At 70.6% G+C, this 57116-nt stretch carries 51 protein-coding genes and 2 pseudogenes (1 of these 53 only partly in view); 34 read left to right on the top strand and 19 right to left on the bottom strand.

All coding sequences use genetic code 11. From position 1 onward, the window contains the following. Positions 1 to 222 precede the first annotated feature (222 nt). From ACFYW7_RS34210 to ACFYW7_RS34190, 5 genes are all read left to right on the top strand, one after another. Positions 223 to 2022 carry a hypothetical protein gene (locus tag ACFYW7_RS34210; protein ID WP_389509647.1) on the top strand — a complete coding sequence of 600 codons (1800 nt, stop codon included), beginning with the start codon at positions 223 to 225 and terminating at the stop codon, positions 2020 to 2022. A 57-nt stretch (positions 2023 to 2079) separates the two neighbouring features. Further along, a complete protein-coding gene (locus ACFYW7_RS34205) occupies positions 2080 to 2766 on the top strand; it encodes a hypothetical protein (RefSeq protein ID WP_389509645.1) in 687 nt (228 codons plus the stop codon). Positions 2767 to 2900: 134 nt separating this feature from the next. Beyond that, the gene (locus tag ACFYW7_RS34200; RefSeq protein WP_389509643.1) at positions 2901 to 3200 is read left to right on the top strand and encodes a helix-turn-helix domain-containing protein; all 300 of its coding nucleotides are present in this window, start codon (positions 2901 to 2903) and stop codon (positions 3198 to 3200) included. Then, positions 3200 to 4105 carry an IS3 family transposase gene (locus ACFYW7_RS34195; protein ID WP_389509641.1) on the top strand — a complete coding sequence of 302 codons (906 nt, stop codon included), beginning with the start codon at positions 3200 to 3202 and terminating at the stop codon, positions 4103 to 4105. Before ACFYW7_RS34200 ends, ACFYW7_RS34195 begins: the two co-directional genes overlap by 1 nt. Before the next feature lie 7 nt (positions 4106 to 4112). Beyond that, positions 4113 to 4295: a hypothetical protein gene (locus ACFYW7_RS34190; RefSeq protein WP_389509639.1), complete on the top strand. Its 183-nt coding sequence runs from the start codon at positions 4113 to 4115 to the stop codon at positions 4293 to 4295. A 149-nt stretch (positions 4296 to 4444) separates the two neighbouring features. Here ACFYW7_RS34190 and ACFYW7_RS34185 read toward each other — a convergent pair whose 3' ends face one another. Beyond that, positions 4445 to 4837 carry a helix-turn-helix domain-containing protein gene (locus ACFYW7_RS34185; protein ID WP_389509637.1) on the bottom strand — a complete coding sequence of 131 codons (393 nt, stop codon included), beginning with the start codon at positions 4835 to 4837 and terminating at the stop codon, positions 4445 to 4447. Positions 4838 to 5596: 759 nt separating this feature from the next. Between ACFYW7_RS34185 and ACFYW7_RS34180 the strand changes: the two genes are divergently transcribed. Next, positions 5597 to 5953, top strand: coding sequence for a hypothetical protein (locus ACFYW7_RS34180; RefSeq protein ID WP_389509635.1), 357 nt, complete (start codon positions 5597 to 5599; stop codon positions 5951 to 5953). 62 nt (positions 5954 to 6015) lie between these two features. Continuing rightward, positions 6016 to 6153, top strand: a complete 138-nt coding sequence (locus tag ACFYW7_RS34175; RefSeq protein WP_389509633.1) for a hypothetical protein — start codon at positions 6016 to 6018, stop codon at positions 6151 to 6153. Positions 6154 to 6181: 28 nt separating this feature from the next. Here the strand turns inward: ACFYW7_RS34175 and ACFYW7_RS34170 are convergent, their stop codons facing one another. Further along, positions 6182 to 6538 (bottom strand): hypothetical protein, encoded by a 357-nt coding sequence (locus ACFYW7_RS34170; RefSeq protein WP_389509629.1) that lies wholly within the window; start codon positions 6536 to 6538, stop codon positions 6182 to 6184. Between the two features lie 321 nt (positions 6539 to 6859). Between ACFYW7_RS34170 and ACFYW7_RS34165 the strand changes: the two genes are divergently transcribed. Beyond that, positions 6860 to 9547, top strand: a complete 2688-nt coding sequence (locus ACFYW7_RS34165) for an FAD/NAD(P)-binding protein (RefSeq protein ID WP_389509627.1) — start codon at positions 6860 to 6862, stop codon at positions 9545 to 9547. Positions 9548 to 9624: 77 nt separating this feature from the next. Further along, positions 9625 to 10165 (top strand): annotated as a pseudogene (locus tag ACFYW7_RS34160) (RNA-guided endonuclease TnpB family protein); the annotation flags it as partial. A 475-nt stretch (positions 10166 to 10640) separates the two neighbouring features. Here the strand turns inward: ACFYW7_RS34160 and ACFYW7_RS34155 are convergent. Then, entirely contained in the window at positions 10641 to 11885 is a 1245-nt protein-coding gene (locus ACFYW7_RS34155) for an RNA-guided endonuclease InsQ/TnpB family protein (RefSeq protein WP_389509624.1), read from the bottom strand. A gap of 154 nt (positions 11886 to 12039) precedes the next feature. Between ACFYW7_RS34155 and ACFYW7_RS34150 the strand changes: the two genes are divergently transcribed. Further along, positions 12040 to 12249, top strand: a complete 210-nt coding sequence (locus ACFYW7_RS34150) for a DUF6059 family protein (RefSeq protein WP_389509622.1) — start codon at positions 12040 to 12042, stop codon at positions 12247 to 12249. A gap of 83 nt (positions 12250 to 12332) precedes the next feature. On the opposite strand, the gene ACFYW7_RS34145 is transcribed toward ACFYW7_RS34150, so the two are convergent. Further along, a complete protein-coding gene (locus ACFYW7_RS34145; RefSeq protein WP_389509620.1) occupies positions 12333 to 13067 on the bottom strand; it encodes an ATP-binding cassette domain-containing protein in 735 nt (244 codons plus the stop codon). Between the two features lie 126 nt (positions 13068 to 13193). Next, positions 13194 to 15263 carry an MMPL family transporter gene (locus ACFYW7_RS34140; RefSeq protein WP_389509618.1) on the bottom strand — a complete coding sequence of 690 codons (2070 nt, stop codon included), beginning with the start codon at positions 15261 to 15263 and terminating at the stop codon, positions 13194 to 13196. Positions 15264 to 15964: 701 nt separating this feature from the next. Here ACFYW7_RS34140 and ACFYW7_RS34135 point away from each other — a divergent pair. From ACFYW7_RS34135 to ACFYW7_RS34085, 11 genes are all read left to right on the top strand, one after another. After that, on the top strand, positions 15965 to 16426 hold the full coding sequence (locus ACFYW7_RS34135; RefSeq protein WP_326782977.1) for a carboxymuconolactone decarboxylase family protein: 462 nt from the start codon (positions 15965 to 15967) through the stop codon (positions 16424 to 16426). A gap of 278 nt (positions 16427 to 16704) precedes the next feature. Further along, the gene (locus ACFYW7_RS34130; protein ID WP_389509616.1) at positions 16705 to 17115 is read left to right on the top strand and encodes a VOC family protein; all 411 of its coding nucleotides are present in this window, start codon (positions 16705 to 16707) and stop codon (positions 17113 to 17115) included. Between the two features lie 141 nt (positions 17116 to 17256). Then, positions 17257 to 17778, top strand: coding sequence for a helix-turn-helix transcriptional regulator (locus ACFYW7_RS34125; protein ID WP_389509614.1), 522 nt, complete (start codon positions 17257 to 17259; stop codon positions 17776 to 17778). Further along, positions 17778 to 18434, top strand: a complete 657-nt coding sequence (locus tag ACFYW7_RS34120; RefSeq protein WP_389509754.1) for a glyoxalase — start codon at positions 17778 to 17780, stop codon at positions 18432 to 18434. Before ACFYW7_RS34125 ends, ACFYW7_RS34120 begins: the two co-directional genes overlap by 1 nt. A gap of 74 nt (positions 18435 to 18508) precedes the next feature. After that, the gene (locus ACFYW7_RS34115) at positions 18509 to 18922 is read left to right on the top strand and encodes a VOC family protein (RefSeq protein WP_389509612.1); all 414 of its coding nucleotides are present in this window, start codon (positions 18509 to 18511) and stop codon (positions 18920 to 18922) included. A 125-nt stretch (positions 18923 to 19047) separates the two neighbouring features. Next, positions 19048 to 19482, top strand: coding sequence for a YdeI/OmpD-associated family protein (locus tag ACFYW7_RS34110; RefSeq protein WP_326782981.1), 435 nt, complete (start codon positions 19048 to 19050; stop codon positions 19480 to 19482). Between the two features lie 254 nt (positions 19483 to 19736). Then, entirely contained in the window at positions 19737 to 20516 is a 780-nt protein-coding gene (locus tag ACFYW7_RS34105) for an alpha/beta fold hydrolase (protein ID WP_389509609.1), read from the top strand. Positions 20517 to 20615: 99 nt separating this feature from the next. Beyond that, positions 20616 to 21206 (top strand): adenylyl-sulfate kinase, encoded by a 591-nt coding sequence (gene cysC, locus ACFYW7_RS34100; RefSeq protein ID WP_389509607.1) that lies wholly within the window; start codon positions 20616 to 20618, stop codon positions 21204 to 21206. A gap of 5 nt (positions 21207 to 21211) precedes the next feature. Beyond that, on the top strand, positions 21212 to 22141 hold the full coding sequence (gene cysD, locus ACFYW7_RS34095) for a sulfate adenylyltransferase subunit CysD (protein WP_389509752.1): 930 nt from the start codon (positions 21212 to 21214) through the stop codon (positions 22139 to 22141). 2 nt (positions 22142 to 22143) lie between these two features. Next, positions 22144 to 23472 carry a sulfate adenylyltransferase subunit 1 gene (locus ACFYW7_RS34090; RefSeq protein ID WP_389509605.1) on the top strand — a complete coding sequence of 443 codons (1329 nt, stop codon included), beginning with the start codon at positions 22144 to 22146 and terminating at the stop codon, positions 23470 to 23472. After that, positions 23472 to 24578 (top strand): aliphatic sulfonate ABC transporter substrate-binding protein, encoded by a 1107-nt coding sequence (locus tag ACFYW7_RS34085; protein ID WP_389509604.1) that lies wholly within the window; start codon positions 23472 to 23474, stop codon positions 24576 to 24578. The genes ACFYW7_RS34090 and ACFYW7_RS34085 overlap by 1 nt, the downstream gene beginning before the upstream one ends. Positions 24579 to 24653: 75 nt before the next feature. Here the strand turns inward: ACFYW7_RS34085 and ACFYW7_RS34080 are convergent, their stop codons facing one another. Continuing rightward, positions 24654 to 25862 (bottom strand): RNA-guided endonuclease InsQ/TnpB family protein, encoded by a 1209-nt coding sequence (locus ACFYW7_RS34080; RefSeq protein ID WP_389509602.1) that lies wholly within the window; start codon positions 25860 to 25862, stop codon positions 24654 to 24656. Positions 25863 to 26020: 158 nt separating this feature from the next. Between ACFYW7_RS34080 and ACFYW7_RS34075 the strand changes: the two genes are divergently transcribed. From ACFYW7_RS34075 to ACFYW7_RS34060, 4 genes are all read left to right on the top strand, one after another. Beyond that, entirely contained in the window at positions 26021 to 26824 is an 804-nt protein-coding gene (locus ACFYW7_RS34075; protein ID WP_389509600.1) for an ABC transporter ATP-binding protein, read from the top strand. Next, positions 26811 to 27728: an ABC transporter permease gene (locus tag ACFYW7_RS34070; RefSeq protein ID WP_389509598.1), complete on the top strand. Its 918-nt coding sequence runs from the start codon at positions 26811 to 26813 to the stop codon at positions 27726 to 27728. The genes ACFYW7_RS34075 and ACFYW7_RS34070 overlap by 14 nt, the downstream gene beginning before the upstream one ends. 450 nt (positions 27729 to 28178) lie before the next feature. Further along, positions 28179 to 29972 carry an ABC transporter ATP-binding protein gene (locus ACFYW7_RS34065; protein WP_389509596.1) on the top strand — a complete coding sequence of 598 codons (1794 nt, stop codon included), beginning with the start codon at positions 28179 to 28181 and terminating at the stop codon, positions 29970 to 29972. A gap of 124 nt (positions 29973 to 30096) precedes the next feature. Beyond that, a complete protein-coding gene (locus tag ACFYW7_RS34060) occupies positions 30097 to 32040 on the top strand; it encodes a multicopper oxidase family protein (protein WP_389509594.1) in 1944 nt (647 codons plus the stop codon). A gap of 113 nt (positions 32041 to 32153) precedes the next feature. On the opposite strand, the gene ACFYW7_RS34055 is transcribed toward ACFYW7_RS34060, so the two are convergent. The 3 genes from ACFYW7_RS34055 to ACFYW7_RS34045 are packed head-to-tail and all read right to left on the bottom strand — an operon-like array spanning position 32154 to position 34355. After that, positions 32154 to 32816, bottom strand: a complete 663-nt coding sequence (locus ACFYW7_RS34055) for a sulfotransferase family protein (protein ID WP_389509592.1) — start codon at positions 32814 to 32816, stop codon at positions 32154 to 32156. Between the two features lie 18 nt (positions 32817 to 32834). Beyond that, complete coding sequence (locus ACFYW7_RS34050; RefSeq protein ID WP_389509589.1) at positions 32835 to 33266, bottom strand: carboxymuconolactone decarboxylase family protein; 432 nt, start codon at positions 33264 to 33266, stop codon at positions 32835 to 32837. 60 nt (positions 33267 to 33326) lie between these two features. Then, a complete protein-coding gene (locus ACFYW7_RS34045; RefSeq protein WP_389509587.1) occupies positions 33327 to 34355 on the bottom strand; it encodes a methyltransferase in 1029 nt (342 codons plus the stop codon). 222 nt (positions 34356 to 34577) lie between these two features. On the opposite strand from ACFYW7_RS34045, the gene ACFYW7_RS34040 reads away from it, so the two are divergent. Next, positions 34578 to 35195, top strand: a complete 618-nt coding sequence (locus tag ACFYW7_RS34040; protein ID WP_389509585.1) for a DsbA family protein — start codon at positions 34578 to 34580, stop codon at positions 35193 to 35195. A gap of 31 nt (positions 35196 to 35226) precedes the next feature. Here the strand turns inward: ACFYW7_RS34040 and ACFYW7_RS34035 are convergent, their stop codons facing one another. Together ACFYW7_RS34035 and ACFYW7_RS34030 are read right to left on the bottom strand one after the other, a co-directional pair. Next, complete coding sequence (locus tag ACFYW7_RS34035; RefSeq protein WP_389509582.1) at positions 35227 to 36105, bottom strand: NmrA/HSCARG family protein; 879 nt, start codon at positions 36103 to 36105, stop codon at positions 35227 to 35229. A gap of 104 nt (positions 36106 to 36209) precedes the next feature. Next, on the bottom strand, positions 36210 to 36938 hold the full coding sequence (locus ACFYW7_RS34030) for an SDR family oxidoreductase (protein WP_389509580.1): 729 nt from the start codon (positions 36936 to 36938) through the stop codon (positions 36210 to 36212). Positions 36939 to 37289: 351 nt separating this feature from the next. On the opposite strand from ACFYW7_RS34030, the gene hemG reads away from it, so the two are divergent. Next, complete coding sequence (hemG, locus tag ACFYW7_RS34025; protein ID WP_389509578.1) at positions 37290 to 38771, top strand: protoporphyrinogen oxidase; 1482 nt, start codon at positions 37290 to 37292, stop codon at positions 38769 to 38771. Positions 38772 to 38998: 227 nt separating this feature from the next. On the opposite strand, the gene ACFYW7_RS34020 is transcribed toward hemG, so the two are convergent. Continuing rightward, positions 38999 to 40750, bottom strand: a complete 1752-nt coding sequence (locus ACFYW7_RS34020; RefSeq protein ID WP_389509576.1) for an FAD-dependent monooxygenase — start codon at positions 40748 to 40750, stop codon at positions 38999 to 39001. Here ACFYW7_RS34020 and ACFYW7_RS34015 point away from each other — a divergent pair. After that, positions 40749 to 41984, top strand: a complete 1236-nt coding sequence (locus ACFYW7_RS34015; RefSeq protein ID WP_389509574.1) for a DDE-type integrase/transposase/recombinase — start codon at positions 40749 to 40751, stop codon at positions 41982 to 41984. The two genes, ACFYW7_RS34020 and ACFYW7_RS34015, sit on opposite strands and share 2 nt — an antisense overlap. 53 nt (positions 41985 to 42037) lie before the next feature. Here ACFYW7_RS34015 and ACFYW7_RS34010 read toward each other — a convergent pair whose 3' ends face one another. Genes ACFYW7_RS34010 through ACFYW7_RS33990 form a run of 5 tightly spaced genes read right to left on the bottom strand, consistent with a single transcriptional unit; the run spans position 42038 to position 47394 of the window. Beyond that, positions 42038 to 42532 carry a pyridoxamine 5'-phosphate oxidase family protein gene (locus ACFYW7_RS34010; protein WP_389509572.1) on the bottom strand — a complete coding sequence of 165 codons (495 nt, stop codon included), beginning with the start codon at positions 42530 to 42532 and terminating at the stop codon, positions 42038 to 42040. A gap of 50 nt (positions 42533 to 42582) precedes the next feature. Further along, entirely contained in the window at positions 42583 to 43902 is a 1320-nt protein-coding gene (locus ACFYW7_RS34005) for an MFS transporter (RefSeq protein ID WP_389509570.1), read from the bottom strand. Further along, complete coding sequence (locus ACFYW7_RS34000) at positions 43899 to 45269, bottom strand: SUMF1/EgtB/PvdO family nonheme iron enzyme (RefSeq protein ID WP_389509567.1); 1371 nt, start codon at positions 45267 to 45269, stop codon at positions 43899 to 43901. Before ACFYW7_RS34000 ends, ACFYW7_RS34005 begins: the two co-directional genes overlap by 4 nt. Then, positions 45266 to 46045: a phytanoyl-CoA dioxygenase family protein gene (locus tag ACFYW7_RS33995; protein ID WP_389509564.1), complete on the bottom strand. Its 780-nt coding sequence runs from the start codon at positions 46043 to 46045 to the stop codon at positions 45266 to 45268. The genes ACFYW7_RS34000 and ACFYW7_RS33995 overlap by 4 nt, the downstream gene beginning before the upstream one ends. After that, positions 46042 to 47394, bottom strand: a complete 1353-nt coding sequence (locus tag ACFYW7_RS33990) for a formylglycine-generating enzyme family protein (protein ID WP_389509561.1) — start codon at positions 47392 to 47394, stop codon at positions 46042 to 46044. Before ACFYW7_RS33990 ends, ACFYW7_RS33995 begins: the two co-directional genes overlap by 4 nt. Before the next feature lie 439 nt (positions 47395 to 47833). On the opposite strand from ACFYW7_RS33990, the pseudogene ACFYW7_RS33985 reads away from it, so the two are divergent. Both ACFYW7_RS33985 and ACFYW7_RS33980 read left to right on the top strand, forming a co-directional pair. Then, a pseudogene (locus ACFYW7_RS33985) lies at positions 47834 to 47989 on the top strand (hypothetical protein); the annotation flags it as partial. A 104-nt stretch (positions 47990 to 48093) separates the two neighbouring features. Next, positions 48094 to 48504: a hypothetical protein gene (locus ACFYW7_RS33980; protein WP_389509760.1), complete on the top strand. Its 411-nt coding sequence runs from the start codon at positions 48094 to 48096 to the stop codon at positions 48502 to 48504. Between the two features lie 58 nt (positions 48505 to 48562). On the opposite strand, the gene ACFYW7_RS33975 is transcribed toward ACFYW7_RS33980, so the two are convergent. After that, complete coding sequence (locus ACFYW7_RS33975) at positions 48563 to 50104, bottom strand: alpha/beta fold hydrolase (protein WP_389509558.1); 1542 nt, start codon at positions 50102 to 50104, stop codon at positions 48563 to 48565. 162 nt (positions 50105 to 50266) lie between these two features. After that, positions 50267 to 50998: a gamma-glutamyl-gamma-aminobutyrate hydrolase family protein gene (locus tag ACFYW7_RS33970; protein ID WP_389509556.1), complete on the bottom strand. Its 732-nt coding sequence runs from the start codon at positions 50996 to 50998 to the stop codon at positions 50267 to 50269. A gap of 347 nt (positions 50999 to 51345) precedes the next feature. Between ACFYW7_RS33970 and ACFYW7_RS33965 the strand changes: the two genes are divergently transcribed. From ACFYW7_RS33965 to ACFYW7_RS33950, 4 genes are all read left to right on the top strand, one after another. After that, on the top strand, positions 51346 to 52668 hold the full coding sequence (locus tag ACFYW7_RS33965) for a ParB N-terminal domain-containing protein (protein ID WP_389509554.1): 1323 nt from the start codon (positions 51346 to 51348) through the stop codon (positions 52666 to 52668). Between the two features lie 641 nt (positions 52669 to 53309). Continuing rightward, positions 53310 to 53639 carry a 4Fe-4S dicluster-binding protein gene (locus tag ACFYW7_RS33960; RefSeq protein ID WP_225860584.1) on the top strand — a complete coding sequence of 110 codons (330 nt, stop codon included), beginning with the start codon at positions 53310 to 53312 and terminating at the stop codon, positions 53637 to 53639. Further along, positions 53636 to 55564: a hypothetical protein gene (locus tag ACFYW7_RS33955; protein ID WP_389509551.1), complete on the top strand. Its 1929-nt coding sequence runs from the start codon at positions 53636 to 53638 to the stop codon at positions 55562 to 55564. Before ACFYW7_RS33960 ends, ACFYW7_RS33955 begins: the two co-directional genes overlap by 4 nt. Positions 55565 to 55657: 93 nt before the next feature. After that, a protein-coding gene (locus ACFYW7_RS33950) for a glutamine synthetase (protein WP_389509550.1) crosses the window boundary here: on the top strand, positions 55658 to 57116 show its 5' portion. The gene runs 35 nt beyond the window's last position; 1459 of the gene's 1494 nt are visible here — the first part of the coding sequence; its start codon is at positions 55658 to 55660; its stop codon lies off the right edge, out of view.

The raw sequence follows: 57116 nt of genomic DNA, 5'->3' as shown, positions 1-57116 counted from the left end.
CCGCAGGTCGCGCAGCACATCGGCCATCCGTCAGTAGCTCTCGTGCACCCATGTGATCGCGCTGGATGCGGGGTTTCCCGCACCGGAGGAGGAACGTTGGCAGTGTCCGGAAATCAGCAGCCAGACGCTGCCCCTCTGCCGGACACGCAGCCCGTCGGCGGCAACGGTCCGAACGGTGTCAGAAACGACACCACGGTTCCTCTCCAGTCGAGCTGGAGCACGGTGCGTCTGCCGGCGATGGACACCCAGGTGCTTCCGGCCTTTCCCGTTCCACGGCTGAGTCACGGCCTGGAACGCATGGGGGAGTACAAGGGATCAGGATCCACCGAGCCGAAGTACCTCGTCCGCCGGGGTGACGGCCAGGTGATCCAGCTGTCCCGGCTGCTGTACCTGGTGGTGAGCGCCGTCGACGGAGTGCGCGATGCCGAAGGCATCTCCCACTTCGTCAGCGGCCGCCACGACGCCGAGGTCACCGCGGACAACGTGGTCTACCTCCTGGAGAAGAAACTCATCCCCCTCGGTGTCGTGGCGGCCGACGAAGCGGAGTCGGAGCAAAAGCCGGAACCCCGCTCCGACCTCCTGCTGGTCCTCAAGGGCCACAAGGTCGTCTTCCGCGAGAAACAGGTGGCGCGGATCGCCGCAGCACTGGCGTGGCTCCACCGACCGCTCATCGTGGTCCTGTCACTGATGTGCGCGGCGGTCATGGATGTCTGGCTGTTCGGCTTCCACGGCGCCATGACATCCGTCCTGCGCGTCCTGGAGCAACCGATCTGGATGCTGATCGTCTTCGTGCTGACCGTCGCGTCGCTGGTCTTCCACGAGTTCGGACACGCATCGGCATGCCGTTACAGCGGAGCGACGCCGGGAAAGATCGGCTACGGCATCTTCCTGATCTGGCCCTCCATGTACACCGACGTCACCGACGCCTACAGGGTGGGGCGTGGCGGACGTCTGCGGACGAGCCTGGGCGGCGTCTATTTCAATGTGCTCTTCATGCTGGTCCTGGTCGCCGCTTACGCGGTGACCGGCCAGCCCTACTTCCTCGCGGCCATCTACCTGGCGCACTTCGAGGTTCTCGAACAGCTCATGCCGATCGTGCGTCTTGACGGTTACTACATCCTGGGTGACCTGGCCGGCGTCCCTGATCTGTACGGCAAGGTGAAACCCATCCTGCTGAGCATCCTGCCGGGCCGTCCGGTGCACCCGGGTGTGGCAGACCTCAAGCGCTCCGCCCGGATCGTGGTGTCCGTCTGGGTCGCCGTCATGATTCCCCTGCTGCTGGCGGAGCTCTGCTACGCCCTGTGGAACCTTCCTCGTCTGGTGTCCACCGCCCTGCGTTCGCTGGCCGAGCAGCTCACGGGAACCTTCTCGGCCTTCGGTGACGGGCAGATCGCCGCGGGGCTGGTCGGGGTCATCGGGAGCCTCATGCTGATCTTCCCCATGGCCGGAGGCGCTTACCTGACCGCACGGATCGTCGGCCGTCTCGCCCGTGGCGCGGTGCGCGTCACCGAAGGCAACACCCCGCTCCGCGCGGTGATCGGTGTGGCGGTGCTGGCAGGTGCGTCCCTCCTGGTCAGCGCGTGGTGGCACGGTGCGACCCCCAAGCCGCTGCCTCCGGCGTCGCCGGTCGCCCCGGTCCTCCAGCCCGGTGTGCCGACGGTGAGGCCCGCGCCCAGCACACCGCGTCCGTCTCACGACGTCACGGCGGTCCCGGCGGATGTGCCCGTGCTCCCGCACCCGCAGCGCACCCTTCCCGCCACGCCCTCCCCCTCCCCCGCGTCCAGCAGGGGTTCCGTCTCCCCGGACACGGCGGCCTCGGGCTCCGGCTCCCCCGGCAGTCGCTCGCCGGCGTCGGCGGGCAAGGACACCACCGCGCCGACTCCGTTGCACAGCAGGAATTCTGACGCTTCTTCAGCAGTCCTCTCCCCCGCTTCCCCCACGCCGTCGGAATCCGTCTCGGCCACGGTCGTTCCCGTGTCGCCGACACCTGCCGGAACGGATTCCGCGTCGGAAACACCGTAAGGCAGGGCCAAGAGCCCGTCCTTTCCCGCCCGCTCCCTCGCCCCTCAGGAGGAACCGATGACACACCGCAAGCCGCGCAGCAGCACTGCCGCCAAGACCGCCGTACGACTGGGCATGATCGCAACCGCCGGGATGGCCCTCGCGGCGACGACGACGGTGGCCAGTGCGAGCTCCGGCGGTTCGCACCTCTTCAGCTCCTCCACCGCTGTGGACATGGCGAACACGCATGCCGACCGCATCCACGTCAACCAGTTCGACGAGTCCTTCAAGATCCACCAGTTCGGTCCGCTCGTCGCGGTGACGGCGAACAACCGGGCGATGGCCGAATCCGCGGGCTGCTCCGTCTCCGACCCGTGCCGGTCCGTCGCCTTGTCCTACCAGATCGTCACAGCCTCCGGCCGCAACGCGCGGCTGGTCAACACCACCAACATCAGCCGGTCGTCCAACGACCACTGTTCCGGATGCGAGACGTTCTCCGGTGCGTACCAGTTCGTCCTCGCCACCCCCCAGGAGTTGACGCTCAGCCGTTCCGCGCGCAGTCAACTCGCACGCGTCCACCGGGAAGTGGCCGCGCTGAGGACATCGAGCCTGCCAATCGCCGGCGTCAAGAAGCGTGCCGACGAGCTGGCGAACGAGGTCAAGACCATTCTCGACCAGGAAGCCGCTTCCGCCCCTCACCGCGACTCCGCGGACCTGCCCGGCAGCTTCCGGCCCACCGTCACCATGCTCCGTCACGTCCGCTGACAGAACGGGGCTGTCACCGGATCCGGTCCGTCGCCGGATCCGGTCCGGCAGCCTCACGACGCCCCCAGCACTTCACCGGCTCGGACCACCGGGCCGGGCCTGCGAGCATCCCCGGGCCTGAAACCAGAAGGAACATGCCCAAACAGCATCCCTCTTCGCTGCACGACCGAGCCTTGGACCTGCTGGCCGAGGGGCGGTCCGTCAAGGACGTCGCAGCCGAACTGCATCTCAGCAGACCCACCGTGTACCGCTGGCGCCATGCCTACGCGCATTTGACGGCGCATCAGTTCACCGGCAGGCAGATGTCCTCGGAGCTGAGTGCCGCTCTGGCGCGCATCGCGAAGCTGGAGAGCGAACTGCGCACCCACCGGCGTCTGACGGAGCTGCTGAACGATGTGGTGCCCCCAAAAGGCGGTTCGAGGCCATCCAGGTGATGGCGGCGGAGGGGCATACGGTCCGGTCGACGGCCACGCTCCTGCGCGTCTCCGAATCCGGGTACTACGCCTGGCGCCGGCGTGCTCCCTCCGTCCGGCCGCAGCACCACGTCTGGCTGACCGAGCTCATTCTCTCCGTCCACCGGTCCTCCGGGGGCGCGTACGGCTCCCGTCGCATTCATCACGAGCTGCGGCAGTTCTACGGCGTCGGTGTCAGCCGCGGGACGGTCGAACGGCTCATGCGGCAAGCCGGTGTCAGGGGGCGGACCGGCCGCTCCCGGTGGGCGGCCCCGCAGGCGTCCGGCAACCGGACACCGCAGCGCCGGCGGGCCGCGGACGCCGGGGAGCACCCCCCTCCGGCGGGTGCTCCGTACTGTGCTGTCGCCGGTATCGACCGGCGCCGGCCCATGGGCCCGGGCGTGGAACAGGCGGCGGCCCACGAGCTCGTGCTCAGGGCGCTGGACACCGCTCTCGCCCGGGAGGCCGCGCAGTCTTCGCGTGCAGGGAGCCGGCACGTCCGATGGGCCGTGTACGCGGTCACCGAGAACGTGCAGGCTCTCGCGCCGTCACCGCAGTCCGCCCTCGCCGCGGACCAGTACGCGCAGGCCTCGGCGGACCGCTTCCGCAGGAGGGCCGAGCCCCGTCTTCCCCCGCGGCAGCACGGGAACGACCCCGGGGACCTGCCGGAAGAACCGAAGCGTCTTCCCGGGACGTTCGCCTCACACGCGTGCCGGTTCGACGAACCGTGCGCCTGCGGCGTGAACGACCGCAAGGGAACCGCTTTTCGCCCGAAGGCACCTCTGCCGGAAACCCCCGAGGTGAGCCGGCTCGCCCATCATGAAAGGGAACATGCAGAACACAGGAACGACTCCCTGCCTGCCCATCGCACCGGCCCTCAGAGGTGACCTGAAAATGGACGAGGACCTCCCTGCCACTCGCGCCCATGAAGTCCTGCTCCACTGCGCCATGGACGCGGCCTGCGTCCCCCCGTCGCTGCGCAACGCGGGGGTGACGACCCGGATCGCCGAGCTCGACTACCAGACGGTCGCCACGGTGATCGCATGGCTCAGGGCGGCGAGTTCACGGGCTTTCTGACCGCGGGGCTCCACAACGGCCAAGACCCCGCGGATTTCGCACGCCGCCCCTGGGCCGGGGAGGGCGGGTGACAACAGATGCTCCGCACGCGGCACCTCGTCGGTGCCGGCTTCGGCGCGGCAGGCATCGGGCGTCCCCGTCCGGAGCCGCTAGCGGCTGGGATGGGTCTCCTCCTCGGCCGCAGCGGTACGCAGAAGGGATTCCACCAGCGCGGAAACGTGTTTGCGGTCGACAGGGCTGAGCTTCTGCACGCTGGCGATCAGGATGGCGACTTCAGGGTCTCCGGCCGCGAGCGTGTCCTCGCGGTAGAGATTGACTCCGCATGCTTCGGCAGCGGCCCGGTGCACCGGCGCCACGGGGATGCCGAGCCCCTTGGCCAGTCCCTCGAGCGTGCTCTGCTGCGGCATCTGGGCCAGCCGCTCCGATGTCGCCAGATGGTGAACGGTGGAACGTGAAATACCACCGGCGCGCGCCACGTCGCTGTAGGACCAACCGCGCTGTTCAAGTTGGTGCTTGATCAGTATCTGCAGTGGGTTCGGCACGGATGGTGTCTTCCTGCTTGTCTGTCGCTTCCCGCCTCGTTGCCAGTGAGTTTAAACGAATCGGATCAGTGATCGTCTTCTCTCACCGCCTTTATGCTTTCCGCAGTTCTGCAAACGGCTCGTCCCGGGCGTCCTCCCGGGGCGGTGAACCGTCACCAGCGCAGCAGCATCGCTCCCGTGGTCATGCCGCCGCCGAAGCCCGCGAGAAGGACGAGGCCGCGCGGGGTGAGACGGCCACGACGACCGGGCAGAGCCGGCCGGCGGGCACACCGATACCGACACCGCCCGAGACGATCACGGACACGGACGCCGGCGTCTTCCCGCACAGCGTGCGGGAGAACCCGCTCGCCGGGCGGTGACCCCGCCGGGCGACACGGCGCACGCGATACCACCGCCGGCCAGGCGCGAACCCGCGCCAGACGCTGCAGGACACGCGGGTGCCGAACCGGGCACTGCCCCAGCCCCGCACCGCCCCGGCCGGGGACAGTTCCTCAAAAGGCGCTGCGCCGGTACGGGGTACCGCGCCGGCCCCGGATGCGGAAGATCCACTCGATCGCCACGACGACGGGCCGCCGCAATCCGCCGCTGCCGCCCGGGCTGCCGCGTGTGATGGGCGGCCCGCTGCCGATGACCTCCTGCCGACGGTCCCAACTACGCGGTCTGAGCAACCGTTCGAACGACTGTCGGTCTCTTGGCACCCGATCCCGCAAGGATCGGGTGCCAAGAGACCGACAGTCGTAGCTCGAGCCGACTCTGCCCATGCGTCTGCGGATGCCGTACTCGTCGCCGACCTGGGCGAACGCGGCCGAGGTATATGGCGAGATACGCCGCTGCCCGGCGCAGAATCTCCCGCTCCAGCTGCCCTTCCTTCTCCGCCTCGGCCAGACGCTCGTTCTCCGCACGAAGCCGGACCAACTCGTCCTGCGCACCGTCCGGTTCGGGGCGCTTCCGGTCGCAGAGCCATCGGCATTGCGCACCCAGGAGCGGAGCGTCTCGGGGTCGACGTTCAGATCGGCCACGACGCCCTTGAACGTCCGCCTGCCCGCCGGGACCCGCCACAACGCGATCGCGTCGGACCGGAACTGCGCACTGCACTTCGAAGGCCGTGCCCCGTAGATCTACACCTTCCAGGACCAAGAAGATCCCTTGTCAGGCGTCCACACCACGGGGGTCGCCGCATGCACGACCGCACCCCCTACCGAGAACTCGACGCCGACCACTTCACCCGCCGCGATCCCGAACGCGCCATGCGCCGCATGACCAAGGAAGCCAACAGCCTCGGACCGACCATCCGCTTCGAACCGATCACCGCCTGAACCACCCGACCAAGGGGGCATTTTCGTGTCAGTCCCCCTCTGGCCGTAAAGCTCCACCAGGAGGGAACCAGGTTCTGGAGCAGACCTCTCGAGGCCACAGCCACGGCCCGACCCTCACCAACCACTGGACTGGCGGGTGCCGTCCCGTTTGATCGTCCCGCAGGCGGACGACGGTCAGCCAGGCCATCGAGACGTCGCCGGTACGGGCCAGGAGAGCGGCCGCCGCCATGACGATGAAGCCCAGCGCCGCCGCGGTCAGGGCTCCGGCGAACTTGGTGGTCGTCGTCGCGCTCAGCCGGCCGATGAAAGGCGCCAAGAACAGGACGAACAGGGGGCGCACGCACGGCAGTCGGCTCGCGGGGACCGTGAAAGCCGAGAACACCACGGTCGGTGCGGTGCGCGGCGAAGAGCCTCCTCTCCCCCTCGTGCGGATATGAAGTCGCGGACGACCGGGGTCCGCCTGCCTCACGACCGTTCCTCGACCCGTGGTCGAGCGAGGTGCTCAAGGATGCCGCGAGGGGAGGGTGAGAGGCCTCCGCCCGACGTGAGGAGTGCGTATGTGCAAGGTCGTTTCGCGTGACGGCACCACGGCCCCCTGCGAGAAGACAGGGGGCTGCCCCACGACCGTCCCGGGCTGCTGCACGGCAGGCGGGGGCTTCACCGGCGTGCGCACGAAGGACGCCCCGAGTGCGGGAAGTCGGCTCTGATGCGCCGCGTCGCAGTCGTCGGGGCCGGCGCGGCGGGGTCGCTCACGGCGGTCCAGCTGATGCGGCAGGCCGACAGGCTCGGCCGGACGGTCGGGATATGGCTGATCGACCCGGCCGGGCGAACCGGGCCGGGTGTCGCCTACGGCACGTCCGATCCGCGCCACCTCCTCAACGTGCCCGCCGGCCGCATGAGTGCCTTCCCCGACGACCCCGGGCACTTCCTGCGCTGGCTGACGGACCGGAACCCGCACACCGCGCCCGGTGACTTCGTTTCCCGCCAGGTGTACGGGCAGTACCTGAGCGACATCGTCGAGCGCACCGCCGAGGCGTGCGGACATGCCCGCCTGCACCGGGTGCGGGACGAAGTCGTCGCCGTACGCAAGCAGGGATCCGGGCCGGTTCTGCGGCTCGCCGGCGGCGGTGAGCTACGGGTGGACGCGGCCGTACTGGCGCTGGGCAGCCTCGCCCCGGCGCAGGACTGGGCCGGCGCCGAACTCAGGGGATCCGGGCACTTCGTCGCCGACCCCTGGGCGCCGGGCGCTCTCGAGGGCCCCGCCGAAAAGGGGGACGTCCTGCTCGTCGGCACCGGTCTGACCATGGTCGACCTGGCCGCCGCGCTGGCCCGCCCGGACCGCGTGGTGCACGCGGTGTCCCGCCACGGGCTCCTTCCCCAGGAGCATCTGCCCTCCCCGGCCCCGGCGGCCGAGGCGCCGTTGGACCTGGACGGTTCGCGCGGTCTCGACGCGCTGCGCCGGAGCGTGCGACGGCACCTGTCCGCCACCCGACGCGCCTGCGGGGACTGGCGCCCCGCTCTGGACGGGCTGCGCCCGGTGACGGCGGCGCTGTGGCAGCAACTGCCCGCGGCCGACCGGGCCCGCTTCCTCGACGAGGACCTGCGGACCTGGGAGGTGCACCGCCACCGCATGGCACCCGCGACCGCGGCCACGCTCCGCACACTGCTGGCGTCGGGCCTGCTGCGAACCGGCGCCGGGCAGGTGGTCGGTGCCGTGCCGGTCGACGGCGCGATGGAGGTCACCCTCAGCGACGGCACACGACTGCGGGTCGGTGCGGTGGTCAACTGCACCGGCGCCCGGACGGGCCCGCGCGGCACGATGGATCCCCTGGTGCGCTGCGTGCTGGAACGCGGATACGGCCGCACCGGCCCCGCCGGTCTGGGGCTGGACACCGCCGGCGACGGGCGACTGGTGCCCGCGGCCGGTGCCCCGGTCCTGCGGCTGTGGACGATCGGGGCCGCGCGGCGCGGGAACCTGCTGGAGACCACCGCCGTTCCGGAGATCCGCGCGCAGGCCGCCGAGGTCGCCGCCAGCCTGCTGGACGTGCTCACCGACCGCCGTACCCCCGCACCGGCCGACCGCTACGGGCAGCGTCTGAGCACGTCGCCCGAGGCGGCACAGCTGTACGACCGGGCCCTGGGGCGCATCCTGGCGGGCAGCCTCGGCGCCGAGGAACTGCTGAACCAAGCCGTCGCCGTCGACCCGGACTTCGCCGTCGGCCACGCGGCTCTGGCACTGCTCGGCCACGAGCCCGGGGGCGCCGGACCGACGCCCCCCGCGCTCACAGCCGCCCGACGGGCCGCGGCCGTGCGGGCGAACGACCGCGAACGCAGCCTGGTCGCCGCGGTGGACGCCTGCCTGACCGGTACCGAGGAGAGGGGCAAAGCGGCCCTGCTGGGCCACATCGCCGGCCATCCCCGGGACGCGCTGGCGGTGAGTGCGGCCGTACCGACCGTCTCCTTCAACGGTGTGACCTGCGGAGAGGAGGCGTGGGCGCTGGTCGAGGGGTTGTCGGGAACCTACGGGAACGACTGGTGGTATCTGGGGCAGCTGGCCTTCGTCCGCCAGGAACAGGAACGCTGGGAGGAGGCCGAGACCCTGGCCTCCCGGGCGCTCGCCGCACAGCCCCGTGCGGGGCACGCCGTCCACGCCCGGGCCCACGTGTACTACGAGACCGGCGAGCACCGTGCCGGCCTGGCCTGGCTGGACGAGTGGCTACGCCGGCACGGGGACGGGGCAAGTCAGCGTCCCCATATCTCCTGGCACGCCGCCCTGCACGAGCTGTCGCTCGACAACCGGCCCGCGCTGCTGCGCCGCTACCGCCAAGAACTCCTCCCCTGCAAGGTGAGCGGGGGCCGGCTGCTGGTCGACTCCGCCTCACTGCTGTGGCGGGCGCGCATGACGGACAGCTGGAACGGCGACCTGCCCGTCACCGAACTGCTGCGCGCCGCTCCACCGCACTGGCTGGACGCACCGGCGACCGGCTTCGCAGCCCTGCACAGCGCGCTGGCCCTCGCCGCGGCCGGGGACCTCGACGCCCTCGGGCAGTTGCGGGCCCATGCGCTGGCCCACCACCAGGCGGTGTTCGCGCTGGTGGTCGCTCCGCTGTGCGACGCGCTGTCGGCCGTCGTCCGGGAGGACTGGCCGCAGGCGGTACGGCGGCTTGGTCCGCTGCTCGCCCTGGTGGCGCGCACGGGTGCCAGCAAGGCCCAGCAGGAGGTGGTGGAGGAGACCCTGCTGCACGCCCTGATCGCGGGAGGCGAGTACGACCGGGCGGCGCGGCTGCTCGCGGCCCGGCTGGACCGCCGCGCGTCGCCGCTCGACCGGCGGCGGCTGGACGCGGTCCACGGGCGGCGTGCCGGGTGGCGTGCTCCCGCGGTCATGTCAACTTGACCCGGTCCTGACGGGCCGGGCTTGGAGGTGGTGCCCAGCCGGCTGCTGGGTGGACTCCCCCGTCCAGACCACCCCTCGCCCAACGCCGGCTGGCAAAGAAGGAGAAAGGCTCGGCGAACCGGGCCAGGGTCCGGTTGAAGGTCGCCAGGATCCATGTCCGGATCGCCGAGGGCCGCCGTGACGCCCTGCGCAAGCTGACCACTCGTCTCGTGCGTGAGAACCAAACGCTCGTGATCGAGGACCTGAGTGTGCGCAGCACGGTCGGGAACCGGAGCCCGGCCCGAGCCGTCTCGGACGGGGCATGAGCGGACTTCCGCAGCCTGCTGGAGTACAAAGCCCAGTGGTACGGACGTGGGGTGATCGCCGTCGACCGGTGGTTCCTCCTCCAGGCTGTGCTCCGCCTGCGGCACCCTCCAGGAGCGGATGCCGTTGAATGTCCGCACCTGGACATGCGGCTGCGGCACGGTCCACGACCGGGACGTGAACGCGGCGAAGAACCTGCCGGCCGCCGGACCGGCGGTGACAACCTGTGGAGCCGGTGCAAGACCTCAACGGAGCACTCCGGGCGGGCAGTCGGCGACGGACCAGGAAACCCCCAGCGCGAGCCGTAGGAATCCTTTTCCCTCAGGAGGGAGAGGAAGTCAAGGCGTCCTCTCTTCGGCGGGTCGGCGGCCTTTCCGGCGTGTTTTCGATCCAACCGGTACGTGCCGCGTGCGGACGCGGGAACGCAGTTGAACGCTTCCCGGGCGGCTCCGGCCGGCCCGTCCGGGGAGCTCGCCCGGCGTCGCCGCAAGCGTGCCGCGGCAGGGCCCGCCGGGTGGTCCGGGCCGTCCGGCGTGCGGTTGCGCGCGGCCGGTCCGCGCCTGACCACCGGCCGCGCCGTCCGCCGACGGGTGACGGTAAGGGCCTTGCCGGGGCGGGACACCGGCGGGAAGCCGGTTGCAGGCCGAGGCGGGCCCGGACGGCGGTGGAGCGGTTCTCGAGCGTGCTTGAGGCGGCTGTCCAGTGTTTCTCGGCCGCATCCCCAGAAGGTGGGCTGAACGGCCCGTCACCACGGCCCTGAAGTGAGGTCGGACTTGACATCCTCCCCGCCCTAAAGGGCGGGGGTTCCCGCCTGCCTGCCGGTGGTCACCGGCTGGGGATTCGGGTGGGTTCCCCGTTCAACGGGCCGTGCCTGACACGGGTTTTCCGCGCCAGGGCTGACCGGCCCTCCAGGGGCGTTTAGCCTCTCCGCCTGCCCGGCGGCGAGGATCACACGCGATGCATTGAGGTCACGATCATGCTCGGTACCGCAGCCGCTGCACCGCCAGGCGCGTACGTGCAGCGGCTTCTTCCCGTCCACGACCCAGCACACCGAACACGTCTGCGACGACGGCAGCCAGCGGGAGACGACACCGACGTGACGGCCGGCTCGTGCGGCCTTGTCCTCCAGCACGCGGCGGAACGTGCCCCACGCGGCATCGTGGACGGACTTGGCCATGCGGGTGCGCGCGAGGCCGGAGACCGCCAGGTCTTCGAGGTAAACCGCTTGGTTGTCACGGACCAGCCCCGAAGCAATCTGGTGACACCAATCTCTGCGCGCGTCGGCCACCCGTGCGTGAGCACGGGCGACGCGGATGCGGGCCTTGGCCCGGTTCGAGGACCCCTTCACCTTGCGGCTCAAGGTCTGCTGCGCCTTCCTCAGCCTCCGCTCGGCGCGGCGCAGGAAGCGCGGATTGTCGATCACCTTGCCGTCGGAGAGAACGGCGTAGTGGGTCAGGCCAAGATCGATGCCGACCTCGGACGTGACGGGCGCAAGCGGCTCGGGCTCGACCTCCACGACGAAACTCGCGAAGTACCGGCCCGACGGATCCTTGATCACGGTCACCGACGACGGAGCCGACGGCAGCGGACGCGACCAGCGCACCCGCACATCACCGATCTTCGCGAGGTTCAAACGGCCGTTGCCCCGCAGCCTGAACCCGTTCTTCGAGAACCGGACCGACTGCCGCATCTCCCGCTTCGACTTGAACCGGGGCAGGCCCACGCGGCGACCACACCGCTTCCCCGACACCGACGCGAAAAAGTTCGCATACGCCGCATCAAGATCCCGCAAGGAAGACTGCAAAGCGTCCACGGACACCTCGGCCAGCCACGCCCGCTCGGGTGTCCGCTTCGCCTCCGTGATCACCCGCCGCGCCAGAACACCCGTCGCGACATGCGACTTGTCCACCGCATAGGCGGCCTTCCTGGCGGCCAGCGCATCGTTGTAGACCACCCGGGCGCAGCCGAACGTACGGGCCAGCGCAATGCGCTGACCCGGCGTCGGCTCGAGCCGGAAGGAGTACCGCAGATGCACGGGAGCAACCTAACGGCCGCCACTGACAACGCCGGTCCGCCCAGGGGCGAACCGGCTTTCCCCGCCCTGCTCCGCAGGAGCTTCGTTTCTCCCCCGCAAGCGGGAGGTACCCCCACCCCGGCCTGAAGGCCGGGGTATCCACAAAGGAGACCTGATGATGCGTTCATTTGCCCGCCGTTGCCTGCGTGAGGTGTACAGCGCCTTGAAGGCATACGGCAGCTACTACACGGGGGTGGATCCCGAACGCCCGGAGCTGTTCCTGCGGCTGGAGGACCCCGTGCCCGGGCACCCGGAGCGGCTGTGCTGGGAGGTGCCGCTCACACCGGTGGAGCGGGCGCTCGTCAAGGAGCTGGAGCCGCGCTGAGCCCGTCTGCGCCTGCGAATGAACGCCGCTGCCGGGGCTCTTGGGAGCCCCGGCAGCAGCGTTTGGAACAGGGGCAGACGGGCTCAGGCCGGCGAGCGCTCGGTGGCGAACGCCTCCCAGGTGCGCTTGCCGATGTCGTTGTTCTTCAGTGCCAGGTTCTCGCCCGCGCGGTCGGCCTCTTCCATGTACTGGGTGGTCAGCAGAGCCGTGGTGCCGCCGGCGACCAGTTGCTCCAGGACGGTCCACAGGTCGCGGCGGCCGCGCGGGGCGAGACCGGTGGTGGGCTCGTCAAAGAAGAGGATCCGCGGGCGGTGCACCAGGGCGGCGGCGAGGTCGAAGCGCCTGCGCTGCCCGCCGGAGTTGGTGCGGCCGGGCCGGTCGGCGATCTCGGTTAGCTGGAACTGCTCCAGCAGCTGCGCCGCCCGGGTGCGGACGTCGGCGCGCAACATGCCGGTCGGTCTGCCGGTCGGTCTGCCGGCCATGACGAGGTTCTCGCGTCCGGCCGGGTCGGGGTCCACGGCCGCGTACCGGCCGGCCATGCCGATCAGCGGGCGGACCCGCTGGGGGGACCTGACGGCATCGGCGCCGCCGATCAGGATCCGGCCGGCGTCGGGCGGCGGCAGCGTGGTGAGCATGCGGGTCGTGGTCGTCCTGCCCGAGCCGTTGCGGCCGAGCAGGCCGGCCACCGAGCCGTAGGGGACGGTCAGGTCGGCGCAGCCCGCGAGTCGCATGCCGTGCAGCTTCCGGCAGGTGGCGAAGGCGCCGCCGCCACCCGTTTCCACGCAGACGAGCAGGCCGTCAGGGGAAGGGGCACCCAAACGCAGCGGCCGTTCCTCGGCGCTTCGTTGCTTGACGCCTCGAAGCGTGAGGAACGGCCGCCTGCGTCGTCCCGGGAAGAACCGCGGATCAGCTCGTCGAGTGACCCGCGACGTCACACCGCGAACTCAGACGGTGGACGGCGCTTCGGCCCGGCTCTTCGCGGACTCGTGCGGCGCCGTCTCCTGTGGCGTCAGGCCCGGCCGCCAGAAGCGCGGCCCCAGGTCCAGGGCCAGCGCCGGAACCAGCAGACTGCGTACCAGGAACGTGTCGAGGAGGATGCCGACCGCTACGAGCAGCCCCTGCTGCAGTGCGCTCACCGTGGGGATGGCCGCAAGGACGCAGAACGTGGCAGCCAGCACCACGCCCGCCGACGTGATGACACCGCCGGTCACCGTCACCGCGGTGAGGATTCCCTCGCGGTGCCCGCGCAGCCGCACCTCTTCCTTTGCGCGTGTCATCAGGAAGATGGTGTAGTCGACGCCCAGCGCGACGAGGAAGATGAAGCCGAACAGCACCAGCCCGCGGTCGATCTTCGCGTGGTCGAGTGCGTGGAACAGCAGCGAGGCCGTGCCGACGGCCGCCGCGAACGACAGCACCACGGACCCGAGCAGCACCGCGGATGCGATGGTCGCCCGCAGCAGGATGAGGAGCATCACCAGCACCACCGCGAGGATCAGCGGGATCAGCAGCGTCTCCTCGTCACCCTGCGCCTCGGAGACGTCGAGCGCCACCGCGCTCTGGCCCCCGACGACCGCGTCGGCCGCCGGACCGGTCGATCCGTCCAGCGCCGTCCTGATGTCCCGGACGGTGTCCTTGGCGGCCGCGGAGTCCGGGGCGTCGCGGAGCACTGCTGTCAGGTGCGTCCAGCCGCCCTTGGCCGCCTGGGTGCTGACGGAGGACACCCCGGGCACCTCGGCGACGACGGCCGCCGCAGATTGGGCCCCGGCGTCGCGGACGTACACATCCGCAGGAGCGGACGAGCCCGCGGGGAAGTGCTCGGCCAGAACCTGCTGGCCGGTGACCGAGTCGACCTTGCCGGTGAACTGTTCCGCCTGCGTCTGGCCGGTCTGCACGCCGGCGATGCCCAGCGCCATGACGCCCAGCACCAGCGCCGTGCCGATCCACACCGCGCGCGGGCGCCGTCCCACGGCCTCGGCGATCTTTGCCCATGTGCCGTGGCCCTGCGCCGAGTTCGGGTCGTATCCCGCGGTGACACGCGGCTTCACGGGCCAGAACACCCAGCGGCCCAGGATCACCAGCAGCGCCGGCAGCAGCGAGGTCATGGCGAAGAACACCAGGACCACGCCGATGGCGACGACCGGTCCCAGACCCCGGGTGCTGTTCATGCTGCCGAACACCAGGCACAGCGACGCGATCGTCACCGTCGCGGCGGAGGCGGCCAGGGCCGGCAGCGAGCCGTGCACGGCCAGCGACATCGCCGTGTGGCGGTCTTCGTGCCGGTGCAGCTCTTCCCGGTAGCGGGAGATGAGCAGCAGGGCGTAGTCGGTGCCCACGCCTACCGAGAGCACCATGAGGACGTAGGCGCTCTGACCGTTGACCACCAGCCCCGCGTGCTTGGCGAGGAGGTAGACCACGCCGCTCGCCACCTGGCTGGCCAGCCCCACGGCGATCAGCGGAATCAGCCACAGCACCGGGCTGCGGTAGGTCACGAGCAGCAGCAGCGCCACCACGCCGAGCGCGACACCCAGCAGCGCGCCGTCCATGCCGGAGTAGACCTCGGCGAAGTCGGCGATGCTCCCGGCCTCGCCGGTGATCTTGACGTCGAGACCGGCGGGGGCGCCGTCGGAGGTGAGCTTGCCGGCTTCGGTCACCTTGTCGGTGAGCACCTTGTTGTCGCTGGGCGAGGTGCGCAGCGGAACGCTCACGAAGGCCGCGACCTTGTCCTCGGAGACCACGGCAGGGGAGACCTTGCCGATGGCCACCTTGTCGGCGAGCCGGGCGCGATCGCCGTCGATCCGGGACAGGTCGGCCTGGGTGAGGCCTCCCTCGCGGGCGTAGACGACAACTGCGGTGCTGGAGTCCTTGTCGGCGAAGTACTGCTCCGCGAGCTGCACCGCCTTGGTCGACTGGGCGCTCGACGGCAGCCAGGCCTCAGGGTCGTTGTCCTGTACGTCTGCCAGGCCGGCGGCCAGCGAGCCACCGATACCCATGAGCAGGAACCACAGCACGAGCACGACCCACTTGGAGCGCCGGCCGGCGACGAAGGCAGCGTATCGGCTCGCAACGGTGGGGGAAGGAACGGGCGGTGGAACCGTTTCTGTGGGGGATGGTGCCGGGATCTGGATCGTCATGTGACGCTCACCGAGGGTCAGGAGCCGTGGAGCGGGGGCTCGTACGGAACTGGGTACACGAAGGTTGTTCACCAGAGGGATGGAGTCCTGGTGGAGCGTCCCTCGAGTTGGCTTGAACTGGGATTCCCTCGCCCGGTGGCGGTCCGTTTCCGGCCGAAAGGGGTCCGGGGCGGGGAGGGTGGGGGCGGGGCGGTCGGACGAGAAGGGTGGCGGCCGCGGAGCCGACGGGCCGGGCCCACTCGCGCACCTCGCCGCTGCTGCCGATCCCGTGGAGCAGCACGTACGACCGGGTTCCGCGGTGGGGGAACCTCTGGGTGAAATCGCCCTGGTGGACCGGTCACCCGTCGGCTGTGCGGTCGCACAGGAGCGCATGAGGTTCCTTGGAGCGGTGGCACAGGCACGCATGAGGCTCGCTCAAGCGGTGGCACAGACGCGCATGAGGCTCCCTAAACTCCGCTGGTCACTGGAGGGGGGCGTGCCGCCGCTCGAAAGGTTTGCCTCGTTCGCCGGTCCCACCCGTGGGGCGGGATCCGTCAGTGTTGTGACGGACGGAAGAACGAAGAACACTGCTGAGGGAGTACCCGATGAAGGCTCGTATGACGAACGCCGCCAAGGTTCTGCCGGACGCCATGAAGGGCATTCAGAACCTCTACAAGGCCATTCACCAGGGTGGGGTCGACCAGCACACGCTGGACCTGGTGCACCTTCGCGCGAGCCAGATCAACGGCTGCAGCTCCTGTGTCCACGCCGGCGTCACGGGCGCCAAGAAGGCCGGGGAGACCGACGAGCGCCTGCACGCCGTCGCCGCCTGGCGCGAGGCGCCGTTCTTCTCGGACGCCGAGCGCGCCGCCCTGGCACTGACCGAGGCCGCCACCCGGCTGGCCGACCACAGCGGGCAGGCCGTGCCGGACGCGGTCTGGGACGAGGCCGCCGACCATTTCACGGAGCAGCAGCTCGCCGCGATCATCCTCATGATCGCGACGACGAACTTCTTCAACCGGCTGAACGCCACCGTCCAGGAGCCCGCGGGCGCCGCCTGGAGCTAGGCACTCCCCGGAAGGCCGGCAGGACGGTCGCGAGGCCGTCCTGTCGGCCGGTGCGCGGGCGGGGAGGCGGGTCACGAGGGCCTCACGGATCGCGGCCGCCAGTGGTACGGAAGGCCTTCACCAGGAGCGCGGACGGGTGCTCGGGACCGCCCGCGACGAAGCCGGCGAAGGCCGCGGACACCGGAGGCGGGGCCGGCGGGAGAAATTTCGCCGGGCGTGTCCGGATCGGTCAGGAATCGAGAAGCTCGGTTCGCGGAGCCGCCTCTAGCCTGCTCGCCATGGACATCACGATTCACACGGCTTCTCTGCCGCATGACGATCCGGACGCTTCGCTCGCCTTCTATCGCGACGTCCTCGGTTTCGAGGTCCGCAGCGATGTCGGCCAGGGCAGGATGCGCTGGATCACGGTAGGCCCGGCCGGTCAGCCGGGCACCTCGCTCCTGCTGACACCGCCTGCCGCCGATCCCGGCATCACCGAGGACGAGCGCCGCATGATCACGGAGATGATGGCCAAGGGCACCTACGGGTGGATCCTGCTGGCCACCCCGGACGTCAACGCCGCGTTCGAGAAGGTGCAGGCCGGTGACACCGAGGTCGTCCAGGAGCCGACCGAGCAGCCGTACGGCATCCGCGACTGCGCCTTCCGCGACCCAGCGGGCAACCTGGTCCGCATCCAGGAGGTTCGCTGAGCGGTGCGGGTGCCGATGCAGCCGGGCGGGCCGACATCGCCACCATCTATGAGGAACGCGGCGGCGCACCGAAGTGGGCACCCCCGACACGTCGAAGACGTCGAAGGAAATCGAAGGCGGAAGGCGAAGGAGAGGGTTCTCATGTGCAAGCCTGAATGGCGGCGTGCACGCATCCAGGCGCAGCGCCTGGCTGATCTCGCGCGGCTGCGCCGTGTCCGCGACCGGATCGACAGGGAATACGCGCAGCCACTGGACGTGGAGGCGCTCGCCCGTGATGTGGGCGTGTCCGCCGGGCACTTGAGTCGGCAGTTCCGGGCCGCCTACGGCGAGTCGCCGTACGCGTACCTGATGACGCGTCGCATCGAGCGGGCGACAGCGCTGCTGCGGCGGGGCGACGTCAGCGTCACCGAGGTCTGCTTCGCGGTCGGCTGCGCGTCGTTGGGCACGTTCACCACCCGCTTCACCGAGCTGGTCGGCATGCCGCCCGGGGCTTTTCGGCGTCAGGCGGCGGGAGCGGCGGCCGACCGTGCCGATGCTGCGGGTGCCTCCCGCGATGCCGGGTCGGCGATCAGGGTGGAGGGGATGCCGGCGTGCGTGGCGAAGCAGGTCTCAAGACCGGTCAGGAATCGAGAAGCCCCGGCCGCCGTACCGCCCCTACGGTGATGGTCATGGCAACCACCACTTCCACCCCCGTCACCACGTCCATCGCGGCCGTCACCCTCGAGGTGGCCGACCTCGAGGCCGCCCGGCGCTTCTACAGCGCCTTCGGCGTGGACAGGTACCTGCACCTGCGGGCGGCGCAGGCGCACTCCACCGGATTCCGCGGCTTCACCCTGGCGCTCACGGTGTCCGGGCCGGCCACCGTCGACGGCTTCATCGGTGCCGCTGTGGACGCCGGGGCCACGGTCCTGAAGCCCGCCGCGAAGTCGCTGTGGGGCTACAGCGGCGTCCTCCAGGCCCCGGACGGGACGATCTGGAAGATCGCGACCTCGGCGAAGAAGGACACCGGCCCCGACACCCGCGAGATCGACGAGGTCGTCCTGCTGATCGGCGTCGAGGCGGTGAGGGCCACCAAGCAGTTCTACGTCGACCGGGGCATGAGCGTGACCAAGAGCGTCGGCAGCATGTACGTCGAGTTCGCCCCCGGTCAGTCCCACCCCGTCAAAATGGCGCTGTACAGGCGCCGTGCGCTGGCCAAGGAGGTCGGCGTCCCCGCCGACGGCACGGGCTCGCACCGCATCGTCCTCGGCAGCACCGCCGACGCCTTCACCGACCTGGACGGGTTCGTCTGGGAGGCCGCCGCCCCCACACCGTCCTGACCTCTGTCCCTGTGACAGCCGGGCCCCGGCCCGGACGTGCGACACGTATACCTCTCCAGCTCAAGGAGTACGACATGAAGGCACACGTCAGCTCGATCCTTCTCGGCGTCCGGGACATGGACCGGGCCAAGCAGTTCTACACCGAGGGGCTCGGCTGGAAGGTCCAGAGTGACTACGGCATCTCGGTGTTCTTCGAATCGGACGGCGCCTCGCCCGTCGGCTTCTACAGCCGCGAAGGACTGGCCGAGCAGGTGGGCACGGACCATGAGGGCAGCGGCTTCAGCGGACTGGTCCTGACCTACGTCGTCCGCAGCGAGGCGCGGGTCGACGAGATCATGGCGGAGGCCGCGAAGGCCGGCGCCACGGTCCTCAAGCCCGCCGGCGCTCTGCCGTGGGGCGGGTACGGCGGCACCTTCGCCGACCCGGACGGCTACGTCTGGAGTCTCGGCTTCAGCAGCCAGGGAACCGACCAGCCCTACGCCGAGTAGCCGCGGTCGCCTGCCTCACGGCCGTCCCGGACACGGTGATGGGCGCGTGCGGGAAGCGGGAGCGGCCATCGGAGCCGGGCGGGCCGGATCCGCGGCGGGCCGGCAGAACAAGCAGGAGGTAGACCATGAAGTTTCTGTCCCACGTCGAGCCGCCCGAGCCCATGCGGGGCCTGCTGGTTCCGCCCGAGGTGGTGGAAGCTCTCGGCGAGGGCTCGCGGCCACCGGTGACGATCACGCTCAACGGGCATTCCTGGAAGAGCCGGGTCGCTTTCCTGCGCGGCCGCCACCTGATCGGCCTCAGCCACGCCAACCGTCAGGCCGCGGGTGTCGAGATCGGCGAGGAGGTCGAGGTCGAGTTGGAGCTCGACACCGAGCCGCGCGTCGTCGTCGAGCCGGAGGATTTCGCCCGAGCCCTGGACGACGACCCGGTCGCCCGCGCCGCGTACGACCACCTCACGTACAGCCGCAAGCGCGAGCACGTGCGGGCCGTGGAGAGCGCGAAGATGCCCGAGACGCGTCGGCGGCGCATCGAGAAGGCCATCGCCACCCTGCGGGGCTGACCCCGGGAGCAGGCCTCCGACGCCGTACGCACCAGCCGTTCCTCAACGCTCCGTCGGTCGACACCTCGGAGCGTGAAGAACGGCTGTTTGCGTTCTCCCGGGAAGAACCGCAGGTCAGCCGCTGAGCGTTGCCGGGGGCAGCAGGCGGTGCAAGCGGGCCGCTATCGGTTCTCGACCGGTGATGCACCGGCGCACTCGAAGCTGCAGACACAGGGCGAGGTGAGAGCACCTCCGGTCGGCACGAGGAGTGCGTGATGCGCAAGGTCGTTTCCCGGGACGGCACGACGATCGCCTACGACAAGTCGGGCGAGGGCCCCCCACTGGTGCTGCTCAACGGTGCGTTCCGCGATCACACGATCTTCGACGAGCTCGTTCCCGAGCTGGCGCAGCACTGCACCGTGTACGCCTACGACCGCCGCGGGCGCGGCCAGAGCGGTGACGCTCCCCAGTACGCCGTCGAGCGGGAGATCGAGGATCTCCGGGCGGTGGTCGAGGAGGCGGGCGGCTCAGCGGCCGTGTTCGCCGGGTCCACGGGCGCGAACGTGGCGCTCCAGGCGGCGTTCGCGGGCACGCCGATCGCCAGGCTGGCGCTCCACGAGCCGTTCTTCCGGGTCGAGGGGTTCCCGAAGCCCCCGTCGAACTCCGCGGAGACGCTCCGGGTCCTCCTGGAGGAAGGCGACCGGCGCGACGAGGCGGCCGAGTACTTCCTGGGCCCCGTCCTGGGCCTCACCCCCGACGAGGTCGCGCAGTGGCGCAGGAGCCCGCTCTGGGCGATGAACGAGGCGAACGCGCACACGCTGCTGTACGACGTCGAGATCTGCGGCGACTTCACCGTCCCGGCCGGCCGGCTCGCCGGATTCCGGACGGAGACGCTGGTCCTCAACAGCGACAGCACCAGCGCCTGGCTGCGTGCGGCGGCTGCGGCGACCGCGGCGGCCCTGCCCAACGGCCGGGGCCTCGAGCTGCCCGGGTCCTGGCACCGGATCGACATGGACGTGCTCGGCCGGACGCTGGTCGAGTTCGTCACCGCCTGAAAGGTCCCGCCGCCCCTGCCCGCGCCGCCGCCCTGCAGCGCGGGGGACGTACGGCCCATCCCTGAAAGTACGCCCTCTACCTCCCGGGAGAACATCACCGTGACCACGGCTCACACCCTGGCCGCCGGGGACACCGCGGAGGCGGCCCCGGCGGCTGCGCGCGGCGCCACCGTGTGGCTGACCGGGCTGCCCAGCGCGGGCAAGACCACTCTCGCCCGCACCCTCGCCGAGCGCCTGCGCGCCCAGGGACACCGGGTCGAGGTGCTCGACGGCGACGAGATCCGCGCGTTCCTCTCTGCGGGCCTGGGCTTCACCCGTGAGGACCGGCACACCAACGTGCAGCGGATCGGCTTCGTGGCCGGGCTGCTGGCCTCCCACGGCGTCAAGACGCTGGTTCCGGTCATCGCCCCGTACGCCGACTCCCGCGCCGCCGTCCGTGCCCGGCACGCCGCCCGCGGCACACCGTTCCTGGAGATCCACGTGGCCACCCCGGTCGCGCTCTGTTCCCAGCGCGACGTGAAGGGCCTGTACGCCAAGCAGGCGGCCGGCGAGATCTCCGGTCTCACGGGCGTCGACGACCCGTACGAGGCACCTGAGAGCCCGGAGTTGCGCATCCAGACGCAGAGCCGCTCGGTGGCCGATTCCGCAGCCGAGCTACACACCTTCCTGACCGAGAGGGGCCTGGCATGACGACCATGACCCATCGCCTGATCGAGGCGTCGGGGAACCCCTTCGCGCTGACGCACCTGGACTCGCTGGAGTCCGAGGCGGTCCACATCTTCCGCGAGGTGGCGGGCGAGTTCGAGAAGCCGGTGATCCTCTTCTCCGGCGGCAAGGACTCGATCGTCATGCTGCACCTGGCGCTCAAGGCGTTCGCACCCGCACCGGTGCCGTTCGTGCTGCTGCACGTCGACACCGGGCACAACTTCCGCGAGGCCATCGACTACCGGGACCGCACGGTGGCGCAGCACAACCTGCGCCTGCACGTGGCCTCGGTCCAGGACTACATCGACGCCGGCAAGCTCAAGGAGCGTCCCGACGGCACCCGCAACCCGCTGCAGACCGTCCCGCTGACCGAGGCGATCCAGCAGCACAGGTTCGACGCCGTCTTCGGCGGCGGCCGCCGCGACGAGGAGAAGGCCCGCGCCAAGGAGCGCGTCTTCTCCCTGCGCGACGAATTCTCCCAGTGGGACCCGCGCCGCCAGCGCCCCGAGCTGTGGCAGCTCTACAACGGCCGCCACGCGCCGGGCGAGCACGTGCGCGTCTTCCCGCTGTCCAACTGGACCGAGCTGGACGTGTGGCAGTACATCGCCCGCGAGAAGATCGAACTGCCGGAGATCTACTTCGCCCACGAACGGAACGTCTTCCTACGGGGCGGCATGTGGCTGACCGCCGGCGAGTGGGGCGGCCCGAAGGACGGCGAGAGGGTCGAGAGACGGCTCGTCCGCTACCGCACCGTGGGCGACATGTCCTGCACCGGCGCCGTCGACTCCGACGCCGCCACGCTCGACGCGGTGATCGCCGAGATCGCCGTCTCCCGCCTCACCGAGCGGGGCGCGACCCGGGCCGACGACAAGCTGTCCGAGGCCGCGATGGAAGACCGCAAGCGCGAGGGGTACTTCTAGACATGACCACCACCACCGAGCAGCTCGGCGCCACCACGCTGCTGCGCTTCGCCACCGCGGGTTCCGTCGACGACGGCAAGTCCACCCTGGTCGGCCGCCTGCTGCACGACTCCAAGTCGGTGCTCACCGACCAGTTGGAGGCGGTCGAGCGCGTCTCGGCGAGCCGCGGCCAGGACACCCCCGACCTCGCGCTGCTCACCGACGGCCTGCGGGCCGAGCGCGAGCAGGGCATCACCATCGACGTCGCCTACCGCTACTTCGCCACCGCCCGCCGCCGGTTCATCCTCGCCGACACCCCCGGGCACGTGCAGTACACCCGCAACATGGTCACCGGCGCCTCCACCGCCGACCTCGCCGTCGTACTCGTCGACGCCCGCAACGGCATGGTCGAGCAGACCCGCCGGCACACCGCGGTCGCCGCCCTGCTGCGCGTCCCGCACGTGGTCCTGGCCGTCAACAAGATGGACCTCGTCGGCTACGAGGAGTCCGTGTTCGCCGCGATCGCCGAGGAGTTCACCTCGTACGCCGCCACGCTCGGGGTCAGGAACGTCGTGGCGATCCCGCTCTCCGCGCTGGCCGGCGACAACGTCGTCGAGCACTCCCCCACCATGGACTGGTACGGCGGCCGGACCCTGCTGGAGCACCTGGAGAGCGTCCCGGTCGGCAGCGACCCGCGACAGGAGCCCGCCCGCCTACCGGTCCAGTACGTGATCCGCCCGCAGACCGCCGAGCACCTCGACTACCGGGGCTACGCCGGCCAGATCGCCTCCGGCGTGCTGCGGGTCGGGGACGCCGTCACCGTCCTGCCCTCCGGCCACACCACTGCCGTCGCGGCCATCGACGCGCTCGGCACGCAGACGGACGTCGCCTGGGCGTCCCAGTCCGTCACCGTCCGGCTCACCGACGACGTCGACGTCTCGCGCGGCGACCTGATCGCGGCCGGGGGCACGGCCGGGGCGCCCACCAAGGACATCGAGGCCAGCGTCTGCCACCTCAACGAGCGCCCCCTGCACGTCGGCGCCAGGGTCCTGCTCAAGCACACCACCCGCACCGTGCGCGCCGTGGTCGAGGACATCTCGTACCGGATCGACATCAGCACGCTCGAACGGCGCCCCGGTACCGAGGGTCTGCAGGTCAACGACATCGGCCACGTCGTGCTGCGCACGGCCGAACCGCTCGCGCTCGACCCCTACGCCGACAACCGCCGGACGGGCTCGTTCCTGCTGATCGACCCGGCCGACGGCACCACCCTCGCGGCCGGCATGGCCGATGACCCCTTCGAGACCGTACGGCGCGCAGCCGAAGCAACCACCGAGGAGGACTGGGTCTGATGCAGTATCGGACGATCGGACACGTGGCCATGGCGGCCGTAGCGGTGACCGCGGCTGCCGGACTGCTGTCGGGCTGCGGCTACGGCGCCAGTGCCGAGACAGCCCCGGCGAAGCGGACCGAGGGCGCCTCGGGTGCGAAGCTCTCCGCCGACACCGTGAAGATCGGTTACTTCCCGAACCTCACGCACGGGACCGCCCTGGTGGGCCTGCAGGACGGCCTGTTCCAGAAGGAGCTGGGGTCGACCCGGATCAAGTCCCAGTTCTTCAACGCCGGTCCAGCCGAGATCGAGGCGCTCAACGCCGGTTCGATCGACATCGGCTGGATCGGCCCGAACTCGGCGATCAACGGCTACGTCAAGTCGCACGGCACGTCCCTGCGGGTCATCGGCGGCGCGGCCTCCGGCGGTGTCAAGCTGGTGGTCAACCCGGCGAGGATCAGCTCGCTGGACGACCTGCGGGGCAAGAAGCTCGCCACCCCGCAGCTGGGCGGTACCCAGGACGTCGCCCTGCTCAACTATCTGGCGGACAAGGGCTACAAGGTGGACGCGGCCTCCGGCGCGGGCGACGTCAGCGTGCTCCGTACGGAGAACAAGGTGGTGCCGGAGGCGTACAAGTCCGGTTCCATCGACGGCGCCTGGGTGCCCGAGCCGACCGCCTCCAGACTGGTCACGCTCGGCGCGAAGGTCCTGCTGGACGAGAAGTCGCTGTGGCCGGACGGCAAGTTCGCGACCACCGACATCATCGTCTCGCAGAAGTTCCTGACCGCGCACCCCGACGTGGTCGAGGCCGTGCTGCGCGGCTCGCTGGCGGCCAACGCCTTCATCAAGGCCGACCCAAAGAAGGCGAAGGCCGACGCCAACCTGCGGATCAAGGCCGACACGGGCAATGCGCTGCCGCCCGCCATCCTGGACCCCGCGTGGGCAAGCATCGACTTCATCGACGACCCGCTGGCCGGCACCCTGCAGGCCGGGGCCGACCACGCGGTCGCCGCGGGCCTGCTCGATGAGCCCGAACTCTCCGGGATCGTCGACCTGACCCTGCTCAACAAGGTACTCACGGCGGCGGGCCGGCCCGCCGTGGCGGACGCCGGGCTCGGCGTCGAGTGACGACCCGCACCCCGTAGCTCCGCGCAGTGCCCCCGTCCACGCCCGCAGGAGGTTCCGCATTGACTTCCTCCCCGCCTAAAGGCGGGGGATTCCAGCGGTCGCCCGCTGGGTTTCCTGCTTCGCCGACGACTGCCCCGTCCGGGAGGACTCCCGTTGAGGTCTTACACCGTCTCCACAGGCAGAAGCCGCCAGCCCGGCGGCCAGGATGTTGCGTGCCGCGTTCACGTCGCGGTCGTGCACCACGCCGCAGCCGCACGTCCACTCGCGGACGTTCAGCGGCAGCTTCTCGCGGACCGTTCCGCAGCCCCCGCACAGCTTGCTGCTGGGGAACCAGCGGTCGATCACGACGAGTTCGCGCCCGTACCAGGCGCATTTGTACTCCAGCATGGAGCGCAGTTCCGTCCACGACGCATCCGAGACGGCGCGCGCGAGCTTGCCGTTCTTCAGCAGGTTGCGGACGGTCAGGTCCTCGATCACGACCGTTTGGTTCTCACGGACGAGCCGAGTGGACAGCTTGTGCAGGAAGTCACGGCGCCGGTCGGCGATCCGCGCATGGACCTTGGCGACCTTGCGCCGGGCCTTCTCCCGGTTGGCCGAGCCCTTGGCCTTCCGCGACAGCTCACGCTGCGCACGGGCCAGGCGGGCGCGGTCACGCCGCTCGTGCCGGGGGTTGGCGATCTTCTCGCCGGTGGACAAGGTCACGAGGGAGGTGATCCCGGCGTCGATACCGACCGCCGCCGTGGCGGCGGGCACGGCGATGATGGTGTCCTCGCACAGCAGGGACACGAACCAGCGGCCGGCCGCGTCGCGGGACACGGTCGCCGTGGTCGGCTCTGTGCCCTCGGGCAGCGGACGCGACCAGCGGATGTCCAGTGGCTGCGCCATCTTCGCCAGCATCAACTTCCCGTCACGCCAATTGAAGGCACTGCGGGTGTACTCGGCCGACGCCCTCGACTTCTTCCGGCTCTTGTACCGAGGGTACTTGGCCCGCTTGGCAAAGAAGCTCCCGAACGCCGTCTGCAGATGACGCAGCGCCTGCTGCAGCGGGACGGAGGAAACCTCCGACAGGAAGGCCAGTTCCTCGGTCTTCTTCCACTGCGTCAGTGCGGCCGACGACTGCGCGTAGGAGATCCGGCGCTGCTCGCCGTACCAGGCCCGCGTGCGCTCCTCCAGCGCCTTGTTGTACACGAGGCGGACACAGCCGAACGTGCGCGACAGCTCAGCCGCCTGCTCGTTTGTGGGGTAGAAGCGGTACTTGAACGCCCGCTTGACCTGCTGCGGCACGCCTCACAATCTATCAGTTCCCGTGTGAGCAGCGGATGTCGGCGAGTGACTGCAGACGCCAAATCGCCCAGGAGGCGATTCGCCTCTCCCTGCCCTGCTCCGCAGGAGCTTCGTTTCCTCCCCGGCCTGAAGGCCGGGGTATCCACGAAGGAAAACTGATGACCACGGCACTGGCCGTCCCGAAGTACGTCCCCGTCGTCGAGACCACGGACGACTGCCCAGCGGTCCGGCTCTCGCACGTCTCCAAGGCCTTCGGCCGCCCCGGTGCGGACTCCGTTGTGCTCGACGACATCGACCTGGACGTGGCCCCGGGCGAGTTCGTCACCCTGCTCGGCGCTTCCGGCTGCGGCAAATCCACCCTGTTGAACCTGGTGGCGGGGCTCGACGAGCCCAGCGCCGGAACCATCGAGGTACCCGGCACCCGGCCGTCGCTGATGTTCCAGGACCACGCGCTGTTCCCGTGGCTGAGCGCGGGTCGCAACATCGAGCTGGCGCTGCGCCTGGCGGGCGTGGAGCGCGAGAACCGCAGGCCCGAGGCCGAGCGGCTGCTGGAGCTGGTCCGCCTGGGCGGCGCGTACCGCAAGCGGGTGCACGAGCTCTCCGGCGGTATGCGCCAGCGCGTGGCCTTGGCGCGCGCGCTCGCCCAGGGCAGCACCGTCCTGCTGATGGACGAGCCGTTCGCCGCACTCGACGCCATCACCCGGGACGTCCTGCACGAGGAGATCACCCGGATCTGGACCGAGCGCAAGCTCACCGTCCTGTTCGTCACCCACAACGTCAGAGAGGCCGTGCGCCTGGCCCAGCGCGTCGTCCTGCTGTCGTCCCGGCCCGGCCGGATCGCCCGGGAGTGGCGTGTGGACCTGCCGCATTCGCTGCGGGGCGAATCCGCCGAGGTCGCGGCGCTGTCCGTCGAAATCACCGAGCACCTGCGTGGGGAGATACGCCGCCATGTCCAGCACTGACACCCGGCCCGCGGTGAGCGGCCGCGCCGCCCGCCACGACGGCGCGGGCGCCGGCCTGGACACGCTGAGGGCCGGCCTGGACGCGCTGGAGACCGGCCACGCGCAGCGCGCCTCGTATCGCCAGGTGCTGAGGGCGAAAGTGCTGCCGCCGGTCCTGGGCGTCGTGCTGGTCGTCGGTCTCTGGCAGCTCGCCTACAGCCTGCACCTGGCCAGCCCCGAGAAGCTGTCGAGTCCGGCCGACGTGTGGCACGCGCTCACGCTCCTGTGGAGCGACGGCACCCTGTTCTCCGTCATCTGGACCAGCCTCTGGCGCGGCGTCACGGGCTTCGTGGCGGCCGTCGCGATCGGTACGCCGATCGGCCTGATCGTCGTCCGGGTCAAGCCGATACGGGCCGCCCTCGGGCCGGTGCTGACGGGCCTGCAGTCGCTGCCTTCGGTCGCCTGGGTGCCGGCCGCCGTCATCTGGCTCGGCATCAACAACTCGGCCATGTACGCCGTGATTCTGCTGGGTGCGGCGCCCTCGATCGCCAACGGCCTGATCGCCGGGGTCGACCAGGTGCCGCCGCTGTTCCTGCGGGCCGGCCGTACGCTCGGCGCGAACGGTCTGCGCGGCGCCCGGCACGTGCTGCTGCCCGCCGCCCTGCCCGGGTACCTGGCCGGTCTGAAGCAGGGCTGGGCGTTCTCCTGGCGGTCGCTGATGGCCGCCGAGCTCATCGCCTCCTCCCCCGATCTGGGGATCGGCCTCGGCCGCTACCTGCAGAACCAGCGGGAGTTCTCCGACATGCCGGGTGTGCTGCTCGGCATCATCCTGATCTTCGCCGTCGGCGTCGCCGTCGACCTGCTGTTCTTCAGTCCGCTGGAGCGCCGGGTGCTGCGCAGCCGCGGACTGCTGGCCGCGCGCTGAGGCGCCCGTCCTCCAGCGGAACTCGACCCGGTCCCGACGCCGGGTTGAGCACCGTTGCACACGATGACCTGGGGCGGTTCCCCTACGAACGGAGATCGATATGGGCGCGGGGCCCAGTTCCGCTATGCGATTTCTATGGAAGACATTGAGCGAGAGCCTGATGTGGACGGGGTTTGCGTGGAGCGGCATGGGTCCCCCATGCGCGTGGAAGGAATCCGCCGCCCTGCCTGCCGAACAGCCGTGCGTGCCACCGCTGTCGGATGCGGAGCTCGCCCAATGGACGGCCCTGGTCAGGCAGCTGGGATAGGCACGACCTGGATCTGGTGACCACGCCGCGGCACCTGCCCGTGTCCACGGCTCTCGTTGCGGCGCGGGGCCCTGGCGGCTTCGACTCCGCGGCCGTCCCGCGTTTCGTCGACTGGAACTGACCAACAAGAGAAGGAGGCCAGGGTGAGCAGCGCCGGCTCGGGCACCACGCGTCCCCAGGCACTGTTGAAAGACGGCCAGTTGCGACGCATCCTCGGGCTGTTCCGCCCGTACCGCAGGCAGTTGCTGTCCGTCGTGTTGCTGGTCGCGGGCTCCTCCTTGGTCGCCCTCGTCAACCCGTTCCTGATCCGCGAGATCATGGACACGGCGCTGCCGCAGGACAGGCTGGGGCTGCTGTCCCTGCTCTCCCTCGGCATGATCATGGTGTCGGTCACCACCAGCTCGTTCAATGTCTGGCAGACGCACGTGTCGGCCACGGTGGGCCAGCTCGTCATGCACGACCTGCGCACGGCGGTGTACTCCCACCTCCAGCGGATGTCGCTGGCCTTCTTCGCCCGCACCCGTACCGGCGAGGTGCAGTCGCGCATCTCCAACGACATCGGCGGGATGCAGGCCACCATCACGACCACCGCCACGGCGCTGCTGTCCGACGTCACGGTCGTCATCGCCGCGACCACCGCCATGTTCCTGCTCGACTGGCGGTTGACGTTCGCGTCCATGCTCATGCTTCCGGCGTTCGCCCTGGTGAGCCGTCGCGTCGGGAACCAGCGGCGGAACATCACCCGTGACCGGCAGAGGCAGCTCGCCGAGCTGTCCTCGACCATGCAGGAGTCGCTGTCGATCAGCGGGATCCTGCTCAGCCACACCATGGGCCGTTCGCACTCCCTGACCGACGACTTCGCCCGGCAGTCGCGCAAGCTCACCGCCGTCGAGGTGCGCGTCACCACCGCGGGTCTGTGGTACCAGTCCACGATCTGGATCGTCATAGCCTCCATGCCGGCGATGATCTACTGGGTCTCGGGGCTGACCTCGAGCAACGGCCACATGGCCATCTCCATCGGCTCCCTGGTCGCGTTCACGTCCCTCCAGCAGAGCCTGTTCCGCCCGGCGCAGCGGCTGCTGACCGTCGGGATCGAGATCCAGGGCTCTCTCGAGCTGTTCGGCCGCATCTTCGAGTACCTCGATCTGCCCGTCGACATCGCCGAGCCCGAGCGGCCCATCGAGCCGGCCGCCTTGCGGGGGGAGGTGCGCATGCGGGGGATCGGCTTCTCCTATGCGGGAACGGAGCGGCCCACGCTGGCCGGTGTCGACGTGATCGTCCCCGCGGGTCGCAGCCTCGCGATCGTCGGAGAGACCGGCTCGGGAAAGACCACGCTCAGCTACCTCATCCCGCGGCTGTACGACGTCACGTCCGGTTCCGTCACGATCGACGGGGTCGACGTACGCGACCTGTCCTTCGACACGCTCACGGCCGCGGTCGGCGTCGTCGCCCAGGAGACCTACCTGTTCCACGCCACGGTCGCGGACAACCTGCGGTTCGCCAAGCCCGACGCGACGGACGAGGAGCTGTTCGCGGCGGCACGGATCGCCCACATCCACGACTATCTGATGCTGCTGCCCGACGGCTACGACACGGTGGTCGGCGAGCGCGGGTACCGGTTCTCCGGCGGCGAGAAGCAGCGGCTGGCGATCGCCCGCACCATCCTGCGCGACCCGCCGATCCTGGTGCTCGACGAGGCCACCAGCGCCCTGGACGCCCACACCGAGCAGGCCGTGCAGAAGGCCATCGACGCGGCCAGCGTGGGCCGTACCACCATCACGGTCGCCCACCGGCTGTCGACCGTCCGCAACGCCGACGAGATCATCGTGCTGGACCGGGGCCGGGTCCTGGAGCGCGGCACCCACGACGAACTGCTCCTGCGCGGTGGCCACTACGCGACGCTCATCAACCGGGACACCGAGCCTGTGGCGGTCTGAGATCCGCCCCCCGGACGGCCCTGCCGGTGGCAGGGCCGTCCAGCGGCGCCGGGCCCTGCCGGAAAGACACGTCCTGGAGCAGGGTTCGAGTTCGACGAGAGCGGCCGCCCCTACCTTCGGGCGAATGGATCCCACAGCCTCCGAAACATTCGAGCCGTCCGGGCCGGACCGGCGCACGCTGCTGCGTTACGGCGCCATGACCGGGCTGGGCGCCCTGGTGACCGCCACCCCCTTCTTCAGGTCGGACGGCGCGGCCGCCGTGACGGCCGGCGGGCCCGAGCCGACGGCGCCCGAGCTGAAGCTGACGAAGTTCAGGGATCCGCTGCGGGTCCCGCCGGTGCTGCGCCCTCGCGAGCGCGGCGACCATGACGAGCTGACCGTCCGTATGCGCACCGCCGACGTCACCGTGCATTCGGAGATGCCGCCGGTGACGATGTGGACGTACGAGGGCGTCTACCCGGGCCCGACGATCAGGACGGTCAGCGGCCGTCCGCTGCGGATCGTCTGGGAGAACCGGCTGACGGGCGACCTCCCCGTCACGGCCGTCGACTTCGGCTCGGCCACGGGCCGCTCGCCCGACCCGCTCTCCAACTACCCCGGCACGGCGGGGACCCAGGTGGTCCCCGGCGTGTCGGACCTGGCGCCGTGGGCCGCGGTGCACCTGCACGGCATGCTGACCGGCGGCGGCAACGACGGCTGGATGGAGAACCTCATAGGTCCGGGCGACGTGCAGTTGTCGGCCTATCCGAACAACCAGGCCGCGACCACGCTCTGGTACCACGACCACACCCACCACGTGAGCCGCTTCAGCGTCTACGCCGGGCTCGCGGGCCTGTTCCTCTCCCGCAACGAGGAGGAGGAGGCGCTCGGTCTGCCCGACGGCGCCCGTGACGTGCCGCTGTTCCTCAGCGACCGCAACTTCGACGTGGACGAGTCCGGTGCCCTCGTCGGCCGGTTGGTCCACAAGGTGGAGATGGTCGGCCCGCAGCGGCTCATGCGTACCCACGCGGCCCCCTACACCCTGGTCAACGGGGTGGTCTGGCCGTACCTGGAGGTCGCGCCGCGCTGGTACCGGTTCCGGATCGTCAACGCCGCGAACTCCCGGATGTACCGGCTGATGCTGCTGTCGGACGGTCGGCCCGTCCCGGGTGCGCTGCGGGTGATCGGGACCGACCAGGGCCTGATCGACAAGCCGCTGGCCGTCGAGGGGGCGCTCAACCTCTCCCCCGGCGAGCGCGCCGACGTGCTGATCGACTTCGGTGCGTTCCGGGGGCGGGCCCTGAAGCTGGTCAACACGCTGGAGGGCATCGCGCCCGGTGCCTCGGACAAGCCCAACGACCTGCTGGAGCCCGACGTGATGCAGTTCCGCGTCGCGGACCGGGGGTCGTCCAAGGGGTTTGTGCTGCCAAAGGTCGTCTCGCCCACGTTCAAGCGGCTCACCCACCACGACCTGCCCCACGACGTCGCCTCCCGATGGGTGGTCGTGGTCGGTCCCGGCTCGACGAACATTCCCGAGCTGTGGGAGATGGAGGAGGTCGATCCTGCGGGGATCACGTTCCCCTCCCCCGGGACCGTCCAGGTCCGGGACGCCGAGGGCACCGTCACAACGCTGCGCAGGACGGCGATGGCGTACGACGACGGCAGGACGTTCACCGCCGCGCTCGGCAGCGTGGAGGTCTGGAAGTACCTCAACCTCGCCGCGTCCCCGCACCCCATGCACATCCATCTGTCGCACTTCCAGGTGCTGTCCCGCGAGAACTACGACATCACCGGGTTCGACCGGGCCACCCGCGGCTCGGCCAGGCCCATCGCGTTCAAGGCCGCGGGGGTGCTGGAAGCGCACGAGCTCGGAGAGAAGGACGTCATCCGGGTGGGTACTGCGGGCCAGCTCACGCCGAACGCCGCGGTGGGCGAACTGGTCACCGTGGCGGTCCGGTTCCCCGTGGTGGGCAGGGGCGTCCACCACTGCCACATGCTGGAGCACGAGCAGCACATGGTGCGGCCCCTCGTGGTGTCGCCGGCCGTCCATCTGCACGCGGGCGGCCACCACACCCACATAATGCCGTGAGCCCGCGCCGGTGATCGGCGCGGGCCCACGGGGCGCGCTCAGGACCCCAGAACGGCAGCCGGTGTCCGAGGACGCCGGCTGCCGTTCTGGTCGTGATGCGGGGACTCTCCGACTCAAGGGGCAGGGACCGGGCCGGCGCCGGCTGCCTGGGCTATCCGCCGGCGCATCTCCTCGGAGCTGTTGGCGCGCGGGAACTCCTCGTCGGGGATCTCCACCCCGAGGAACGCGCACAGCGGCTCCCACCCCTGCTTCACGTCGTACACGAGGACGTTGTCCGCGCCGAGTGCGCGTACGACGTCCTGGTTGTGCCGGTGGTAGACCTCGATGGCGTGGTCCTTGTCCGAGAACCGGCCGTCGAAGAGGCCCTCCCAGACCAGGGCGTTGACGACGCGGAACAGCCGGGCCTGGCGGGAGCCCGGCTCGGGCGGGTGCTCCATGGTCCGCAGCGCGAACTGGTACAGCGTGTCGTGGGTGCTCTTGTACCAGTCCTCGGCGTCGCGCACGGTGAGGACCACCCTGGTCCCGGGGAGCGCCTCGCTGATCTGCCGGTAGTAGACGGTGGAGGGGCCGTCCACCGCGGAGGTGTAGCCGTCGTAGAGCGCGGCCCAGTCGGGGCGCTCGCCGTCGCAGATGATCCGCTCCCACCGGGCGAGGCGCTCTTCGTCGTCGATGATCTCGAACATGTGGAAGCAGGGCCCGAGGCCGAGCCGCTCCAGGGCCACCTGGAGTGAGGTCGTGCCGGTCCGGCCGAGGCCGGCGTTGATGAGCTTCAGCACGGTGGTGTCTCCTCTTCCTCAGCGCCAGACCGCGTCGTCCTGGTGGGTGGCGACGTTCACCCTGTTCCAGAAGTTGACCAGACTGATGTGCATGACCAGGGCGCCGAGTTGCACGTCGGTGTAGTGCTTGGAGGCGTTCGCCCAGACCTCGTCCGACGGCGCGCTTTGGGCGTCGGTCTGCAGGGTGACGGCCTCGGCCAGTTCCAGGGCGGCGCGCTCGGCGTCGGTGAAGGAGGGCTCGGTCCGCCACGTGTCCACCAGCAGCAGGCGCTTGTCGGCGGGCTCGGCCGGGAAGGTGTAGACCCGGCCGTTGAGTGCGGCGACGCGCAGCCGGATGAAGTCGAGGGTCGACTGCTCCACGCCGACCTTGCCGATGACCTCGGACAGGTCGAGCAGGGGCTGCAGTGCGCCGGGAACGACCAGGGAGGGGTTGCCCATCCGTTGAGCCATCGGGAGTTCTCCTGTGTGATAGCGGTGCGTTGGAAGGTGAGATGACGCCGGGCAGGGCCGTCAGACCGGGATCGCCTCGATGATCGAGATCGGTGACGCGGTGGGGATCACCCTGCTGATCCTGAAGCCCGCCCTGGCGAACAGCTCGGTGTACTGCGCGAGGGTGCGGTCCTGGGAACCGATCATCAGCATCAGCCAGAGGTCGATGGTGTGGCCGATGTGGCGCTCGTTGTTCTCGGGGAGCACGTACTCGATGCAGAGCAGCTTGCCGTCGGGGCCGATCGCCTCGTGTGCGTTGCGCAGGGCGGTCAGAGCGTCTTCCTCGGAGAAGTTGTGGATGATGCGCTTGAACAGGTACGCATCACCGCCCTTGGGCAGCTTGCCGAGGTAGCCGCCGTGCTCGACGGTGCAGCGGTCCGCGACGCCGGCCTCCTCGAAGAGCGAGGCCGAGTCCACGGTCGCGATCTCGAAGTCGTACAGCACGCCCTTGGCGTTCGGTGCCTGCTGGAGGACCCCCGCCAGGAGGTGGCCGCGGCCGCCGATGACGTCCACGACGGTGTGGAACCCGGAGAAGTCGTAGGCGGCCAGGACCGGGTCGGTCTCGGACTCCGAGACCTTGCCGAACGCCTGGAAGAACGCGGCGGCGTAGGCGTGGTTCGCGTGGAAGAAGTCCAGCGTGCTCATGCCGCGCAGCTTGGGCAGGTTGGCCTCGCCGGTCTGCACGGTGGTGAGCAGGTGGCCCCACTCCTCGTGCAGCAGGGGGTGGCTCATCAGCTGGGCGAACTTCCGCATCGAGTCCTGGGCGTCCTCGCGGAGTTTGTCGGACAGCGCCGTGTTCTCGTACCGCCCGTCCGGACGGACCGCGAAGACTCCGTGGCCGGACAGCGCGCGCAGGATCCGGTGGGTCGCCCGCGGGTCGGCTTCGACCCGCCGTGCGATGTCCTCGGCGGACAGCGGCGCGTCGGCGAGCACGTCGGCGATGCCGAGCCGGGCTGCGACGGAGATCGCCTGGGTGATGACGGCACCCTGAATCAATTCGAGCAGCGCGTAGGAATCCGACTGGTCGCGGACCTCGGCCGATGCGGGCATCGCTTTCCCCTCAGAGTGTCTTTATCTCGGATTCCGGACGATAAGTCGACGCTTCTTTCCGCTGCAACCGGCCAAGTTTCTCATGTCATTGACAAGAATGTTCAACCGGGGAATTCTCGCGTTTGAACGGAGCCCACCTCTACTAACACTCGACCGGGAATCCGACCCCGCTTGTCAGGCTGTGCCGACCGCGAACTCGCCATCGCCTTGAGGAGGCCGACGTTGGCCCGCGACACCCCGACCCCGGTGGATTTCTGGTTCGACCCGACCTGCCCCTGGGCGTGGATGACATCCCGGTGGGTCCTCGAGGTCGCGGAGCGGCGGCCCCTGGAGATCCGCTGGCACATCATGAGCCTGACGCTGCTCAACGAGGGACGTGCGGACCTGGACGAGCGCTGGCACCGTGACCTGGCCCTGCGCATGGAGCCGGTACGGGTCTGCGCCGCCGCCGAGCACACGTACGGACCCGGGGCGCTGCGCCGGCTCTACACCGAACTCGGCACCCGCTTCCACCTCGAGAAGGCGCCCAAGGAGCGGGCCACCTACGAGGCGGCCCTGGCCGCCTCGGGCCTCGATCGCGCCCTGGCCGACGCGGCCGGGTCCGACGCGTTCGACGGCGCGGTGCGTGCTTCGCACCACGACGCCATCGCCCGCGTCGGCCCCGATGTGGGCACCCCCGTCATCGCCGTGGGGGACGTGGCCTTCTTCGGACCCGTGGTGACGCCCTCCCCGCGGGGGGAGGCCGCGGTGAAGCTGTGGGACGGCGTGCTCGCGGTGGCCGAGACCGACGGGTTCTTCGAGCTCAAGCGCACCCGGACCCGGAACCCGATCTTCGTCTGAGCCCCGGCGTCCACCACGGCCGGCTCGGGCGTCAGCCGCGGGCCGCGACCGCCGGGGCGGTCCAGTTGTCCTTCAGCCACGCCTCCACGGAGACCAGGTTCGGCCTGTTCCTGCGCAGTTCGGTCAGGTCGGCCCGGAAACCGTCACGCTCGAACCAGTCGAACATGTTGGCCAGGTCCGGGCGACCCGCGCGCAGCGGCTCGATGGGCAGCTGCTGGAAGCGGGTCGGGATGCCGGAGACGGCCTCGAACGCCGCGGCCATCTGCGGCCCGGTCAGCTCGTCGCTGGCGATGTCGACCGTCCGGCCGATCCATTCCTGCGGGTTCTCGAAGGCGTCCGCGGCGAAGGCGCCGATGTCGCTCGTCGCCATGATCTGCACCGAGGTCTCGGGGTGGAGCCACATGGCCAGGACGAGCTCGCCCTGCCTCGCGCGCGGGGCGATGTCCAGGAGGATGTCGTGGAACATCGCCGGCCGCAGCACCGTGGTCGGCAGGTCGAGCGTCGCCAGGTACTGCTCGCCCACCAGCTTGCTCTCGAAGTGCGGGACGCGGGTGTCCCGGTCCGCACCGCCGACCGAGCTGTAGACGAAGTGCTTCACGCCGGCCCGCACCGCGGCGTCGGCCACCGCCCTGCCCTGGCGGATCTCGGCCTCGACGCCGCCTGCGCCCCGGAAGGTCTGCACGCTGAAGACCCCGTACACACCCTCCGTCGCCGCCGCCAGCGACGCCTCGTCGTCCATGTCACCGCGGACCAGGACCGCGCCCGCCTCCTCCAGCGCCCGTGCCTGGGCCTTCTGCGGGTCGCGGACCAGGGCGCGCACGGAGAAACCGCGCCGCAGCAGCTCGCGGGCGACCGCCCCGCCCTGCCGGCCGGTGCCGCCCGTCACCAGGATCGTCTTAGCAACTGCCACTGTCTGCCTCCATGTTGTGTGCCCGCCGGGCCTTGACCGGCCCGGCTGTCAGGTGTGATGGCCGCGAGCGGCCGGGGTCCCTCGCGAGGTGGTGGCGTTGCGCGCTACCACGGAACGGGGCCGTCGTCGGACAGGCACTGGCCCGACGGGCCTGCCTCGTCCAGCGTGGCGAGCCGGACGGCGATCTCCGCGCCCTCGGCGGGTGACCGGAACCCGCGGTTCTGGTTGATGTCGGTCGCCACCACTCCGGGGAGCGCCGCGTTGACCTTGATCGGGGTCTCCCGCAGCTCCTTCGCGTAGGCGAGCGTCACCGCGTTCAGGGCGGTCTTCGAGGACTGGTAGGCGATCATGTTGAGGCCCGCCAGAGGGCCGCTCGGAGCCGAGGCCAGGGTCAGCGAGCCCACGTGACTGGACAGGTTGACGATGCGGCCGGCCGGGGAACGGCGCAGCAGCGGCAGCATCGTGTGGGTCACGGTGACCACCCCGAACACATTGGTCTCGAAGACCTCCCGCAGGTCGACGGCGGTCGCCTCGCTGGGCGTCCCGGTGAAGCCGCCCGCGATGCCGGCGTTGTTCACCAGGATGTCCAGGCGCCCCAGCCGCCGCTCGATCTCGCGGGCCGCCTCCCTCACGGAGGCCGGGTCCCTCACGTCGAGCCGGAGCGGCACGGCCGTGACGCCGTCGTCCGCCAGCGCGTCGGCGGCCTGCTTGCCGAGCACCTCGTCCCGGGCGCCGACGAGAACGGTGATCCCCTGCTCGCCGAGTTGCCGCGCAATGGCGAATCCGATGCCCTTGTTGGCGCCCGTGATGAGCGCGACCTTCTCGAGCGGCACGTTTTTCCCTTTCGTGAGGTCCAGGTCCCAACGCCCCCGGAACGCAAATTCGCCGGATACGCCAAGGCGGTGAGCGGAACATCCTGCGCCCGGTTTTTAAGCAATGAATCAATACGTTCACGGTACGAAACGCAAATGCCCGGGCGTCTCCGATGGTGCCGTCGAGCCACCCTGTTCAAATGCCGAAATCCCGCGGTCGAACAGCGGACCGGCGGGCAGTCGCGAAAGATCGGCCCGCCTTCAAGGCGCCCTCCACCCGGGGTCCGGGGCGCTCGGCGAGACTGCCCACGGCCTGTCTCGGCGCCGGCCGTAGGGGCCTTACGACACCGTAACCATGAAGGAGCTGGTGGAATGACTGGGAGCGAACAGGCCCGGGCGGGCGGCAAGCCCCACGTGGTCATCGTCGGTGGCGGGATCTCGGGACTGGCGGCGGCGTTCCACCTGCGGAACGAGCCGGTGCGCGTGACGCTCCTCGAGGCCTCGTCCCGGCTGGGCGGAAAGCTGCTGGTCTCCGACGTGGCAGGAGTCGCGGTCGACGAGGGCGCCGAGTCGCTGTACGCCAACCGCAAGAAGACCACCGGTCTGATCAAGGAGGCGGGACTCGGCGAGCAGATCATGTCGGCGGGCCCCGTCACCGCGTCGGCGATCTGGACCGGGGGCACGATCAGGCACCAGCCCGACCGTCAGTTCATGGGTGTGCCCTGTGACATCGACGACCTCGCCCGGTCCGGGGTGCTGTCCGCCGAGGGCGTGGAGCGGGCGCAGCAGGACCTCGTGCTGCCCTCGTTCGACCTGAAGGGCGACATCTCGGTCGCGTCCTTCGTCGGCGGGCGGTTCGGCCAGGAGGTCGTGGACCGCCTCGTCGAGCCGTTCCTCGCCGGTGTGTTCGCCGGGCGTGCCTCGGACCTCTCGTTCGAAGCCACCCTGACCCCGCTGGCGAGGGCGTCCCGCGATCACATCTCGCTGGCGGACGCGGCCGGCTCGCTGGTGCCGCACCTCCAAGAGGGCGAGAAGCCCCCGCCGGTGAGCGTCGCCACCCTCGAGGGCGGCTTCGGCACGCTGCCCGCCGCGATCGTCCGGCAGGTGCTGGACGCCGCGCCGGACACGGCCCTGCGCACCGGGACCCCCGTCCGGGGCCTGACACCCAAGGGTGACCGCTGGCAGGTGACCGTGGGGTCGGCCGCCGACTCGGAGGTCATCGACGCCGACGCGGTCATCATCGCCACCCCGGCCGGCCCGACGGGCAGCCTGCTCGCCGGGGTCCCGGGTACGTCCTCCGCCGCCTCGGCGCTCTCCGAGGTGCCGTACTCCAGCGTGGCCATGGTGACGCTCGCCTACCCGCGCACGGCCTTCCCCGGCGGGCTCTCGGGCCGCGGCTACGCCGGCTACCGGGTGCCGGCGGAGGAGGGGAAGGCCGTCAAGGAGGTCACGTTCACCACGGTGAAGTGGCCGCACCTGGCGGGCGAGACGGAGATCGTGCGCTGCTCGCTCGGACGGTTCGGCGAGGAGCACCTGCTCCAGCTCGACGACGCCGACCTGGTCGCGCTGGCGACGGCCGAGCTCGCCGAGGCCACCGGCGTGACCGGTGTCCCGGTGGCGTCCCGCGTGAGCCGCTGGGAGAGCGCCCTGCCGCAGTACACCGTCGGCCACGTGGACCGGGTGCGGCGGATCCGTGAGGCCGTGGCGACCCAGCCCGGACTCGCGGTCTGCGGTGCGCTGTACGACGGCGTGGGCGTCGGTGTCTGCATGATGACCTCGCGCAGGGCCGTCGACCAGATCCTCCCCGTCGTGAAGAAGGCTGCGGCAGCCGGCTCGGTCGCAGCCGGGGTGTGAGCCCCGATCCGCTGGAGTGATCCCGAAGTGATCACTCCAGCGGATTCGGCATGCGTGCGCCGGCTTACGGGCAGGACGAGAAGGGCCGTGCCCAGGCACGGCCCTTCTCGTCCTGCCCGTTCCGCGTCGCGGAAGCGGCGGTCCTCGTCGCGGCCCCGGAAGATCCGGTCAGCGCTCGGATCGCTGACCGGATCTCTGATCGGATCCTGATCGGATCCCTGACCGCATCAGCGGTCCAGGATCGTGGCGAAGACCTCCGTCAGCGCCTGCTCCGCGTCCTCGCCGGCGCCGGTGCTGCGCCAGGCCACGTGCTGGTCGGGACGGACCAGGAGCGCACCGGCACCGGTGATCTGCCGGACGGCCTCCCAACCGCCGTCCACGTCGGCGTACTCGGCGCCGTCGCCGATGCGGACCGCGTTGACCTGGACGGAGAACTTCTCCGCCACGCGCGCGGCCGCCTCGCTCCACGCCGTCCCCTCCGGGCCGGTGATCAGTGTGAAGCCGGTCCTGCCCGTCAGGTCGAGGGTGGACAGGCGCTCGCCGTCCCGGGTGATCCAGGCGTGCGGCAGCCGGTGGCCGGGGCGCGACGTCGGCGTGTGCTCGTCGCGCATGGGGACGCGGGCCGGGCGCTCGGTGCCGTCGGGGACGACCGCTCCCTCCTCGTAGGCGAAGCCGACCTCCATCTCGAACGACTGGCAGCCGCCGCGGTGGGTGTCGAATATCTCCAGGGCCCGCGCCCGCACGGTGTCGCCGAGCGGCGACGGGTCGAAGTACGCCGCCAGACGCTGCCCGCGGCGCCCCGCCGGGATGTTGTGGCCGCCGCCGATGGCGTCGATGACCACCTGGTGGTGCTGAGCGGCGGAGACCGCCCAGTCGACGTTCTCGCGGCCCACGGGCCGGCGCTCGGCCTCGTAGGTGTCGATCAGGCTCTCGGGCGCGCTGCCGTTCAGTACCGCAGCCAGCTTCCAGGCGATGTTGTGCGCGTCCTGGATGCCGGTGTTGAGGCCCAGGCCCACGGCGGGCGGCTGCTTGTGCGCGGCGTCGCCCGCGATCAGCACCCGGCCGACCCGGTACCTGTCGGCGAGGATCGCGTTCACGATCCAGTCCGTGACCTTGTGCACGGTCACTTCCAGATCCGGCACCTTCAGCACTTCACGGATGCGGTCGACGACCGTCTCGTTGTCCCAGCGGCCGGCCGGGCCGGGGGCCATGTGCAGGCCCCACTGCTCGCAGGCCTTGCCCCAGCTCGGACCCATCTCGATGAGGTTGACGGAGAGGTCGGGGTCCTCCGGGCTGAGGTAGTGCGTGATGAGCGTGCCCTCCTCCCACCACTGCGACAGGTCCGCGGAGAAGTACACGGTCGTCGTGTTGACGTTGCTGGGCGGGCCCTGCATCTCGATGCCGACCTTGGAGCCGACGAAGCGGCCGCCGTCGGCGCCGAGGAGGTACTGCGCCTTGACCGTGATGACCTCGCCGGTCTCGACGTTGCGCACCTCGGCGACGACGTGGTCGCCCTCGTCGGAGAAGTCGATCACCTCGTGGCTGAAGAGGATCCGCCCCGGACTGCGCTGCTCCGCGTGACGACGCAGGATCGGCTCCAGCCACATCTGCGGCAGCTTCGAGGGCAGTTCCGGCCCGGCCGCCCCGTAGCGCTCCGTCAGTTCGCCCCCGCCGAAGGCGTCCATCTCATGGATCCGGCGAGCGTCGAGCGGGCCGTCACCGGCGAACGTGGTCGCCCAGCGCACCTTGCCGAACTTGTCCAGCGGCGCCGCCTCCGCGAGGACGTCATCGCGGATCCCGTGCTGGCGGAAGATCTCCATCGTGCGCTGATTGAGGTAGTGCGCCTTCGGCACCCTCGACGTGTCCGCGTGCCGCTCCACCAGCAGGTGGTCGACGCCCTGGTCAGAGAGAAAGACGGAGGCGGACAGGCCGCACCCGCCGCCGCCCACGATCAGGACCGGAACCTCGATTGACGTCATGTTCGCCCTTCCAGAATTCAGATGGCTTCTCCCCCACAGCCTGACAACGTCATCCGCAACCCTGGTCAAGAACGACTGGACTCCGAAAAGCCGTCGGCCGCTCACGCGGGTGACCGGCCGACCACGTGCCTCGGGGGAAGGGGTTCCTCCGGGATTCCTCCCGGGTGCTCAGCCGAGCCGGACGCCGTCGCTCATCAGCGTGCGTCCGGCCAGTGCGTCGGCCTCCCGCCGGGCCTGGGATGCGCCGGGGCCGTACGCGGAAGTACGGGGAGGGCTGGTCGGGTTCGCGCGGGTCGAACCCGGTCCCGGCCGCGAAGGCGTCGGCCGTCCCGCCGAGTTCGGTGACGTCCACCGGCTCCGTGTCGCCGTCGACGATCACGACGTCGCGCGTCGGGCCGGGGCCGACGCGTACCCGGCCGTCCGCCGGCAGGTTGCGACCGGCCACGGAACCGCGCGGGGTCGAGATGAGGATGGCGGTCCCGTCCCAGAAGAACGAGAGCGGGTTGAGGTGGGCACCGCCCGGACCACCCGCCGAGGCGACCCGGAGATCGATGTCGTTGTCCAGTCTCTTGCAAGTGTCCCCCCGCCGCTCTTCGAGCCCACGCGGTGGCACAGCCGTCATGCTCCCGGCCTCCATGTCGTGGAGAGTCTCCGTCCGAGGAGGTCTCCTTCGGTCGTCGTAGGGGCCGTCGGCGCGGTGGCCGCCGGCGCCCTGACGGCCGCACGCACACCGGTCATGTCGTGTGTGCCCGGTGCACGGCGAAGCGCACGAAGCCGTTGGGCAGGGGCAGAACACGCACCCGAGCCTCTGGCCACCGTCATCGACATCGCCTCGTGCCGCGTGGTCGGCTGGTCCACCGCCGACCGCCTGTGGACCGACCTGGTCGCCGACGCTCTCAGGTCCGCCTGCCGTCGGCGTCGCCCCAGGCGTCCGGTGGTCTTTCGTTCGGACCGCGGCTGTCAGTACACCAGCCAGCGATTCGCCACTCCGGCAGGGGAGTTCAGAGTCCGCCTGCCCGTCGGTCGCACCGGTCGGTGCTGGGACAACGCGCTTGCTGAACCGTTCTTCGCCACCATCGAACGGGAGTTGCTCGACACCCGCCCCTGGCCCAGCCGGGCCGCCGCCCGCACCGCGATCTTCGACTTCATCGAGGGCTGGTACAACCTGCACCGACTGCACAGCAGCCTCGGCCACCGCGGTCCCGCCGAACACGGGACCGCACTCGCGGCCTGACCACCACACCGACGGTGTCCGCCAAAGCGGAGCAAAGCCGTCTTCAGCACCGGTCAAGCACGGCTGGACCGCAGCCATGACCGGTCGCGCCACGGGCGCCGTCGGCCGGCTTCCGCGGATCGCTCGCTGTACGCCCAGCCGAGCCAGTCCTCGATGTCGATGGCCACCACGGGTCCGCCGTCCTGGAGGTAGCGGGGGCCGTCGAACGACTCGTACTTGCGGTCCAGCAGGCCCAGCGCACGCGTGCGCTCCGGGCCCTCGTCGATGACCCGGGCGGCGCCGCGCAGCCGTACCCACCACGCCTTCAGCCAGTCCTCGTCGTAGCAGTCGGCCAGGACCGTGGCCCGTTGGTCGCGGTCGAGGTTGCGCAGCCGCTTGGGCCGCGGATTGCCGCTTTTCGGCTTGTCGGTCGGTGAGTAGAAGGTGTCGCCGTCGACCACGAAGATGACGGGCACGACATGGGCGCGCCCGCGCTCGTCGACAGTGGCCAGCCGGACGGCCCGCTCGCCCTCGAACCGGCTGCGCATCTCTTGCTGCCCGAGTTTCAACACCGCTCCTTGTCTGTGGGGCCCAGGCTCTGGGCATGGCGAAGTGGCCGTCACGGCGGCCGGTTTGTCGCGCGGGTCCTAGCAGGGTTCACCGCCGCACGGTGTTCAGGAGTGGTTTCCCGCCGCTCCCGGCGGTGCCGGTGGCGTCGTACCAGCAGGATCAGGACCGTGCCGAGGACGGCGAGGCCGACGGTGGTCCGGCCGGACAGTTCGATGGTGTCCGACGCGCCGAGCGTGTCGACCAGGGGGCCGCCGAGCACCGCGCCCAGCGGGGTCGCGATCACGAGGATCGCGCTGCGGAAGGCGCTGAGGCTCACCAACTCCTCGATGGGTGCCTTCTGTTGCAGCAGGGTGATGGTCACCGGTCCGTAGGGGGCGTAGATCAGCCCGCCGAGGCCGAAGCCGGCGATGCCCACGGCGAGCGTGCCGAACTGGGCGAAGGGGAGGATCGCCAGCCCCCAGCCGGCGACGATGCCCAGTACGGTCGGCCACAGCGGGAGCCGCCGCAGCGTTCCGGTGATCCAGGTCCCGATCACCGCGCCGACGCCGAACGCGCCCCAGATCCATCCGAGGGCGGTGGGGTCCCCGCCCATCCGCTCGGCCACGACGACCGGGACCGCCACCTCGATCGGCCCGTACAGCAGGTAGAAGACGAACGAGAGCGCGAGCAGGCCCATCAGCTCCGGGTGGCGGGCGAGGGTCCTGGCGCTGCGCCGCAGCGGCACCGCGGGACGGCGCTCGAGGGTGCCGTCGCCGCGCACCCGGGCCGTCACGAGGGCGAGGTACAGATAGCTGGCCGCGTCGGCGGCCAGCACCGCGGCCGGCCCGAACGCGACCGTGACCAGACCGGCCAGCGGCGGTCCGGTGATGAACGACAGCTGCTCCTGGCTGCCCACCAGCGCGTGGCCGGCCAGCCGGTCCTTGGCCGGCAGGGTCTCGGCGACGAACGTCTGACGGCCGGCGATCCCCCAGGCGTGCAGGACCGAGGAGATGGCGAGCAGGGCGATGTAGGTCGCGGTGTCCAGCAGGCCCGTCCAGTACAACGCCGGGATCAGTGCGAACAGGGCACCGCGCAGGAGCGCGTTCACCAGGATCAGGCTCCTGGCGTTGCGTCCGCTCAGCCAGCGTCCCAGCGTGAGGGAGCCGATCGCGGCGGGCAGACTGTAGGCGGCGACGGCGAGCCCCACCGCGAGGGACCGGTCGGCCGGAGCGGCCAGTTCGACGGCCAGCCACGCCACACCGATGAAGCTCATGCCGTCGCCGAGGAAGGAGACCAGGAATCCGGGCTGCAGCCGGCGGAAGTCGGGGTTGGCGAGACAGCGGGTGTAGCCCTCGGGCAGCACCCGCTGGATTCGCCGTACTGCGGTCATCGAACGGGCACCTCGGATTCGCTCGCCGCGCAGCGGAACCCGATCTCCGGGCTCCTGGTCACCAGCGCCTTGCCCGCCCGGCTGACCGCGGTGAGCAGCGCGGGGGGCGAACTCCACGCTCCGCCGCGGACACTGACCTCGGCCGACCACTCACCCCACAGGTCGCCCGGGTCCATGGTGCCGAAGCGTGGCTGGAGCGGGAGGCCGTCCAGGAACCGGGTGGACGTCCACTCCCACACGTTGCCGCACATGTCCCGGACGCCGAAGGGGGATTCGCCGCCCGGCAGGTTCACCGGACCGGTCAGCGCGGGCAGTTCGGCGACGGACAGATCCGTGAGCCGGCGCAGCCACGCCCGGCGGTCCAGGACCGTCCCGGCGTCGTGGCCGAGTACCGAGTGCAGGCCCCGCACCAGCTCGGGCCGGAAGTCGGCACCCCAGGGGTGGTGCCGGTGCTCGTCTCCCCGGGCGGCCCGTTCCCACTCGTCCTCGGTGGGCAGCCGTTTGCCGCACCAGGCGGCGTAGGCCACCGCGTCGTACCAGCTGACCCCGGTCACCGGGTGGTCGCCGGCGCAGCGGGGGTCGTCGGCGGTGGAGCGTGTGTGGTCGGTGTTCCTCGGCTCGTCCGGGTGGCACCACAGGTGGCCCTGGGCGCCGACGTCGGTGACGAACGCGTCGTACTCGTCGTTGGTGACCGGGCAGGTGTCCAGGTGGAACCCCTCGACCGTGACCTCGTCCACCACGGGCTCGCCCGGGTCGCCGAAGGAGTGTTCCGCGCCGGGGTGCGTCCCGCGGCGCAGCCGTCCGGCCGGGACGTGTCGCATCCCGTCCGGGGAGAGCCGGCTGGGCAGCCGGTCGGCCGACAGCGGGACGGGGAGGTCCTCCAGGACCGTGCCGGCCAGTGCCGTGTCGGCGAGCAGTGTCTGTGCCGAGGCGAGTGCGTGCGCGTCCGCCACCGTCACGTAGTTCCCGACGCCCGCGGCGATCTGGTCCGGTGACCGGCCGAGGACGGCCAGCAGGGCGTGCAGCGCGGAGGGGCCGCCTGCCGAGCGCAGGGCCGGTGTTGTGGCCAGGGAGGCGAGGGCGGGTCCGCGCACGGTCTCGTCCGGGTCGGCCAGTGCCCAGCCGACGGCCTCCGCCGCCAGTTCCGGGGCGAGCCGTACGGCGGCGGCCAGGGCCTGGCGCCGTATTCCGGGGGTGTCGTGCAGCAGGCCGACCGCGAGGCATTCTTCGAGCAGGTGCGGGTCGGCGAGCTGTTCCAGGGTGCGCAGGTAGCCGTCGATCAGGGCGTCGCGTTCCGCCGGGGGCCCGTCGGCCCAGGCGGCGATCCGCAGGACTTCGGACGGAACGTCCGGGGTGGTGGTGGTCATCGCGCGTCGGCCTCCGCTCCGGTGATCATCTTGGCGAAATCCTCGCCCGCCCGGTGGCTGTACGCCGTGCCCGCCGAGGGCTTCTGTCCCGCGGAGTAGTACATGTACAGCGTCGCCCGGCTGGTGTCGTCGAGCACCGGGCCGGAGTGGTGGAGGATGTTGTAGGTGTGGCAGATGACGTCGCCCGCCTCGGCTTCGATCGGAAGCCCCAAGGGCTCCAGTCGCCGCGGCGGATACCGGTGGGATCCGGGCACGAGGATCAGGCAGCCGTTGCGGACGGTGGCGTCGTCCAGGTAGATGCCCACGTTCACCAGGGGGGTCAGCGGGACGTCGTGCGGGAAGTCGAGGTGCCAGTCCAGCGCACTGTAGGAGCTTCGCTTGCCCCGTTTCATCTGCCACACGGCTCCGTCGACGGCGTCCTCGAACCGCCAGGTGGGGCGTCCCAGCAGACCGGGGCCGAGCGCATCCAGTTTCCGGCGCTCGATCAGTTCCCGGGTGTCCGCGCTGTGCAGGGTGAAGTAGGGCAGCCGGTGCAGGGTCGCCCGGCCGTTCTCGTCGTACGAGGGCTTGATCACCTGGTCGCGGTGCTCGGCCGGTACTTTCCCGTCGAGCGTGTCGCGCTCCAGGCGTTCGGCATCGCGTTGGATGATCTCCACGTCCTGCGCGTCGAACACGCCGCGGTAGATGACGAACCCGTACTGCTCGTAGAAGGCGCGTTGTTCCGCCGTGACGGTGCCGTCGTAGCGGAACCGCGGGATGCGCTGCGGGGAGCTCATCGGATCACCCCTCGGAACCCGATCTCGTTGTGCCGGTCCGTGAAGAGGTCCTTGCCGCGGAAATAGGCCGTGACCTGCTCCCGCATGGAGGTCCACGCGCCGCCCCGGATGACCACCGAGGTCTCCTCGGCTGTCGCCCATTCGGTGCGGGGCCTGCCGGAGATCATCGGCTTCATCCGGTCACGGGTGAAGAAGTTGGTGTCCGTCCACTCCCAGCAGTTCCCGACCAGGTCCGCGACGCCGTAGGGGCTGAGGTTCCTGGGGTGGGAGCCGACCGGGACCGTGGTGACGGCGGGAGTCGTCTCGTCGAAGGTGCTCAGGGTGTCGCGCCAGTGCTCCAGGCTCTGCGCTTCGCCGAAGGAGGCACCGAACCAGCGCAGCGCGTCCGGGTCGAATTCGTCGCCCCACGGATAGAGGGATCCACTCTCGCCCCGTGCGGCCTTCTCCCATTCCAGTTCGGTCGGCAGCCGTTTGCCGAGGTGGGCGAGGTAGGCGTAGGCGTCGAACCAGTCGACACCGGTCGCGGGGTGGTCGGGGCCGAACCGGGCGTCGCCGACGATCCCGCGACGGTGGTCCTTGTCCTCGGGCTCGTCGGGGTGGCAGAGCGCGTGCTCGGCGGCCTGCGGGCTCCGCGCCCACTGGTCGTACTCCCGGTTGGTCACCGGGTACCGGTCGATGAGGAAGTCGGGCAGGTAGCGGGTCTGCCGGGGGGCCGCGTCGTCCACGTCGTAGAGCGGATGGACGACGTCGTCCATGCCGATTCCGGCGACGAACTCGGACGCGGGGACGAGCACCATGGCGTCGGGAACGGGACGGGGCAGGTTCTGCGGGTCGTAGTCCCAGTGTTCGTCCAGTGCGCATCCCTGCGGCAACTGGCCGGTCCTGGTGTGCTCCCGCTCGATCTCCAGCCTGGCCGCGCGGTCTTTTGCGCCGAGGATCTCGTCCATCGCCTTGGCCACGACGGCGGCGCCGATGCCCACCGGCTTGGTGCTGCGGAACAGGCCGGCCTCGGCCGGTCCGGTGATGTGCAGCAGCTCCTCGTAGGCCTCGCCGATGCGGTTCCGGGCGGCGATCTTCGCGGCGGAGAACACGACGAAGTCCTCGTCGTCACCGAGCAGCCAGACCAGGAATTCCCGCGCCGCGGGAAGAGTGGCCGTGAACGGACCGACACCTTGGAGAACCGTCAGGCGGACATCCGCACGGGGGTGGGTCGCCGCCATCGCGCAGAGTTCTTCGATGACTTGGGGGTGCCGAAGTCCGGCGATCGTCTCCCGCAGTTCGGCGCGTTCTTCGCCGGTCAGCGGTTCGCGCGATTCCTGCCATGCTTCCGGGGCCAGGAAACGATCCACCAGCCCGTTCAAAGTCTTCTGCTCAACAGCAAAACGTTCGTAACTCCACCTGTGCACTGGTCCCACCTCGATTGCCACGGTCAGATATCCCTGAGGCCTAAAACTCTGGCCTGTGGAGGGTGCCAGGACCCTCCACAGGCCACGAGACCGCCTTGATCAGGCCGCCCACTTGAAGTACTTACCGGCCGGGCGGACACCGCCCTTTCGCTGCGAGCGCAGAGCGTTCCACTGACGAAGCGTCTTCATCTGATTCACCTCCTCGGATGGATCGGCAATCGATTGGATCGACCATCCCGTCGAATGCTCGGCTCTGTCAAGTTCCCGGTTTTTTCCGCGTTGTTGATGAACTGAAGGTCTCGTTCAACTGCCGAGTCCCCACAGTTGAACAAGCAGGCCGGCGAACAGAATTCGATAGCACCCGATTTGAAAGAAGTGCGTTGTGCGAGTTCTCGTCGTGCCGTTTCCCTGGAAGGCGCACGTGTTCAACCTGGTGCCGCTCGCGTGGCCGCTGCGGACGGCCGGGCACGAGGTGCGGGTGGCCTGCCGGCCGGGTCTGCTCGACGCCGTCACCTCGGCCGGGCTGACGGCGGTGGGGGTCGGTCCCGGCGGGACGTCGAAGGTGCGCGGGCAGCGGGACCGGCGCCGGACGTCCGGCCGTGCCGCCGCGGCGAAACGGCCCCGCAGCAGGGACTCGACCCGTTGTTCGACCTACGGCCACACCGCGAGCGGCCGAGCTGGGAGCAGGCCTCCGGAGTCTTCGACGACCTGGTGCTTCCGCGGGCGCGGCGGTCCGACGACTCGACGATGGAGGATCTGGTCGCCGTGGCCCGCGCCTGGCGGCCGGACCTGGTGCTCTTCGAGGTGGCGTCCGTCCACGACGACAACCGGCTGCCGGCCTCGGCATCCGACGAGGAGCTCCCGTCGGTGGTGACGCCGAGGGCCACGCTGCTGCCTTCGGGCGTGGCGGTGTCTCTCCTGGTCATGGGCGCACCGGCCGACCTCGCGGGCCCGCTGCCCGCGGCCTTCGTGGTCGCCGGCATCACGGTCCTGGTCCCCGTCGCGACCGCACCCACCGGGCGAGCCTGGAGAAGACGTCCGCGGAACGCATGATCACGATGGAGCCGGCGGGCCCCGCATGGTGATCATGCGGGGCCCGGCTGACGACGGATCAGGCCGTCGGCGGCACCGGGTCCCCGGGCGCCTGGCAGGTGGCGTCGATGCCCCACGACGAGGTGGGACGGGTGCCGTCCCTCAGGTAGTCGCCGACGTAGGTGTTGAGGCAGGGGTTGTTGTTCGCCGACAGCGCCGAGCCGACGTTGTGGCCGCCCAACTCCATGATGAGACGGGAGTTGGGGAACCGGATACGCATGTCGAGAGCGCCGAACATCCCGTGTGCGCTGTCGTACTGCGGCTGCACCAGCAGGACGTTGGCGCTGCCGTTGCCGACCCGTGCCGGAGCCTGGGTCTGCGCCGGCCAGAACGCGCACGGCGCGCTGTACCAGCCGTTGCTCCAGGTCAGGAGGTGGTTCCCGGCGGCGTACTGGCCGGCGAGGGTGGCGCTCCACACCTTCCAGTCCTTCGGCCACCGGCCGTCGGTGCAGTTGACCGCGTTGGTCGTCGCGACGCGGTTCTGCTGGGGGAAGCCCGGGGTCGGGGAGTCGGCGCGCAGCGCCGTCGCGTCACCGCGCACCACGAAGTCGGAGAGTATCTTCGCGCGGCTCACCCAGGTCCAGCTGCGGTAGACGACCTGCTCGAAGACGTTCGCCCACTCGCCCGGTCCGATCTTGCCGTCGACCGGCGCAGCACGGAGGGCGTCCTGGCCCTTGTAGTAGTTCGCCTCGACCTCGTCGGCGGTCGTGCCCAGGTGGTAGACGGAGTCGTACTTGGCGACCCAGGCGAAGAAGATCCCGCCGTTGTACTCGGACGTGATGTTCTTGGACATCTGGTTCTGGTACCCCACGCCGCTGGGGCTGGGCACGCTGTCGAGCACCATGCGCTTCACCCGGGCCGGGTACATCGTCGCGTAGACCGAGCCGAGGTAGCCGCCCCAGTCGATGCCGTAGTAGGTGATCTGCTCCTGGCCGAGCGCGATCCGCATCCGGTCGAGGTCGCGCGCGGAGTCCTTGGTGGTGAAGTGGTCGAGCAGGCCGCCGTACTTGTCACCACAGCTCTTGGCGTACGCCTCGGCCTTGGCCACGGCGTTCTGCTCGTCCGCGGCCGTCTTCGGCACGGGGTCGGGCAGCACCGGGTTGATGTAGGACGGGTCGCACACGATCGCCGGCTCGCTGGCCCCGACGCCGCGTGGGTCGAAGCCGATCCAGTCGTAGGCGGCGCCGACGTCCTTCGCCAGCCCGGTCGTGCCCTTGGCGTACCGGGTGGGCATGTCGCGGCTGATCGGGCCGGGCCACTGGCCGCGGTGCAGCAGCACGACGCCCTTGTACTGGTCGTCGGTGACGGTGTGCTTGGCGCGGGTCAGCGCCAGCTTGATCTTCTGACCGCTGGGCTGGGCGTAGTCGAGCGGGACCTCCACCGAGCCGCACTCCAGGCCCTTGAGCAACGCACCGAGGTTCGGGTCGATGTCGGGACACGGCGACCAGTCGATCGTTCCCGTGGTCGGCGCGGCAGCCCCCTCGGCCGCCGCCACGGGGGCGACGGCCGGAACCGACAGGCCGATCACGATCACCGCATTGACCAATGCGAGCTTTTTCATGGATACCCCTTCTGGATGCACGGCGCACACAGCGTGGCAAGGGGGTCCTTGAAGCGGCTCGAAACCTGCTGGAGCCGAGAATGAACCGTTGAGCGAGCCGCGGACCGACGGGGAGGCCCGCCCGGGGTGGGGCGCGTTCGGTGATCGCCGAAGATCTGCGGGTCAGCGTCCGGCAGCGTGCACGAGCGCGTGATGAAGTCGTTGATCGGGGGTGAATCCTGCTTCCCATTGCACGCCGACGGCGAAGGGGCGGTCCGTGACTTCGACGGCCTCGACGGTGCCGTCCTCCGCCCAGCCGGTGGCGGTGAGGCCGGCACCGAGCCGGTTGACCGCCTGGTGGTGATGGCAGGCCGTCACCGGCGCGTCCTCGTCGAGGACACCGGCGATCCGGCTGCCCGGCTCCAGCTTCAACGGGTGGGAGCCGAGGGTGAAGGACGGCGTGTTCGGGCGGTGGCCGTCGTGGCCCGTGACGTCGGGCAGGTGCTGGTGCAGCGTGCCTCCGTGCAGCACGTTGAGCAGCTGCATGCCGCGACAGATACCCAGCACGGGCAGCTCGGCGTCAAGTGCCGCCCTGATCAACGCCAGTTCGGCGCGGTCGGCTTCCGGGGTCATCGCCCGCGTGCCGGGGTGCGGGTTCTCGCCGTACAGCGCCGGATCCACATCGGGGCCACCCGGGATCAGCAGGCCGTCGATCCGGTCCGCCATGGCCTCGACGCCGGGCAGCAGCGGAAGCAGCAGGGGCGTGCAGTCCGCCGCGGTCAGGAAGGCCAGGTGGGACTGGAGCGCGAAGCTGACGACCATGTCGCTGCCCTGGAACGTGACCGGCGCGGTCCGCGCACAGATCCCGATCACGGGCCGCCGCGTGCTCGCCGAACCATTCACGAATGATTTCATGGCCACCTTCATGGATTTCCGGGTTCAACTGAGGAAAACAGGCAGATGCAACATCCGCTTCGGCGGAGAGTCACAGCGGCAATAAAATAGCCGTATACGTAAAGCGGCGGCCATCGTTCAGAACCCGGCAGGCCGACGCCTACTGAACAAAATGACCTTCCTGATATCACAGACGGGGACCCCTCTTGACCCGCGCTGTGGTTCACCCTCTCCCCCGGCACGCTCAAGCGAAGGTATTCAAAAGGCATTCGTCTGCCTCGCCGCACAGGTCCGCCCCATGGCCCGCCGGGATGCTCGCACTCCGGGCGGCCGCCCTGCCGGCCGTCGCCGCGGTACTGCCGCGGCGGGTGTCCGGCGGGCACCCGCTGTCCTGCATTTCCAGGAAGCCTCAATCCGCCCTCAACTACAGCTGGAGCCCCTCCTGCGACGCTCATCGGCAGCGGCGGCAGAGAGGAAGTGAAGGAATGGCTCAGAGCAGCGCGCAGGCCATCTTGATCACGAACGCGTTCGGCTCCGTCGGGGCGGAAGACGTCGACGCGTCGGCCCGCAGCGAATTCGATCTGAAGAACCTCGAGCAGTTTCCCGCCCGCGACGTCCTCGTCAACATGTTGTCGGCGGGCATGTCTCTGCGCCAAAGCGGCACGGACGCCGCGCACATCCGGCTTCTCGCCGACGCAGCAGGCTCGGTGGAGCTGCCGCCCATCCTGGTTCAGATCGACGGCTACCGCATCATCGACGGCCTGCACCGGCTGGAGGCCGCCAAGCTGCGCGGCGACAGCAGCATCAGGGCGCGCTTCGTCGACTGCTCGAACTCCGAGGCGCTCGTCATCGCCATGAAGGCGAACGGCTCGCACGGACTGCCGCTGTCGAAGTCCGACCGCGTGTCCGGAGCCCAGCGTGTCCTGAGTTCCCACCCGGACTGGTCCGACCGTGCCATCGCCCGCATCACCGGGCTGAGCCCGAAGACGATCGCGTCGCTGCGCGAGAAGTCGAGTGAGGCAACATCGCTCGACGGCAAGCGCATCGGCCGGGACGGCAGGCGGCGTCCGGTGGGCCCGGGCGAGGGCCGGCTGCGGGCCGCCGAATACATCGCCGAGCACCCGAACGCCCCGCTGCGTCAGGTCGCCCGGGAGACCGACGTGTCGCTCGGCACGGTCCACGACGTGAGCGCCCGGCTGCGGCGTGGCGAAAGCCCCGAGCGCAGCGGCCGCCAAACACCCGACGCGGCGGCGCAGCCCCTGCGATCCGTCCGCCCTGTCCAACCCGTCCAACCCGTGCGGTCCGTACAGCTTTCCGGGGAACCGTCGCGGCCCGTCCCGGCGGTTCCCGGCGGCGCGGATCGCAACGGCGCAGCCCCTGTCCCGCTGCGGGTGGCACCGAGCATCGACAGCGCGCCGCAGCGCAGGAACCACACCGACGAGATTCCGGCCTGGACGACGGTGGCGGCGAAGATGGCCGCCGATCCCACCATCCGCTACACCGCAGGCGGCCGGGAGTTCCTCCGCTGGATGCAGCTGCACGCCGCCGAGCCGGACGACGGCTGGCGGGAGCTGGTCGACGCGGTTCCGGCCCACTGGCTCGGCGTCATCGCCCCGATCGCCGAGCGCATCGGCAAGGAATGGAGCCTGCTCGCCGAGGGGCTCAAGACCAGGCAGGACTTGATGCCGTGAACTGCGGGCACGCCCCGCACGGCACCGGTGCCGCGGACACCGGCCAAAGGCGGCCCGCGGCCCGGGGCCGGTCGTCCGCACCCTGACACGGGGTGGCGGACGGACCCCGGGGACCGGCACGAAGACGACCGGGGGCACGAGCCCGGGCAACGCCGGCAGGACCAGCGGATCGGCCGGCCGGCCCGGGCACAGCCGCGCCCCCGGCGAGCGGGGTCCGGCGGGCCGTCCCCCGTTCCGCGCCGGCCGGAGGACCGGCTGGGGGACACTCCGACGCCGACCCTGAAGCAGTTCGCGAACGAGCCGAGACCGTTGCATCCGATGTGTCCGACCGCGCAGGAACCCTCGGTGATGCTCATCGAGGTCTTCTCGACCGGCCGCCGGACGGGCCCCGGGCCTCGTGGACGCGGACCACGGCCAGGAACCTGCCGGGTGCCGTGTACGCATCGCGCTCAGCTTGATTGACGCCGGCGATCCGGAGCCGTCAGTTCCACGAAATACTCCTGCCTTCGGCGTGAGGCGTCCCGAGTGTGACGCTCCAGCACGCCCCGACCGGGGTTCAGGAGTTGGTCGAGAGGAACCCCGGATGCTCGAAGCGTCCGTTCGATCCGTCATCGACACGACGCCTGAGGGGTCCCATGCCCGTGGAAAGCAACACTCCGTCAGATGTGCCGTCCGGGCGAGACCTGCGGATCGCCACGCGCAGCCGCGCCGACAACTGGACCAAGCCCCCGCGCCGCATCGAGACGTCCGAGTGCATCACCTGCGACAGCTGCCTGCGCGGCTGCCCGGAACAGTTCGGGGCGATCTTCGACCGCGGGCTCGACGTCGTGATCATCCCCGAGCTGTGCTCGGGCTGCCCCGTCTGCGTCCTGGAGTGCCCGGTCGACTGCATCTACGTCGACGCGGACTGGACGCCCACCGACGACGCGATGTGGAGCCACATCGCCCTCACCGGGGAAGGTACCGCATGACCGCGCCCGTGGACCGCGAAGGCTCCCGTCGAGCCGCCAACTCCCGCAAGCGCCAGAGCCGGCGGCCCAGCCGCCTGGGTCTGGCGGCGGGCGCCACGCCCAAGCCGGACCGGGTACGCGAGGAGGACGCCGGGTTCCCCGGGCTGCTGGCCCGGGTGTGGCGGAAGGCCTCGGCCGCCACCGACATGCGCGCGGCCCTGGACATCCTGCTCACACTCGACGGACACGTGCCCGCGGAGGTCCAGGAGAGCGCCCTTCGCACTGCGGACGCCGCCGCCCTGAAGGTCGTCGCCGGTCTGTCCGCAGACGCACGCGAACCGGCCGGAGCCGTCGCGGACCCCGCGGAGCGCACCGTGTTCCTCGGTGAGATCGGCCTGACCACCGGCGGCCGGGTCGTCGTCCGCGTTCCCTCCCAGCAGCCGCTCGCCAAGCAGCACACGCTGGTCGCCGGCGTGCTGCGGGTTCCATGGACCTCGCGGCACCTGGACGACTACCGGCGCGAGGTGACGACGGCCCGGGAGCGGTTGGACCGCGACGCGGCCGACAGCCGCCGCTGGCTGGCCGAGCAGGGCAGCGAGGGTCGCGAGGCGCTGCTGGCGCAGCTGACCGAGGGCGCGCAGCGCACCGCCCCCTTCATGCTCTACATCGAGGACAAGCAGTACACGAACTTCCGCGACACCAACACGGTCGTGGGCAAGACGCTGTGGCCGGGCCACCCGGACTGCGTGTTCGCCGGCCTGGCCGGCCTGCCGCTGGAGCTGTGGTCGGACCACGACGCCCTGCTGGTCGTGGGCATCAGCCTGCTCATCCGCTCGGCCGGGTACGGCCGCATCGAAGAGGTCAACGGCTCGCAGCTCACCCCGGAGAACGTGGGCCGGCTGCTGGAGCGCACCCGCCGCAGCTACAACGGAGCCCTGGGCGGGGAGAGGATCCCCGCGGCCGGTCCCGACGCCGGCATCGACGCGCTGATGGCCCTGGCCACGGGACTGGGCGCGCACCGCCCGGAGGTGGCCCGCACCGTCCAGCTGTACCGCGAGATCCACGGCGCCCTGATCCACAAGGTGGAGAAGGTGGCGGCCCCGCACGGCAAGGTGGCCGCGGAGCGGGACCGGCAGGTCACCGACCATCTGCGCGCCACACTGCCCGTGGTCGGCGACCGGCTGGCCGAGCTGCGGCTCGCCGACGACGCCGGCCCGGCCTGGCTGGCCCGCCCCTACGGCGAGTTCGGCACCGGTCTGGAGGCGGTGGTGTACGAGGCGGTCGCCGCCACCACCGCCGCGTTCAGGGCCGACTTCGCGATGAGCCGCGGCATCCGGTCGCTGCCACAGCTGGTCCGCGCGCTGCGCGCGGAGGCCTGGGACGAGATCAGCGCCTGGGGCATCACGGACTTCTTCTGCTGCGTGGTCCCCGCGCAGGAGGCCCGGCGGCACTACGGCGACTCGCTCGCCACGCTCGCCGACACCGCCTGGGCGATGTCCTCGCGCATGCAGTACAACTCCTGGCACTTCATCGCCGGCAACCTGCCGCGGACCTCGAAGGTCCTGGAGCGCGACCACTTCGTACCGCCCACCATCCCCGACATCGCCCACTTCTCCGACCAGCACCACCACGGGCACGTCAACAACATGGTGCGCTTCACGATCCGCAGCCCCCATCCGGTCGAGGTGTGCGGCCGGCCCTTCAACGGATTCATGGACCTGCGCATCGTCCGCGCCGACGGGGAGCCGTACACCGAGCAGGAGATGCTCGCGGCGCACCAGGTGGCCGCCTTCATCGCCCGGATGACGCAGCAGGCGGCCGCGCTCGCCGAGCAGGGGGAGCAGGCCGATGTGACGGCCTTCGACTCGGCCTGGCACTGGAGGTCCGTCACCGGCACCCCGGTCGGGGGGGCCGACCCGGGGCCGCCCCGGTCCCGGGTCGCCTAGCCGACGCCCCGCCGGCCGGCCGCCGGCCCGCGGGGACCTCCGACGCCTCTGACACGCCCCCCGTCGACCTCCTGACGAAAGGACGCTCCCGTCATGTATTCCAGATCATGGTCGGCCCCTGCCACGGAGGGCAGCGTCGGGAGCCACGCGTTCGTCACCGAACACGGACTGTGGGACGACGCCCGCTCGGCGGCCGCCGAGCGGATCGAGGAGGGGCTCGACGGGATCGACCTCGTCCGTCTGGTGTGGGGTGACCCGCACGGCCTGGTGCGCTCCAAGACGCTGACCGCCCGCACCTTCGGCGGGGTGCTGCGCAACGGCATGAACTACAGCCCCGGCCCGTTCCTGAAGGACACGGCCTGCACCACGGCGGTGGACTACCGGGGCGAGCACGGCATCGGCGTCGACGAGATCGCCGGCCTGGGCAACTTCGTGCTGGTGCCCGACCCGCTGACCTTCCTGGTGCTGCCCGGCGAGGGGGCGCGCACGGCCTGGGTGATCGGCGACGAGTACCTGCGCGACGGCCGCCCCCACCCGCTGTCCTCGCGGCACGTGCTGCACCGGGTGCTGGACCGCTACGCCGGCCGCGGGCTGACGCCCGTGCTCGGCCTGGAGGTCGAGTGGTACCTGGCGCGCCGCCTGGACGACGAGCCGGGCAACGAGGGGAACGGCTTCGGCCTGCAGGGCCCGGCCCCGCGGGTGGCCGCGATGAACGCGGGCTACCAGTTCAACCTGGACGCCGCGTACGACACGGTCGCCCCGGTCACCGACCCGCTGGCCCTCGCCCTGCTCGGCCTGGGGCTGCCGGTGCGGTCGATGGAGCACGAGATGGGCCCCGGGCAGGTGGAGACCACGTTCGACCCCATGTCGGCGCTGGACACGGCGGACGCCATGCTCTTCTTCCGCGTCTTCACCAAGCGCTGGTGCGCGGCCCGGGGCCTGCACGCCTCGTTCATGTCGCAACCGGCGATCGCCGGGGCGGACCCGAGCGGCTGGCACCTGAACCAGTCCGTCCTGGAGAGCGCCACCGGCCGCAACATCTTCAGCGCCGAGGGCCTCTCGGTGGGGCTCTCCCCCACGAGCAAGGCGTACGCCGAGGGCCTGCGGGACTGGCTGCGCGACCTGTTCCTGCTGTCGGTGCCCACGGTCAACGGCTACCAGCGCCTGGGCACGCAGCACGCCCTGTCCCCGACCCGGGTGAGCCTGAGCCTGGAGTCGCGCACGGCCATGCTGCGCGTGGTCGGCTCGGGGGCCGGCGCGCACATCGAGAACCGTGTCGGCGAGCCGAGCGCGAACCCGTACCTGAACATCGCCGCCCAGCTCTTCGCCGGCCTCGAGGGCCTCGAGGCCGGCTCGGCCGACGGACCCCGCGAGGGCTCGGACACCGTCCCGCAGTCCCTGCGCGAGGCTTTGGAGGCATTCACGGCGGGCCGGGCCGCCCGGCTGCTGGGCGATCCGCTGGCCGCCTGTCTGGCCAGGCTCAAGGAAAGCGAGGTGCGCCGGTACGGGGCCTGGGCCCTGCAGGCCGCCCCGGTGCCGGGCCAGGTCACCG

It is taken from the genome of Streptomyces sp. NPDC002580 (assembly GCF_042889485.1).
GTDB lineage: Bacteria > Actinomycetota > Actinomycetes > Streptomycetales > Streptomycetaceae > Streptomyces.
The sequence above is the reverse complement of the archived record's forward strand: the minus strand, read 5'-3'. Positions and strand labels throughout refer to the sequence as shown.

Bases quoted from the DNA above. Each gene is read 5' to 3' on its own strand.
- ACFYW7_RS34050 (WP_389509589.1), bottom strand. From the start codon at position 33,266: ATGGCTCAACGGATGGGCAACCCCTCCCTGGTCGTTCCCGGCGCACTG.
- ACFYW7_RS34165 (WP_389509627.1), top strand. From the start codon at position 6,860: ATGCGCCGCGTCGCAGTCGTCGGGGCCGGCGCGGCGGGGTCGCTCACG.
- ACFYW7_RS34125 (WP_389509614.1), top strand. From the start codon at position 17,257: ATGTGCAAGCCTGAATGGCGGCGTGCACGCATCCAGGCGCAGCGCCTG.
- ACFYW7_RS34085 (WP_389509604.1), top strand. From the start codon at position 23,472: ATGCAGTATCGGACGATCGGACACGTGGCCATGGCGGCCGTAGCGGTG.
- ACFYW7_RS34175 (WP_389509633.1), top strand. From the start codon at position 6,016: ATGCACGACCGCACCCCCTACCGAGAACTCGACGCCGACCACTTCACC.
- ACFYW7_RS34005 (WP_389509570.1), bottom strand. From the start codon at position 43,902: ATGACCGCAGTACGGCGAATCCAGCGGGTGCTGCCCGAGGGCTACACC.
- ACFYW7_RS33995 (WP_389509564.1), bottom strand. From the start codon at position 46,045: ATGAGCTCCCCGCAGCGCATCCCGCGGTTCCGCTACGACGGCACCGTC.
- ACFYW7_RS34195 (WP_389509641.1), top strand. From the start codon at position 3,200: ATGGCGGCGGAGGGGCATACGGTCCGGTCGACGGCCACGCTCCTGCGC.
- ACFYW7_RS34015 (WP_389509574.1), top strand. From the start codon at position 40,749: ATGTTCGCCCTTCCAGAATTCAGATGGCTTCTCCCCCACAGCCTGACA.
- ACFYW7_RS34075 (WP_389509600.1), top strand. From the start codon at position 26,021: ATGACCACGGCACTGGCCGTCCCGAAGTACGTCCCCGTCGTCGAGACC.
- ACFYW7_RS34105 (WP_389509609.1), top strand. From the start codon at position 19,737: ATGCGCAAGGTCGTTTCCCGGGACGGCACGACGATCGCCTACGACAAG.
- hemG (WP_389509578.1), top strand. From the start codon at position 37,290: ATGACTGGGAGCGAACAGGCCCGGGCGGGCGGCAAGCCCCACGTGGTC.
- ACFYW7_RS34120 (WP_389509754.1), top strand. From the start codon at position 17,778: ATGGTCATGGCAACCACCACTTCCACCCCCGTCACCACGTCCATCGCG.
- ACFYW7_RS34045 (WP_389509587.1), bottom strand. From the start codon at position 34,355: ATGCCCGCATCGGCCGAGGTCCGCGACCAGTCGGATTCCTACGCGCTG.
- ACFYW7_RS34070 (WP_389509598.1), top strand. From the start codon at position 26,811: ATGTCCAGCACTGACACCCGGCCCGCGGTGAGCGGCCGCGCCGCCCGC.
- ACFYW7_RS33955 (WP_389509551.1), top strand. From the start codon at position 53,636: ATGACCGCGCCCGTGGACCGCGAAGGCTCCCGTCGAGCCGCCAACTCC.
- ACFYW7_RS34130 (WP_389509616.1), top strand. From the start codon at position 16,705: ATGGACATCACGATTCACACGGCTTCTCTGCCGCATGACGATCCGGAC.
- cysD (WP_389509752.1), top strand. From the start codon at position 21,212: ATGACCCATCGCCTGATCGAGGCGTCGGGGAACCCCTTCGCGCTGACG.
- ACFYW7_RS34180 (WP_389509635.1), top strand. From the start codon at position 5,597: ATGCGTCTGCGGATGCCGTACTCGTCGCCGACCTGGGCGAACGCGGCC.
- ACFYW7_RS34060 (WP_389509594.1), top strand. From the start codon at position 30,097: ATGGATCCCACAGCCTCCGAAACATTCGAGCCGTCCGGGCCGGACCGG.
- ACFYW7_RS34135 (WP_326782977.1), top strand. From the start codon at position 15,965: ATGAAGGCTCGTATGACGAACGCCGCCAAGGTTCTGCCGGACGCCATG.
- ACFYW7_RS34115 (WP_389509612.1), top strand. From the start codon at position 18,509: ATGAAGGCACACGTCAGCTCGATCCTTCTCGGCGTCCGGGACATGGAC.
- ACFYW7_RS34090 (WP_389509605.1), top strand. From the start codon at position 22,144: ATGACCACCACCACCGAGCAGCTCGGCGCCACCACGCTGCTGCGCTTC.
- ACFYW7_RS34020 (WP_389509576.1), bottom strand. From the start codon at position 40,750: ATGACGTCAATCGAGGTTCCGGTCCTGATCGTGGGCGGCGGCGGGTGC.
- ACFYW7_RS34190 (WP_389509639.1), top strand. From the start codon at position 4,113: ATGGACGAGGACCTCCCTGCCACTCGCGCCCATGAAGTCCTGCTCCAC.
- ACFYW7_RS34000 (WP_389509567.1), bottom strand. From the start codon at position 45,269: ATGACCACCACCACCCCGGACGTTCCGTCCGAAGTCCTGCGGATCGCC.
- ACFYW7_RS34110 (WP_326782981.1), top strand. From the start codon at position 19,048: ATGAAGTTTCTGTCCCACGTCGAGCCGCCCGAGCCCATGCGGGGCCTG.
- ACFYW7_RS34205 (WP_389509645.1), top strand. From the start codon at position 2,080: ATGACACACCGCAAGCCGCGCAGCAGCACTGCCGCCAAGACCGCCGTA.
- ACFYW7_RS33970 (WP_389509556.1), bottom strand. From the start codon at position 50,998: ATGAAATCATTCGTGAATGGTTCGGCGAGCACGCGGCGGCCCGTGATC.
- ACFYW7_RS34200 (WP_389509643.1), top strand. From the start codon at position 2,901: ATGCCCAAACAGCATCCCTCTTCGCTGCACGACCGAGCCTTGGACCTG.
- ACFYW7_RS33975 (WP_389509558.1), bottom strand. From the start codon at position 50,104: ATGAAAAAGCTCGCATTGGTCAATGCGGTGATCGTGATCGGCCTGTCG.
- ACFYW7_RS34150 (WP_389509622.1), top strand. From the start codon at position 12,040: ATGATGCGTTCATTTGCCCGCCGTTGCCTGCGTGAGGTGTACAGCGCC.